At 60.6% G+C, this 57,671-nt stretch carries 49 protein-coding genes, 1 tRNA gene and 2 riboswitches (2 of these 52 only partly in view); of the genes, 24 read left to right on the top strand and 26 right to left on the bottom strand.

Features of this window, described 5'->3' with window-relative positions:
• Positions 1–834, bottom strand: the 5' portion of a protein-coding gene (locus F475_RS20450; RefSeq protein WP_111454598.1) for a cytosine permease. 573 nt of this gene lie to the left of the window's left edge; 834 of the gene's 1,407 nt are visible here — the first part of the coding sequence; the start codon lies at positions 832–834; its stop codon lies off the left edge, out of view.
• A gap of 324 nt (positions 835–1,158) precedes the next feature.
• On the opposite strand from F475_RS20450, the gene F475_RS20455 reads away from it, so the two are divergent.
• Both F475_RS20455 and F475_RS20460 read left to right on the top strand, forming a co-directional pair.
• Positions 1,159–1,644 (top strand): flavin reductase family protein, encoded by a 486-nt coding sequence (locus F475_RS20455; RefSeq protein ID WP_018927703.1) that lies wholly within the window; start codon positions 1,159–1,161, stop codon positions 1,642–1,644.
• Positions 1,645–1,679: 35 nt separating this feature from the next.
• Positions 1,680–2,723: an LLM class flavin-dependent oxidoreductase gene (locus F475_RS20460; protein ID WP_111454599.1), complete on the top strand. Its 1,044-nt coding sequence runs from the start codon at positions 1,680–1,682 to the stop codon at positions 2,721–2,723.
• A gap of 81 nt (positions 2,724–2,804) precedes the next feature.
• On the opposite strand, the gene F475_RS20465 is transcribed toward F475_RS20460, so the two are convergent.
• The 5 genes from F475_RS20465 to glnT all read right to left on the bottom strand — a co-directional run bounded on the left by F475_RS20465 (position 2,805) and on the right by glnT (position 8,672).
• Positions 2,805–4,130, bottom strand: coding sequence for an ammonium transporter (locus F475_RS20465; RefSeq protein ID WP_111454600.1), 1,326 nt, complete (start codon positions 4,128–4,130; stop codon positions 2,805–2,807).
• Between the two features lie 173 nt (positions 4,131–4,303).
• Positions 4,304–5,644, bottom strand: a complete 1,341-nt coding sequence (locus F475_RS20470) for an FMN-binding glutamate synthase family protein (RefSeq protein ID WP_018927700.1) — start codon at positions 5,642–5,644, stop codon at positions 4,304–4,306.
• Between the two features lie 20 nt (positions 5,645–5,664).
• Positions 5,665–6,348 carry a protein glxC gene (locus F475_RS20475; RefSeq protein WP_111454601.1) on the bottom strand — a complete coding sequence of 228 codons (684 nt, stop codon included), beginning with the start codon at positions 6,346–6,348 and terminating at the stop codon, positions 5,665–5,667.
• 11 nt (positions 6,349–6,359) lie between these two features.
• Positions 6,360–7,265, bottom strand: coding sequence for a glutamine amidotransferase family protein (locus tag F475_RS20480; RefSeq protein WP_064617108.1), 906 nt, complete (start codon positions 7,263–7,265; stop codon positions 6,360–6,362).
• A gap of 72 nt (positions 7,266–7,337) precedes the next feature.
• Positions 7,338–8,672 (bottom strand): type III glutamate--ammonia ligase, encoded by a 1,335-nt coding sequence (gene glnT, locus F475_RS20485; protein ID WP_018927697.1) that lies wholly within the window; start codon positions 8,670–8,672, stop codon positions 7,338–7,340.
• Positions 8,673–8,954: 282 nt separating this feature from the next.
• On the opposite strand from glnT, the gene F475_RS20490 reads away from it, so the two are divergent.
• The 7 genes from F475_RS20490 to F475_RS20520 all read left to right on the top strand — a co-directional run bounded on the left by F475_RS20490 (position 8,955) and on the right by F475_RS20520 (position 16,597).
• A complete protein-coding gene (locus tag F475_RS20490; RefSeq protein WP_018927696.1) occupies positions 8,955–9,554 on the top strand; it encodes a helix-turn-helix domain-containing protein in 600 nt (199 codons plus the stop codon).
• A gap of 241 nt (positions 9,555–9,795) precedes the next feature.
• On the top strand, positions 9,796–10,662 hold the full coding sequence (gene purU / locus F475_RS20495) for a formyltetrahydrofolate deformylase (protein ID WP_111454602.1): 867 nt from the start codon (positions 9,796–9,798) through the stop codon (positions 10,660–10,662).
• Positions 10,659–11,564 (top strand): bifunctional methylenetetrahydrofolate dehydrogenase/methenyltetrahydrofolate cyclohydrolase FolD, encoded by a 906-nt coding sequence (gene folD / locus F475_RS20500; protein WP_111454603.1) that lies wholly within the window; start codon positions 10,659–10,661, stop codon positions 11,562–11,564. Before purU ends, folD begins: the two co-directional genes overlap by 4 nt.
• Complete coding sequence (locus tag F475_RS20505; protein WP_105341124.1) at positions 11,546–12,787, top strand: FAD-dependent oxidoreductase; 1,242 nt, start codon at positions 11,546–11,548, stop codon at positions 12,785–12,787. Before folD ends, F475_RS20505 begins: the two co-directional genes overlap by 19 nt.
• A gap of 13 nt (positions 12,788–12,800) precedes the next feature.
• Entirely contained in the window at positions 12,801–13,103 is a 303-nt protein-coding gene (locus tag F475_RS20510) for a sarcosine oxidase subunit delta (protein WP_018927680.1), read from the top strand.
• Positions 13,100–15,997 carry a 2Fe-2S iron-sulfur cluster-binding protein gene (locus tag F475_RS20515; RefSeq protein ID WP_111454604.1) on the top strand — a complete coding sequence of 966 codons (2,898 nt, stop codon included), beginning with the start codon at positions 13,100–13,102 and terminating at the stop codon, positions 15,995–15,997. Before F475_RS20510 ends, F475_RS20515 begins: the two co-directional genes overlap by 4 nt.
• A 3-nt stretch (positions 15,998–16,000) precedes the next feature.
• On the top strand, positions 16,001–16,597 hold the full coding sequence (locus F475_RS20520; RefSeq protein ID WP_111454605.1) for a sarcosine oxidase subunit gamma: 597 nt from the start codon (positions 16,001–16,003) through the stop codon (positions 16,595–16,597).
• 367 nt (positions 16,598–16,964) lie between these two features.
• Here the strand turns inward: F475_RS20520 and F475_RS20525 are convergent.
• The 6 genes from F475_RS20525 to F475_RS20550 all read right to left on the bottom strand — a co-directional run bounded on the left by F475_RS20525 (position 16,965) and on the right by F475_RS20550 (position 21,495).
• Positions 16,965–17,040 (bottom strand) — tRNA-Gly (locus F475_RS20525).
• A gap of 63 nt (positions 17,041–17,103) precedes the next feature.
• Positions 17,104–17,664, bottom strand: coding sequence for a CDP-diacylglycerol--glycerol-3-phosphate 3-phosphatidyltransferase (gene pgsA / locus F475_RS20530; RefSeq protein WP_007933765.1), 561 nt, complete (start codon positions 17,662–17,664; stop codon positions 17,104–17,106).
• Positions 17,665–17,697: 33 nt separating this feature from the next.
• Positions 17,698–19,521, bottom strand: coding sequence for an excinuclease ABC subunit UvrC (gene uvrC, locus F475_RS20535; RefSeq protein ID WP_007933764.1), 1,824 nt, complete (start codon positions 19,519–19,521; stop codon positions 17,698–17,700).
• A 2-nt stretch (positions 19,522–19,523) separates the two neighbouring features.
• Complete coding sequence (gene uvrY / locus F475_RS20540) at positions 19,524–20,165, bottom strand: UvrY/SirA/GacA family response regulator transcription factor (RefSeq protein ID WP_008015884.1); 642 nt, start codon at positions 20,163–20,165, stop codon at positions 19,524–19,526.
• A 127-nt stretch (positions 20,166–20,292) separates the two neighbouring features.
• On the bottom strand, positions 20,293–20,736 hold the full coding sequence (locus F475_RS20545) for a GNAT family N-acetyltransferase (protein ID WP_111454606.1): 444 nt from the start codon (positions 20,734–20,736) through the stop codon (positions 20,293–20,295).
• Positions 20,737–21,495 (bottom strand): carbon-nitrogen hydrolase family protein, encoded by a 759-nt coding sequence (locus F475_RS20550; protein ID WP_111454607.1) that lies wholly within the window; start codon positions 21,493–21,495, stop codon positions 20,737–20,739.
• Positions 21,496–22,140: 645 nt separating this feature from the next.
• On the opposite strand from F475_RS20550, the gene F475_RS20555 reads away from it, so the two are divergent.
• The 11 genes from F475_RS20555 to F475_RS20605 all read left to right on the top strand — a co-directional run bounded on the left by F475_RS20555 (position 22,141) and on the right by F475_RS20605 (position 36,474).
• On the top strand, positions 22,141–23,229 hold the full coding sequence (locus tag F475_RS20555) for a 3-deoxy-7-phosphoheptulonate synthase (protein WP_111454608.1): 1,089 nt from the start codon (positions 22,141–22,143) through the stop codon (positions 23,227–23,229).
• Positions 23,230–23,505: 276 nt separating this feature from the next.
• Positions 23,506–24,387: a triacylglycerol lipase gene (locus F475_RS20560; protein WP_018927672.1), complete on the top strand. Its 882-nt coding sequence runs from the start codon at positions 23,506–23,508 to the stop codon at positions 24,385–24,387.
• 95 nt (positions 24,388–24,482) lie between these two features.
• Positions 24,483–24,764: a peptidylprolyl isomerase gene (locus F475_RS20565; RefSeq protein ID WP_007933754.1), complete on the top strand. Its 282-nt coding sequence runs from the start codon at positions 24,483–24,485 to the stop codon at positions 24,762–24,764.
• A 135-nt stretch (positions 24,765–24,899) separates the two neighbouring features.
• On the top strand, positions 24,900–26,768 hold the full coding sequence (locus tag F475_RS20570; RefSeq protein WP_111454609.1) for an extracellular solute-binding protein: 1,869 nt from the start codon (positions 24,900–24,902) through the stop codon (positions 26,766–26,768).
• On the top strand, positions 26,768–27,829 hold the full coding sequence (locus F475_RS20575) for a microcin C ABC transporter permease YejB (protein WP_064617099.1): 1,062 nt from the start codon (positions 26,768–26,770) through the stop codon (positions 27,827–27,829). The genes F475_RS20570 and F475_RS20575 overlap by 1 nt, the downstream gene beginning before the upstream one ends.
• Positions 27,829–28,851 (top strand): ABC transporter permease, encoded by a 1,023-nt coding sequence (locus F475_RS20580; protein ID WP_177431122.1) that lies wholly within the window; start codon positions 27,829–27,831, stop codon positions 28,849–28,851. The genes F475_RS20575 and F475_RS20580 overlap by 1 nt, the downstream gene beginning before the upstream one ends.
• A 14-nt stretch (positions 28,852–28,865) precedes the next feature.
• The gene (locus F475_RS20585; RefSeq protein WP_111454610.1) at positions 28,866–30,446 is read left to right on the top strand and encodes an ABC transporter ATP-binding protein; all 1,581 of its coding nucleotides are present in this window, start codon (positions 28,866–28,868) and stop codon (positions 30,444–30,446) included.
• Between the two features lie 44 nt (positions 30,447–30,490).
• A complete protein-coding gene (locus F475_RS20590) occupies positions 30,491–31,906 on the top strand; it encodes a sigma-54-dependent Fis family transcriptional regulator (RefSeq protein WP_111454611.1) in 1,416 nt (471 codons plus the stop codon).
• Between the two features lie 287 nt (positions 31,907–32,193).
• Entirely contained in the window at positions 32,194–33,585 is a 1,392-nt protein-coding gene (locus tag F475_RS20595; RefSeq protein ID WP_111454612.1) for a GntP family permease, read from the top strand.
• A 7-nt stretch (positions 33,586–33,592) separates the two neighbouring features.
• Positions 33,593–34,366, top strand: coding sequence for a 3-hydroxybutyrate dehydrogenase (hbdH, locus tag F475_RS20600; RefSeq protein ID WP_111454613.1), 774 nt, complete (start codon positions 33,593–33,595; stop codon positions 34,364–34,366).
• 152 nt (positions 34,367–34,518) lie between these two features.
• Positions 34,519–36,474, top strand: coding sequence for an acetoacetate--CoA ligase (locus F475_RS20605; RefSeq protein WP_111454614.1), 1,956 nt, complete (start codon positions 34,519–34,521; stop codon positions 36,472–36,474).
• A 60-nt stretch (positions 36,475–36,534) separates the two neighbouring features.
• Here F475_RS20605 and F475_RS20610 read toward each other — a convergent pair whose 3' ends face one another.
• A complete protein-coding gene (locus tag F475_RS20610; protein ID WP_111454631.1) occupies positions 36,535–37,644 on the bottom strand; it encodes a PilT/PilU family type 4a pilus ATPase in 1,110 nt (369 codons plus the stop codon).
• 119 nt (positions 37,645–37,763) lie between these two features.
• On the opposite strand from F475_RS20610, the gene F475_RS20615 reads away from it, so the two are divergent.
• Both F475_RS20615 and F475_RS20620 read left to right on the top strand, forming a co-directional pair.
• A complete protein-coding gene (locus F475_RS20615; RefSeq protein ID WP_111454615.1) occupies positions 37,764–40,301 on the top strand; it encodes a PAS domain S-box protein in 2,538 nt (845 codons plus the stop codon).
• A 66-nt stretch (positions 40,302–40,367) separates the two neighbouring features.
• Entirely contained in the window at positions 40,368–40,643 is a 276-nt protein-coding gene (locus tag F475_RS20620; protein ID WP_007933743.1) for a peptidylprolyl isomerase, read from the top strand.
• Between the two features lie 65 nt (positions 40,644–40,708).
• Here F475_RS20620 and F475_RS20625 read toward each other — a convergent pair whose 3' ends face one another.
• From F475_RS20625 to F475_RS20660, 8 genes are all read right to left on the bottom strand, one after another.
• Positions 40,709–41,644 carry a sugar kinase gene (locus F475_RS20625; RefSeq protein ID WP_111454616.1) on the bottom strand — a complete coding sequence of 312 codons (936 nt, stop codon included), beginning with the start codon at positions 41,642–41,644 and terminating at the stop codon, positions 40,709–40,711.
• A gap of 13 nt (positions 41,645–41,657) precedes the next feature.
• Entirely contained in the window at positions 41,658–42,875 is a 1,218-nt protein-coding gene (locus F475_RS20630) for an amino acid deaminase (RefSeq protein ID WP_111454617.1), read from the bottom strand.
• Between the two features lie 37 nt (positions 42,876–42,912).
• Entirely contained in the window at positions 42,913–43,677 is a 765-nt protein-coding gene (locus tag F475_RS20635; RefSeq protein WP_111454618.1) for an IclR family transcriptional regulator, read from the bottom strand.
• 124 nt (positions 43,678–43,801) lie between these two features.
• Positions 43,802–44,191, bottom strand: a complete 390-nt coding sequence (locus tag F475_RS20640) for a RidA family protein (protein WP_018927658.1) — start codon at positions 44,189–44,191, stop codon at positions 43,802–43,804.
• A gap of 30 nt (positions 44,192–44,221) precedes the next feature.
• A complete protein-coding gene (locus tag F475_RS20645) occupies positions 44,222–45,013 on the bottom strand; it encodes an amino acid ABC transporter ATP-binding protein (protein ID WP_018927657.1) in 792 nt (263 codons plus the stop codon).
• Complete coding sequence (locus F475_RS20650) at positions 45,010–45,672, bottom strand: amino acid ABC transporter permease (protein WP_018927656.1); 663 nt, start codon at positions 45,670–45,672, stop codon at positions 45,010–45,012. The genes F475_RS20645 and F475_RS20650 overlap by 4 nt, the downstream gene beginning before the upstream one ends.
• 8 nt (positions 45,673–45,680) lie before the next feature.
• Positions 45,681–46,343 carry an amino acid ABC transporter permease gene (locus F475_RS20655; RefSeq protein WP_018927655.1) on the bottom strand — a complete coding sequence of 221 codons (663 nt, stop codon included), beginning with the start codon at positions 46,341–46,343 and terminating at the stop codon, positions 45,681–45,683.
• Positions 46,344–46,395: 52 nt separating this feature from the next.
• Positions 46,396–47,244, bottom strand: coding sequence for a transporter substrate-binding domain-containing protein (locus tag F475_RS20660; RefSeq protein ID WP_018927654.1), 849 nt, complete (start codon positions 47,242–47,244; stop codon positions 46,396–46,398).
• Positions 47,245–47,584: 340 nt separating this feature from the next.
• Here F475_RS20660 and F475_RS20665 point away from each other — a divergent pair, with 340 nt between their 5' ends.
• On the top strand, positions 47,585–48,040 hold the full coding sequence (locus tag F475_RS20665; protein WP_111454619.1) for a co-chaperone YbbN: 456 nt from the start codon (positions 47,585–47,587) through the stop codon (positions 48,038–48,040).
• A 63-nt stretch (positions 48,041–48,103) separates the two neighbouring features.
• On the opposite strand, the gene F475_RS20670 is transcribed toward F475_RS20665, so the two are convergent.
• The 5 genes from F475_RS20670 to cobW all read right to left on the bottom strand — a co-directional run bounded on the left by F475_RS20670 (position 48,104) and on the right by cobW (position 56,527).
• Complete coding sequence (locus tag F475_RS20670) at positions 48,104–49,750, bottom strand: phospholipase D-like domain-containing protein (RefSeq protein WP_111454620.1); 1,647 nt, start codon at positions 49,748–49,750, stop codon at positions 48,104–48,106.
• Between the two features lie 76 nt (positions 49,751–49,826).
• Positions 49,827–50,372: a VWA domain-containing protein gene (locus F475_RS20675; RefSeq protein WP_177431123.1), complete on the bottom strand. Its 546-nt coding sequence runs from the start codon at positions 50,370–50,372 to the stop codon at positions 49,827–49,829.
• Between the two features lie 119 nt (positions 50,373–50,491).
• A complete protein-coding gene (locus F475_RS20680) occupies positions 50,492–51,499 on the bottom strand; it encodes an ATP-binding protein (RefSeq protein WP_064617088.1) in 1,008 nt (335 codons plus the stop codon).
• A 183-nt stretch (positions 51,500–51,682) separates the two neighbouring features.
• Positions 51,683–55,456 carry a cobaltochelatase subunit CobN gene (gene cobN, locus F475_RS20690; RefSeq protein ID WP_111454623.1) on the bottom strand — a complete coding sequence of 1,258 codons (3,774 nt, stop codon included), beginning with the start codon at positions 55,454–55,456 and terminating at the stop codon, positions 51,683–51,685.
• Between the two features lie 3 nt (positions 55,457–55,459).
• Positions 55,460–56,527 (bottom strand): cobalamin biosynthesis protein CobW, encoded by a 1,068-nt coding sequence (cobW, locus tag F475_RS20695; RefSeq protein WP_026286539.1) that lies wholly within the window; start codon positions 56,525–56,527, stop codon positions 55,460–55,462.
• A gap of 101 nt (positions 56,528–56,628) precedes the next feature.
• A riboswitch (cobalamin riboswitch) is annotated at positions 56,629–56,842 on the bottom strand.
• A 256-nt stretch (positions 56,843–57,098) separates the two neighbouring features.
• Positions 57,099–57,327: riboswitch (cobalamin riboswitch) on the top strand.
• A gap of 121 nt (positions 57,328–57,448) precedes the next feature.
• Between cobW and F475_RS20700 the strand changes: the two genes are divergently transcribed.
• Positions 57,449–57,671: the 5' portion of a CbtB domain-containing protein gene (locus F475_RS20700; protein WP_111454624.1), read on the top strand. 14 nt of this gene lie beyond the right edge of the window; only the first 223 of its 237 coding nucleotides appear in the window; its start codon is at positions 57,449–57,451; its stop codon lies beyond the right edge, outside the window.

A 57,671-nucleotide genomic window follows, 5' to 3' on the forward strand; every position in this document is an offset into this window, starting at 1 on the left:
GCCGGTGGATTGCTTCACCGCGGCCATCGCTTCGGTACCTTCCGGAGTCGCCAGCACCGCCACCGCGCCGAAGCTAAACGACAGAATGGTGCCCAGGGTCGCACCCATATAAGTGGCCCAGAACGGTTTGGCGATGCCGATATCCGCCGGCAGGTAACGGGAATAGTCCGATACATAAGGCGAGAAACTGATCTGCCAGATGATCCCCAGCGATACCGTGGCCAGCCAGCCGGAGAGGTTGAAGCTGCCGCGAGTCAGGAAATCCGATGGCAAATCATGGGCGAAGATGTAAATGAACCCGGCAAGCAATGCGCTGCCCATCACCCAAGTACCGATGCGGTTGAGGGTGTGGATGAAGTTGTACCCGATCACGCCGATCGCGGTGGCGCCAAGGGCACCGATCAGGATGCTCGCCGGCACCGGAACCGCAGGCGCGATGCCGACGATTGACTTGCCGGCCAACACGATGTTGGAAATAAAGAAGCCGATGTAGATCAGCGCGGCGAAAAACACAATCAACAACGCGCCATAACGGCCGAACTGGCCACGGCTCTGGACCATCTGCGGAATGCCCATACGCGGGCCCTGGGCTGATGCAAGGGCGATCACCAGTCCGCCGAGCATATGCCCGAGGGCAATCGCCAGCAGCCCCCAGAACAGGTCGAGGTGAAACACCTGAACCACCATCGCCCCCGTCACGATCGGCAACGGTGCGATGTTGGTGCTGAACCATAAAGTGAACAGGTCGCGGGCCTTCCCATGGCGTTCCGCGAGAGGGACGTAATCGACCGTGTGATTCTCGATCAACGGGTCTTGCCGGGACATCTGGGACATGTGCATGAACTCGAGTTTGTCTGATCTTATAGTTGTACGAAGCCAAACCGGGGGTGCGGCTTGGCAGCCCTCCAGATGCGAACCATATTATGGTATTCCAACCTTTTCACAAGGCTGATCCGATACTTTACCGGTAATCTGATCTGCACCTTCTGGGGCCTTCAGTACTCAAATTCGCGCCACAAACCCCGAAAACATTGGGTTATAAGCCCTCGAAATGCGTTTATCGGCAAAAATAAAAAGCCCTTGCAAACTATGTATTACGGTATACCATCAGACCTATAAATTCATAAAAACCACCTCACAGCACCCGAGGACCCTCCAATGATCGATGCCGCCATCTACAAACAAGTCATGGGCTCGTTCCCGTCCGGGGTGACGGTCATCACCACGCTGGATGACGATGGACAAATCGTCGGCCTCACCGCCAGCGCATTCAGCTCGCTGTCGATGGACCCGGCCCTGGTGCTGTTCTGCCCCAACTACAGTTCCGATTCCTATCCCGTATTGATCAAGAACAAACGCTTTGCCATCCACGTCCTTTCCGGCGGCCAGCAAAGCGAAGCCTATGCTTTCGCCCGCAAAGGCAAGGACAAGGCGCAAGGGATCGAATGGACGTTGAGCGAACTGGGCAATCCGATCCTGGCCAACGCCACGGCCGTCATCGAGTGCGAGTTGTGGCGCGAATATGAAGGCGGCGACCACGCGATCATGGTCGGCGCCGTGAAGAACCTGATAGTGCCGCAGCACACCGCCGGCCCACTGGTGTACTGCCACGGCAAGATGGGCGCCCTGCCCGTCCTCGCCTGAACCGACAGCCAATTACAAAGATTAGAGGTAGCGTCATGAAATTTTCCCTGTTCGTACACATGGAACGTTGGGACGAAAGCGTCAGCCACCGTCAGTTGTTCGAAGAACTGACCGAACTGACCCTGATGGCCGAGGCCGGTGGCTTCAGCACTGTGTGGATCGGCGAACACCACGCCATGGAATACACCATCTCGCCAAGCCCGATGCCGCTGCTGGCGTATCTGGCCGCCAAGACCACCACCATTCACCTGGGCGCCGGCACCATCATCGCGCCGTTCTGGCACCCTCTGCGGGTAGCGGGCGAATGTGCGCTGCTGGACGTGATCAGTAACGGTCGCATGGAAGTCGGCCTGGCCCGTGGCGCCTACCAGGTCGAATTCGACCGCATGGCCGGCGGCATGCCTGCCTCGTCCGGCGGTCAGGCGCTGCGGGAAATGGTCCCGGTGGTGCGCGCCCTGTGGCAAGGCGACTACGCCCACGACGGCGATATCTGGAAATTCCCCACTTCCACCAGCGTGCCCAAGCCGATCCAGAAGCCCAACCCGCCAATGTGGATAGCGGCTCGCGACCCCGACTCGCACAACTTCGCCGTGGCCAACGGCTGCAACGTGATGGTCACGCCATTGATGAAGGGCGACGAAGAAGTTCTCGACCTGAAGAACAAGTTTCAGACCGCCCTGGACAACAACCCGGACGTACCGCGCCCGCAATTGATGGTGTTGCGCCACACCCACGTGCATGCCGCCGATGACCCTGAGGGCTGGAAAGTCGGGGCCAAGGCGATTTCCAAGTTCTACCGCACCTTCGATGCTTGGTTCGGTAACAAGACAACGCCGGTCAACGGCTTCCTGGAACCGAGCCCGGAAGAGAAGTTCGCCGAGCGCCCGGAGTTCAAACTGGAAAGCCTGCACAAAACAGCGATGATCGGCACCGCGGAAGAAATCATCCCGCGCATCAAGTATTACCAGGAACTGGGCGTCGATGAGTTCAGCTTCTGGTGCGACAACAGTCTGCCCCACGCAGAGAAGAAAAAATCCCTGGAGCTGTTCATCAAGCAGGTGGTACCAGCGTTTCGCTGAGTCCACCTATCAGGCTTTGCGATAAAACCCAGGTAAGCCAAACGCCGGCTCATGCCGGCGTTTTGCTGTCCGCGCCAGACCTCAATGGTTGTAGGCACGCTCGTTGTGCTCGGCCAGATCCAGCCCCATCTCCTCCACCGATTCATCAGCCCGTAAGCCGACAAGGACATTGACGAGTTTGAGAATGACCCAGCTCACCACGAAGCAATAGACCGTGGTCAGCGCAACGCCTTTTATCTGCGCCCAGACTTGTCCTCCCAGGGTCACGCCCTCCACCAGCCCGCCCAGAGATGGTATGCAGAATACTCCGGTCAGGATCGCGCCAATCATCCCGCCGATACCGTGCAAGCCGAACACGTCGAGACTGTCGTCATAACCGAAGCGACGTTTCAGCACGGTGACGCTCAAGTAGCAGAACACCCCGCACAGCAGACCAATAGCCAACGCACCTCCAACGCCGACATAGGCGCACGCCGGCGTGATGCCCACCAGACCGGCCAAAGCCCCACTGGCCAGGCCCAGGGCACTTGGCTTGCCGACCTTGAACCACTCGGTGAACATCCAGCCGAGAATCCCGGCGCAAGCGCCCAGCTGGGTGTTGAGCATGACGATGCCGGAGGTGCCATTCAGACCGCCGCCGGAGCCGATGTTGAAGCCGAACCAGCCGACCCAGAGCATGGCCGCACCGGCCATGGTCAGGCTCAAGTTATGCGCCGGCATTGGCTCGTTTTGGTAACCCTTGCGTTTGCCCAGGATCAGGCACGCCGCCAGCGCTGCGACACCCGCATTGATATGTACCGCGGTGCCACCGGCAAAGTCGAGGACGCCCCAGTTATGCATCAAGGCCCCCGAACCACCCCAGACCATGTGCGCTACCGGGGCGTACACGAGGGTGAACCACAGCGCCATGAACAGCAGCGCCGCCGAGAACTTCATGCGTTCGGCGAATGCCCCGGCGATCAGCGCCGGGGTGATGATGGCGAAGGTCATCTGGAAGGTCACGAACACCCCTTCCGGAATTTCACCGACAAGGCTTTCCGGTGTCATGCCCGCCAGAAAGGCCCGGCTCAATCCACCGACAAAACTGTTGAACGTCACCTGTCCCTCGACCATGCCGGTGCTGTCGACCACCATGCTGTAGCCATAAATCACCCACAGCACCCCCACCAGGCCGGCGATGCCGAAGCACTGGGTAAACAACGACAGCATGCTTTTTGCCCGCACCAGGCCGCCGTAAAACAACGCAAGGCCTGGCAGACACATGAACAACACCAGCACGGCGGCGGTGACCATCCAGGCCGTGCTGCCGGTGTTCAACGTGGGAGCATCGGCTGCCTGTGCCAGCGGCACGAGCGCTCCGGCAGCCAGTAGGCCGAAAAGGGACTTGCCGAGAAGACGATTGACCATGTTCAAAGCTCCTGCAAAAGAAATGGGAAGTGTCGGGCAGTGAGCAAGGTAAGTGCGTACGGGTCTCTTGGGAGACTCTTGATCGTTGGGCAAGCCTGCGGCGATCCGGCAGGCCAACCGAAATATGTGTGGCGAGAGGGCAAGCCCCCTCGCCACAGGTTATCTCACCGGTTTCAATAACCACCCGAGCCCGGAACCCAGTTGGTCCCCGCCAACGGCACCCGCGCCATGGCGGCCGACTCCACCGTCAATGCCACCAAATCCTCGGGATCGAGGTTATGCAGGTGCGACTTGCCACACGCCCGGGCCATGGTCTGCGCCTCCAGTACCAATACCCGCAGGTAGTTGGCCAGACGCCGGCCGCCTTCCACCGGGTCCAGCCGCTTGGACAGCTCCGGATCCTGGGTAGTGATCCCCGCCGGGTCGCGGCCGTTCTGCCAGTCGTCGTAGAAACCGGCGGCCGAGCCGATTTTCTTCAGTTCCTCGTCCAGGCGTGGATGGTTATCACCCAAGGCAATCAGCGCCGCCGTGCCGATGGCCACCGCATCCGCGCCCAGCGCCATCGCCTTGGCGACGTCGGCACCGTTGCGAATACCACCCGACACGATCAACTGCACCTTGCGATGCATGCCCATCTCCTGCAAAGCCTGTACCGCTTGCGGGATGGCCGGCAGAATCGGAATCCCCACGTGTTCGATAAACACTTCCTGAGTCGCCGCGGTGCCGCCCTGCATGCCGTCGAGGACAATCACATCCGCGCCTGCCTTCACCGCCAATTTGACGTCGTAGTACGGCCGGCTCGCGCCGATTTTCACGTAGATCGGTTTTTCCCAATCCGTGATTTCGCGGATCTCGGCAATCTTGATCGCCAGGTCATCCGGGCCGGTCCAGTCCGGGTGACGGCAGGCGCTGCGCTGATCGACACCGATCGGCAACGTGCGCATGCCGGCCACCCGCTCGGTGACTTTCATGCCCAGCAGCATGCCGCCGCCACCGGGTTTGGCGCCCTGGCCCAGGACGATTTCGATGGCGTCGGCTTTGCGCAGGTCGTCCGGGTTCATGCCGTAGCGCGATGGCAAATACTGATAAACCAAATGCTGGGATTGACCGCGTTCTTCCGGGGTCATGCCACCGTCACCGGTAGTGGTGCTGGTGCCGGCGATGGTCGCGCCACGGCCCAGCGCCTCCTTGGCATTGGCCGACAACGCACCGAAACTCATGCCGGCAATGGTTACCGGAATCTTCAGGTGGATCGGCTTCTTGGCGAAGCGGTTGCCGAGGATCACATCGGTGCCGCACTTCTCCCGATAACCTTCCAGCGGGTAGCGTGAAACGCTGGCGCCCAGCAGCAACAAGTCATCGAAGTGCGGCAGCTTGCGCTTGGTGCCACCGCCGCGAATGTCATAGATGCCGGTTTCAGCGGCACGCTGTATTTCCTGAATGGTCAGGCGGTCGAAGGTCGCGGACTCACGCAACACTGGAGTGCCTGCTTTTTGGGTAGTAGGGTCGCTCATGTCTATTCTCCTCGCGCGGATCAGTACGCGGATGCGTTATCGACTTTGAAGTTGTACAACTGACGGGCCGAGCCATAGCGCTTGAAGTCAGTCGCCTTATGCTCGAAACCGGCACGGTTCAGCAGGACTTGCAGCTCCTCCAAGTGTTCGGCGCGCATCTCTTTTTCGACGCAGTCCGAACCCAGGGACGCGACGCTGCCGCGCACATAGATGTGGGTTTCGTAAAGCGAATCACCCAGTGCATCGCCGGCATCGCCGCACACCACCAGGCGCCCGGCCTGGCCCATGAAACAACTCATATGGCCAATGCTGCCGCCGACCACGATGTCGATGCCCTTCATGGAAATCCCGCAACGCGCACCAGCATCACCTTCAATCACCAGCAGCCCGCCATGGGCCGTGGCACCGGCCGCCTGAGAGGCGCTACCTTTGACCCGGACGTAGCCGGACATCATGTTCTCGGCGCAACCGACACCGACATTGCCGTGGACGGTGATCGAAGCCTTTTGATTCATGCCGGCGCAGTAGTAACCGGCGTGGCCCTGGATCTCGATGGACACGGCCTGGTTCACCCCGACCGCGAGGTTGTGCTTGCCGTTCGAATGAGTCACCACCCATTCGCGGTCTTCAACGTTGTTGACCTGGTCGTGCAGCGCCTGGTTGAGGTCGCGCACGGTGGCAATGGAAAGATCGATGGTTTTCATGTGTGCGCTCCTTAAGCTGACTCGCGTTCCCAGATGTACATAGTGGCCGGTGCCGGCTCCCAGACTCTGGCGTGTTCGATCCCCGGCAGGCTCGACAGTGCCTGGTATTCGGAGGCCATGGCGACGTAGTCGTCAGTCTCGGCGAGGATCGCTGGTTTGCAGGCAATCGGGTCGCGGATCACCGCAAAACCGTTGCGCGTACCGATGGCGAAGGTGAAGAAGCCGTCCAGGTCCTCCAGGGAATGATCCAGCGCCTCTTTCAGCGAATCGCCTTGCTGCAAGCGCCAGGTCAGGTAGCCGGCGGCGACTTCGGTGTCGTTGTCGGTCTCGAAATGAATGCCTTCACGCTTGAGTTCCTGACGCAGGCGGAAGTGGTTGGACAGCGAACCGTTGTGCACCAGGCACAGGTCGGCACCGGTGGAAAACGGGTGACTGCCTTCCATGGTCACCGCGCTTTCGGTAGCCATGCGGGTGTGGCCGATGATGTGGCTGCCCTTCATGCCGGCCAGGCCAAAGCGTTGGGAAATCTCCTGGGGCAAGCCCATACCCTTAAGGATTTCGATGCTTTGTCCGGCGCTCATAATGCGTACGCTCGGCGCCAGCTCAGCGAGGGCCAAGCGTACCGGCGCCTCTTCGGCATTGACCTTGAGCACGGCGGCGTTGGCGTTCTGGAACCAGTCCAGCGAGCAGCCGAGGCGCCCTTCCAGCTCACCCATCAGGGTTGTCCAGTCGAAGCCTTCGGTGGTCGCCTGCAGGGTCAGCTTGACCCAGCCATCGGCGACTTCATCGCCGTAAATGGCGAAGCCGGCACTGTCCGGGCCACGATCGGTCATGGCCTGCAACATGGGTTCAAACAGCTGGCCGAGCTGAGATTCCAGCTGTGGATTTTTCAGATAAAGACCTACGATTCCACACATATCAAGTCTCCTTCGGAGGCAGTGAACACTCGACGCCATGCCGGGTGCCCGAATGGTTGTCACAACTCAGTGTTAGAAAAATTCGGTGTAGCGCTGGATTTCCCAGTCGGAGACGTGGCGGCTGTATTCCACCCACTCCATGCGCTTGAGCTTGATGAACTCGCCGACGATCTGCGGACCCAGCACCTCGGCGAACAACGGGTCGGCTTCCAGCGCATCGCAGGCTTCCTTGAGCGATTGCGGCAAAGTCTTGATGCCCCGTGCAGCGATCTGCTCCAGGCTCAGGCTGTAGAGGTTTTCATTGCAAACCTGGTCGATTTCCAGCTGACGGTCGACGCCATCCAGGCCGGCCGCAATGATCGCGGCGCTGACCAGATAGGGATTGCAACCGGCGTCCGGCAGGCGGAATTCGAGGCGGCCGTAAGGCACCCGCACCATCGCCGAACGGTTGTTTGCGCCGAAGGCAATAAAGGCCGGCGCCCAGGTCGCGCCGGACAACGAGTTGCCCACCACCAGACGCTTGTAGGAGTTGACCGTCGGCGCGGCGAAGGCACATAGCGCCGGGCCGTGGGCCAGCAGACCGGCGGCGAAGTGATAAGCCATTTTCGACAGGCCCATGCCGCTCGGGTCGCTGGCGTCATGGAACAGGTTCTTGTTCTCGGCGCTGCTGATCGACAGGTGAAAGTGCATGCCGTTGCCGGCACGTTTCGGGTCTGGTTTGGGCATGAACGAGCAGATCATGTCCAGGTCATTGGCAATCTCGCCGGCGGCCATGCGGAAGAAGGTGAAGCGGTCCGCCGAGGTCATGGCGTCGCTGTAGGTGTAGTTGATTTCGAACTGGCCGTTGGCGTCCTCATGGTCGATTTGATAGACCTCGAAATCCACCGCCTGCAAAGCTTCCGTCAGGCGTTCAAGAAACACCCGGGAGCGCGACAGGCCTTTGTAGTCGTAGCAAGGCTTGTCCAGGTTGTCGCTGAGGTCGACCAGTTGCAGCTTGCCCTGCTCGTCGCGGCGCATCAGGTTGAACTCGGGCTCCAGACCAGTGTTGAGGGTCCAACCCTTTTCTTCCAGGCGTTGCACTTGTTGCTGCAGCACATAACGGCTGTCATAGGGATGGGGCTTGCCGTCGACGTGGCCGATGCACACCACCCGCCCGTAACCCGGTTGCCAGGGCACTGCCGTCAGCGTCGACAGATCGCCACGGGCCATAAAGTCCGGGCCGTGAGGTTCCATGCCCATGCCGCTGATCGCGAACCCGGCAAACCCCGCTCCTTCCTCGGCAACAGCCTTGAGCCCACAGATGGGCACCGACTTGGTTTTGGCCGCCCCGTGTATATCCACAAACTGCGCAAGCACATACTTGATCCCGTGCTTGTCGATGATGCGCTGGGTTTCTGCTGGCAACATTGCTCGTCACTCCTCGCGAAAGGCAAAACATTGTGGATGGGCCTTGACTGACTTTTTATTCCTAAAAAGAAAGTTAGTTTCCCACTAGGAATGCAAGGCCCTTGCCAGATTCGCGAGTGAAGCGTTGATTCGCCGAGAAAAGCGCTTTTGTGCTGTATATATGGGAAAATTCTTTTCCCAGTGGGAATACCGCCCAATGGATGCGAGCTGAGCGCCGCGATTTGCACTTTCTCAGTGCGAAACTAATATTACCGAACGGAAAGTGTGCAGGATCTGATGACTATGCCGACCGAAACCGCCCCGCGCCTCAAGCTTGAGCAATACCTGGGTTTGCAGATCAAGCGCCAACGCCAGGCGCAGGATCTGAAACTGTCCGATGTAGCCAAGATCGCCGATATCAGCCAGGGCATGCTGAGCAAGATCGAAAACGCCCAGGTGTCCACCAGCCTCGATACCCTGAGCCGTCTGTGCGACGTGCTGGGCCTGCCGTTGTCGAAATTGTTCAGCGAATACGACCAGCAAGATGGCAGCGCGTTGTTGGTCAAGGCTGATCAGGGGATGGAAGTGGTTCGGCGAGGGACCGAGAAAGGTCACACCTACCATCTGCTCAATCACACCCGTGGGCCGAAGAAGAGTTTCGAGGCGTACATGGTGAGCATGGATGACGCGAGTGAAGAGTTTCCGACCTTCTCCCACCCGGGCACCGAATTCCTGCACTTGCTGGAAGGCGAACTGATTTATCGCCACGGCAATCAGCTGTACCGCATGGAAGCCGGCGACAGCCTGACCTTCGAAGGGGAAATTCCCCATGGCCCCGAGCAACTGGTGCAGGTGCCGATCCGTATGCTGTCGATCATGAATTACGGCAACGACAAAGAGTAACGCCCCCCTCTCCCTCGCTTTTCAGATGCCTTGGGGTCGGCTCATGCCGACCTCACGCTTTTTCCTGCCAGTTAAAAAACTTTCACAAAAGATCTGGACGTCACGCACCCATTCCCCTATAAAGCCACAAACAGGAATAATTTATTCCCACCAAGAAAATACGCTCATGGATGAGCCTGCTGTCCGCTGATGATTTTTTTCGCTATGCGATGAGCTGCCGCCATCATCCCGAGGACGTGTCATGCAACACGAAAAAAACCATTTCATTATCAAGATCACCTGTCCCGCGGTGTCTGGCATTGTCGCTGCCGTCACCACCTACCTGGCGGACAACGGTTGCTACATCGGGGAGATGGCGCAATTCGACGACGACTTCAGCGGCCGTTTTTTCATGCGCGCGGTGTTCCGTTTCAACGACGGCCACCAGGGCGATATTCAGCAGATCAAGGATGGTTTCGCCGACGTCGCCCAAGCGTTCGACATGACCTGGGAATTGCACGATACCCGTGAACCGATGCGCGTACTGCTGATGGTCAGCAAGTTCGACCACTGCCTGACCGACCTGCTCTACCGCTACCACAAGGGCGAGATGGACATGACCATCACCGCCATCGTCTCCAACCACCTCGACCTGCGGCCCATGGCCGAACGCGAGGGCATTCGCTTCATCTACCTGCCAGTCACCAAAGACACTAAGGTGCAACAAGAAACCGAGTTGATGAAGATCGTCGACGACACTCGCACCGAACTGGTAGTGCTGGCGCGCTACATGCAAATCCTCTCCGACGATTTGTGCAAGCAACTCTCGGGCCGGGCGATCAACATCCACCATTCGTTCCTGCCCGGGTTCAAAGGCGCGAAGCCCTATCACCAGGCCTACCAGCGTGGTGTGAAACTGATCGGCGCCACGGCGCATTACGTCACCAGCGACCTCGACGAGGGGCCGATCATCGAGCAGGAAGTGCAGCGCGTCGATCACGTCTATCTGCCCGACGATTTGGTGGCTACCGGGCGTGACACCGAAACCGTGGCCCTGTCCAAAGCGGTCAAGTACCACCTGGAACACCGGGTTTTCCTCAACCAGGACAGAACGGTGATCTTCCGGTGAACGCGCCCCGACTGATTGACGGCAAAGCCGCCGCCGCCCGTGTGTTGGCACAGGTCCGCGAGGACGTGGACAGCCTGCGCGAGCAAGACATTCAACCGGCACTGGCCGTAATTCTGGTGGGCAGCGACCCGGCCAGCCAGGTCTACGTGCGCAACAAAATCCTGCGCGCCGAAGAGGTCGGTATCCGCTCCGTGGAGCACCGGTTGTCTACGGACACCAGCACCGAACAGCTACTCAATTTGATTGCCTGCCTGAATGCCGACCACTCGATCAACGGCATTCTCTTGCAACTGCCGTTACCGGCGCATATCGACGAATTACGTGCACTGGAGGCCATCGACCCGGACAAGGACGTCGACGGTTTTCATAGCCAGAACGTCGGCGGACTCAGCCAGGGTCGCACCGTGCTTGCGCCCTGCACCCCCAGCGGCTGCCTGTATTTGCTGGAGCAAACCTGCGGCGACCTGCGCGGCAAGCATGCGGTGGTGGTCGGTCGCTCGAACATCGTCGGCAAGCCCATGGCCGCGCTGCTGCTCAAGGCTGACTGCTCGGTGACTGTGCTGCATTCGCGCAGTCGCGATGCGCAAGCCCTGTGCCGTCAGGCCGACATCGTCATTGCCGCCGTGGGTCGGCCGCGGCTGATCGATGCCGGCTGGCTCAAGCCCGGCGCGGTGGTGATCGACGTCGGCATCAATCGCATCGACGACGATGGTCGCAGCCGTCTGGTGGGCGACGTCGACTTCGACAGTGCTCTGCCCCACGTCGCGGCGATCACCCCGGTACCCGGTGGTGTCGGCCCGATGACCATCGCCTTTCTGATGAAAAACACCGTCAGCGCAGCCGTTGCGCAACACCAGGCCCTACGCAGCCAATCGGAGGCCCTATGCCATTCAATCTATTGAAGTACGGGCTGAGTTCGGAGTACCCGGTGGAAGTGGATTTGCCGCCACCGAAGGAACTCAAGCCGAGCTATGACGTGGTGATCATCGGTGCTGGCGGCCATGGCCTGGCCACCGCTTATTACCTGGCCAAGTACCACGGCATCACCAACATCGCGGTGCTGGAAAAGTCCTATCTGGGCGGCGGCAACACGGCTCGCAACACTGCAGTGATCCGCTCCAACTACCTGACCAGTGAGGGCGTACGCTTTTATGCCGAGTCGGTGCGAATGTTTCAGGGGCTGTCCAACGAGTTCGATTTCAACATCATGTACTCCGAGCGCGGCCAACTGACCCTGGCCCACACCGATGCCACGGTGCGTTCGTTCCGTCAGCGCGCCGAGGTCAACAAACACTTCGGCGGCCGTACCGAGATGATCGACCGCCAGCAGATCCGCGAGCTGGTGCCCAGTCTCAACCTCGATCCCGGCCACTTGCCGGTGCTCGCCGGGCTCTGGCACATCGACGGCGCCACCGCACGCCACGACGCCGTGGCCTGGGGGTACGCCAAACAGGCGGCCAAGCGCGGGGTGGAAATCCATCAGCTCACCGAAGTCCAGGACCTGATCATCGAGAACGGCGCGATCACCGCCGTCAAAACCAACCGCGGCACGATTAAATGTGGTTGCGCGGTGCAGGCGATTGCCGGACACAGTTCCTTGCTGATGGCCAAGGCCGGGATTCGTTCGCCGATCCAGACCTTCCCGCTGCAAGCGATGGTCACGCAGCCGTTCAAGCCGTTTCTCGACCCGCTGGTGAGTTCCTCCGCCCTGCACTGCTACGTGCAGCAAACCAGTCGTGGCGAAGTGGTGTTCGGCGGCGGCTCCGATCCCTATCCATTGTTCAACACCCGGTCGACCCTGGACCTCAAGGAAAGCTTGCTGGCCCACGCCATCGAGATGTTCCCGTTCCTGGCCAACGCCAAGCTGATGCGCCAATGGGCCGGCATTACTGACATGACCCCGGATTACAGCCCGATCATGGGCCTGTCGCCGGTGAAGAACTACTACCTCGACGCTGGTTGGGGCACCTGGGGCTTCAAAGCTACGCCGATCTGCGGCAAGACCATGGCCGAGTTGGTCGCCAGCGGCGGCAAGGTGCCGGAGTTGATCAAGCCCTTTGGTCTCGAACGCTTTTCGACCTTCCAGCAAGTCAACGAAATGGGCGCCACGGCGGCCAGCCACTGACGGAGAGCAGACGATGAAAATCATGAATTGCCCGCTCAACGGGCCGCGCAACATCAGCGAGTTCACCTATGGCGGTGAGTTCAAGCCAATGCCCGACCCAGTTAATTGCAGCGATGCCGAATGGGCCGACTACGTGTTCAACACCGACAACCTCGCCGGCGTGGTGCGCGAATGGTGGATGCATACACCGTCCAGCTACTGGTTTCTGGCAGAACGTCACACCGTCAGCGATGAAATCCTGCGCACCTTCGACCCTAAAGAACTGTTCAGCACCCGTGTCGAGTTCAGCGCAATTGCCAAGGAGATCGCAGGATGAACCGCCTACCCGCCCCCATGGGCCTGCTGATTAACCGCGATCAGCCGCTGGATTTCAGTTTCGACGGCGACCGTTATCAGGGCTTGCAAGGCGACAGCATCGCCAGCGCCTTGTTGGCCAACGGACGCTTCCTGATTTCCCGTTCGTTCAAATACCATCGCCCGCGTGGCCCGCTGACCATGGCCGGCCAAGACGCCAACAGTCTGGTGCAACTGCCCGAAGAACCTAACGTCCTGGCCGATGCACACGCTTTGTCCGCCGGCTTGCAAGTCACGGCGCAGAACGTCAATGGCTCGCTGGACAATGACCGCGATGCTTACCTGGGCAAGTTTTCCAAATTCATGCCAGTGGGGTTCTACTACCGCTCGTTCTACAAACCCAAAGGCATGTGGAAGGTCTGGGAACCGATCATTCGCAAAAAGGCTGGCCTCGGTGTACTCGACCTGACCTTCAAACCCGAGTACTACGACAAGGCCTATCTGTTCACCGATCTGGCGGTGATCGGCGCAGGACCCGCCGGCCTGTACGCGGCCCTCACTGCAGCGAATGCCGGAGCCAAGGTTCTACTCATCGAGCAGCAGCCAATTCTCGGCGGCTCGCTGACCTATGCCCGCTTCGATATCGAAGGTAAAAGAGCAGAAAACCTACGCCGCGAATTGCTCGCTGCGGTGCAACAGCACGCCAACATCCAGATACTCACAGAAGCTACCTGCAACGCCTGGTTCACCGACAACTACCTGCCGCTGATTCAGGGCAAGCGCCTGTACAAGGTGCGTGCCCGCCAGTGCCTGGTGTGCAGCGGCTCTTTCGACCAACCGGTGATCTTTCGCAACAACGACCTGCCGGGCGTGATGCTGACCAGCGCCGCGCAACGGCTGATGAAGCTGTATGCGGTCAAACCCGGCAAACGCGCCGTGGTGCTGACGGGTAACGATGATGGTTATCTCGCCGCCCTCGATCTGCATGATCAAGGCGTGGAAGTGGCCGCTCTGGTGGACCTCCGTACAGGACCCGGCGACGCAGCCCTGTCCGAAGCGTTGGCCAAGCGCAAAATTCGTTGTTTGAGCAACAGTACGGTGTACGAAGCCCTGTACGAAAAAGGCATGCGCCATGTCACTGGCGTCGACGTGCGCAAGATCACCGCACAGGGTCAGGTCGCCGACAGTGGGCACCACCTGGATTGCGATTTGCTGTGCATGTCAGCCGGTTACATGCCGGTCTATCAACTGCTGTGCCAGGCCGGCGGCAAACTGGCCTATGACGACCAGCGTGCGGAGTTCACTCTCAATGGCCTGCCACAGAACCTCGCCGTTGCCGGTTCGGTCAATGGTCGCCACCAACTGGACAACGTGATCGCCGACGGCGTGAATGCCGGTACTGACGCCGCCCTCGCCCTCGGCCTGACAGTCGGCGCGCAACGCGCGCCGTTCAGCGGCGAAGCTCGGGTCAACTTCAACTGGCCGATTTTCCCTCATCCCAAGGGCAAGGATTTCGTCGACTTTGACGAGGATCTGCAAGTGGCCGACATCGTCAATGCAACGAAAATCGGCTACCGCGACGTGCAACTGGTCAAGCGCTACTCCACCGTAGGCATGGGCCCGTCCCAGGGACGACATTCGGCACTGCCGACTGCGCGTCTGGTGGCTTGGGCGACCCAGCGCAACATCAGCGAAACCGGGGTGACCACCGCTCGGCCGCCCTTTGTTGCCGAGAAACTGGCACATGTCGCCGGTCGCGCTTTTGATCCCTATCGGCAAACGCCGATGCATGCGCGCCATTTGCAAGCCGGGGCGAAGATGATGCCCGCCGGCATCTGGCAACGTCCGGCCTACTACGGCAGCGCCAAGGATCGCGAGGCGTGCATGCAGGCCGAAGCCCTGCACGTGCGCAACAAGGTTGGCCTCATTGACGTCTCGACCCTGGGCGGCCTCGATGTGCGCGGTCCGGACGCCGCCGAACTGCTCAACCGGATGTACACCTTTGCGTTCCTCAAGCAGCCAGTCGGCCGTTCCCGCTACGCGCTAATGACCAATGAGCACGGGGTGGTGATCGACGACGGCGTCTGCGCGCGGTTTGCCGAGAACCATTTCTACGTCACCGCCACCACCAGCGGTGTCGACCGAATCTATCAGCAGATGCTCAAGTGGAATGCGCAATGGCGCCTTGACGTGGACGTTGCCAACGTCACCGCGGCTATCTGCGCGGTCAACGTCGCCGGCCCCGACTCGCGCAAGGTACTGGAACAGGTCTGCAGCGACCTGGACCTGAGTGCCGAAGCGTTCCCTTATCTGGGAGTGCGCCAGGGCACGGTGGCAGGCATCAAGGCTCGGTTGCTGCGGGTCGGTTTTGTCGGCGAACTGGGCTATGAAATCCACGTCCCGGCGCGCCACGGACTCAAGCTCTGGGACGCGCTGATGGAGGCCGGCAAGGTGCATGACATCCGCCCGTTCGGCGTGGAAACCCAACGCCTGCTACGTCTGGAAAAAGGCCATGTGATCATCAGTCAGGACACTGACGGCATGACCCACCCCGCGGAAATCGACATGGGCTGGGCGGTCAGTCGCACCAAACCATTCTTCGTCGGTCGCCGCTCGGTGGACATCCTCGAAGCCCAGCCGCTGAAACGCAAACTGGTCGGTTTCACCTTGCCCAAGGGCAGCCCACAACCACTGGAAGGCCATCTGGTGCTCAACGGCCCGGACATCAGCGGCAACGTCACCTCCTGCGAATATTCCGCCTCTCTGGGCAAGATCATCGGCCTGGCCTACGCCGGCATCGACCAGAGCACGCCTGGGCAACGGATTCCGATCCGCGTCGAAGGCGGCATCGTGGTCCAGGCCGAAGTGGTGAAATTGCCTTTCTTCGATCCCGATAATCAACGCCAGGAACTTTGAGTCATGACCAGTCTGAGAGAACAACCTAGCGTCAGTCAGCAAGCCCTGGCGCCTTCGCCGGAGTACTGCCTGGTGGACCTGACCGACCTGCCTCGGGTCGGCTTTCGCGGCGCACACAGTGCCGAGTACTTGCGCAACCGAGGCTTCGTCCTGCCGGACGCGCCCAACCGCGCCGTGGCCCAGGCCGATGGCAGCCTAGTTGCGCGACTGTCGCAGACCGAGTACTTACTGCTGGGCAGTCCAGAAGATCAGGGCGAACGGATGGCCGATGAAGAAGCCCGCTGGGAACTCGATCATCAGGCCAATTACCTGCTGCCGCGTCAGGACAGTCATGCCTGGTTTCAGCTGACAGGGGAATGTCCGAGCGAGGTGATGGCCAAGCTCTGTGGCGCTGACTTGAGTCCCCAGACATTCGGTCCGGGGACGGTGGCACAGACGTCGGCGGCGCGCATCAACGTGATCGTGATCAACGCCGGTACCGCGCATCAGGCGAGTTTGCACATCCTTTGTGATCGGGCGTCGAAAGCGTATTTTCGGGGGGCGTTGGAGGATGCAATGCAGGAGTATTCAGGTCTGGCTACGGCTGTGACAACGCGCTGACTCTGCCGCCCTACTGGTCATGCATGCTGAGACAAAATTCCGTTCTAAGCATGTATGGGCAGATGCCAACAGTGATGACAATGCCGCTTGTACACGCTGCACCGGCGATTAACAACGCCCCAATAATTTAGCTTTTCAGTGTAGCGAATTCGCTTCTGTGAACGCACGATAAATGAGCAACGTAGTACTGACGCTTCAGCTAGGATTTCGATGTACGTTTTAACGTACAAAAAAAAGCGTGGCTGATAATGGTTTTCAGCAGAACTCGCTGGAACGAAAAAAGAGGCAAAAGCCTCTTTTTTCAATGCTGACAACAAAATAGCGCGCAAAAAAAAACGCCACTCAATGAGTGGCGTTTTTCTGTATTTGGAGCGGGAAACGAGACTCGAACTCGCGACCCCGACCTTGGCAAGGTCGTGCTCTACCAACTGAGCTATTCCCGCGTCTTGGTGAGGCGCATTCTATAGAATCCAGATGCCCCGTCAACCCCTTGATTCAAAAAAGTTTTATTTCTTTTCCACATCCGTCTTCAGATGCGGCCAGGCGGCCCGCAAGTACTGGACCATGGACCACAAGGTCAGGCCAGCGGACACCATCAGCAAAGCGTAGCCCATCAGGACCCAGAAGCTGAAGTCCGACGGATTGGCCAGCAGGATCACCAGCGCCAGCATTTGCGCGGCGGTTTTCCATTTGCCCAGGTTCGATACCGCCACATGGGCACGGGCGCCGAGTTCGGCCATCCACTCGCGCAGCGCCGATACGACGATCTCGCGACCGATGATGACGGCGGCCGGCAGTGTGAGCCACAGGTTGCCGTGTTCTTGCACCAGCAGCACCAGCGCAACGGCGACCATCAGCTTGTCCGCAACAGGATCGAGGAAAGCCCCGAACGGTGTGCTTTGTTCCAGACGTCGGGCCAGATACCCGTCCAGCCAGTCGGTCGCGGCGGCAAAGGCAAAAACCGAAGCCGACGCCAGATAGCTCCAGTGGTAAGGCAAGTAAAACAGCAAAATGAAGATCGGGATGAGCAGGACGCGTAGAACGGTAATCAGATTAGGGATATTCATCGACACAACTGGCTACGAGGTGAGTTGGGCATTCTACTCGCTGTGCAGATTTGCATAAATCAACTCTGCGAGCTTTTTACTGATCCCGGGTGCTTTGGCGATCTCTTCGATGCTGGCACGAGACAGCTCCTGCAATCCACCAAAATGTTTCAACAAATCCCGTCGACGTGTCGGTCCTACACCGGCAACCCCCTCAAGCGTCGAGGTGCGGCGGGTTTTACCGCGCCGTGCACGGTGCCCGGTGATGGCGAAACGGTGAGCTTCGTCGCGGATCTGCTGGATCAAATGCAGCGCGGGGGAATCACCGCGCAAGGTGAATTCATGGGCCGCATCGTTGAGGTACAAGGTTTCGAAACCGGCCTTGCGCGTCGCCCCCTTGGCCACGCCCAGCAGAATCAGGTCGGGCACGGCCAGCTCATTGAGCACGTCACGGGCCATCGACAGCTGACCTTTGCCGCCGTCGACCAGCAGAATGTCCGGCAGTTTGCCCTCTCCGTCCTTCAACTTGCTGAAGCGTCGGGTCAGGGCCTGGTGCATCGCGGCATAGTCGTCGCCTGGCGTGACGCCTTCGATGTTGTAGCGGCGGTAGTCGGACTTGATCGGGCCTTCCGGGCCGAACACCACGCACGACGCCACGGTGGCCTCGCCACTGGAATGACTGATGTCGTAGCACTCGAGACGTTGCGGCGGCTCGTCCAGGCTCAGCACTTCGGCCAGGGCATCGAAACGTGCCGCGACGTGTTGCCGGTTCGCCAGACGTGCGCCCAGCGCCTGTTCGGCATTGGTGACCGCCAATTGCTGCCAGCGCGCGCGGGTGCCCCGTACACGATGACTGATGGTCAGTTCACGACCGCGCAGCTCTTCAATGGCCGCAATCAGGGTCGGAAAGTCTTCGTGAACCACGTTGACGATCAGCTCGCTCGGCAAGTCGCGTTCGGGGCTGCTGATGAAGTACTGACCGAGAAACGCCGCCATGACTTCGGAAACGTCTTCTTCAATACCCACCTGCGGGAAGAAGTTCTTGCTCCCCAACACCCGGCCGCCGCGTACGCTGATCAAGTGCACACAGGCGCCACCCGGATTGACGAACGCTGCGATCACATCGACATCGCCCGTCCCGCCTTCCATGCTCTGCTGGTCCTGGACCCGGCGCAGCAATGAAATCTGGTCGCGCAATTCGGCGGCCCGTTCGAACTCCAGATTGACCGCCGCTTCCTCCATGGCCGCGGACAATTCGTCCGCCAACGCATTGCTGCGCCCCTCAAGAAACATCACCGAGTGGCGAACATCTTCGGCATACACCTCAGGCTCCACCAGGCCGACACACGGCGCCTTGCAGCGCTTGATCTGGTATTGCAGGCAAGGTCGCGTGCGGTTCTTGTAATAGCTGTCTTCGCACTGACGTACAAAAAAAGCCTTTTGCAGCAGGCTCAGGCTTTCGCGGATCGCTCCTGCGCTGGGGTAAGGGCCGAAATACTTGCCCTTGGCCTTTTTCGCTCCGCGATGGATGCTCAAACGCGGGAACTGGCCATCCGAGAGAAAGACATAAGGGTAGGACTTATCGTCGCGCAGCAGGATGTTGTACGGCGGGCGCCATTCCTTGATCAGCGTCTGCTCGAGTAGCAAGGCCTCTGTTTCGTTGGCCGTGATGGTGGTTTCGACCTGAGCGATACGGCCTACCAGCGCGGCGGTCTTGGGGGCCAGACCGGTTTTGCGGAAGTAACTCGCCAAACGTTTCTTGAGATTCTTGGCTTTGCCGACATAAAGCAGACGGGCATCGCTGTCGAACATGCGATAGACACCCGGCCGCCCACTGACCGTCGACAGAAAAGCACTTGGATCGAAGGTTTCAGTCATTTTCAGAGGCTGGCATCAACCATGCCGTGACGAACCGCCAACAGCGTCAACTCGACATCGCTGCTGATCGAAAGCTTTTCGAAAATACGGTAACGGTAGGTATTCACTGTTTTTGGCGACAGGCACAGTTTGTCGGAGATGATCTGCACCTTCTGACAGCCGACAATCATCAACGCAATCTGGATTTCCCGCTCAGACAAGGCGTCGAACGGCGAATCGTTGGTTGGCTGGAACGATTTGATCGCCAGTTGCTGGGCAATTTGCGGGCTGATATAGCGTTGCCCGGCAAACACCAGGCGAATGGCCTGGACCATTTCCGGCAATCCGGCGCCCTTGGTCAGGTAGCCCGCGGCACCTGCCTGTAACAGGCGGGTTGGAAACGGATCTTCTTCGCACACGGTGACCGCGACGACTTTGATGTCGGGATGACTGCGCAATAATTTGCGCGTGGCTTCAAGACCGCCGATCCCGGGCATCTTGACGTCCATCAGCACCACATCGGGTTTCAACTCACGCGCTTTGAGCAGGGATTCCTCTCCCGACTCGGCCTGACCGACTACTTGCAGGCCATCGATGTCAGCCAGCATTCGTGTAATGCCTGTACGAACGAGATCATGGTCATCGACTACTAGCACCCTAATCAAGCAGACACCTCGCGATTTGGTCTTATTGGGTTGCCGGACACCTTAGCAAAAAGCGACTGGCAGACCTAGCGGAAAGCAGCATATAAAAAGTGTCAATTCTTCTGGCGAGGCTTGCTGGCAGTGTGTTTCAGCGATGCAGTCCATTGATATCACGCTGCATTCTCAGGAAACACTGGTCCTTGCCGACCACCTTCAGTCCTTTTCTCTCGTAAAGTATTTTTGCCGGATTATTTTCAAATACGGTCAGACGCAATGCCAGGCGCCGTTCCTTGCAGGCCATGGCGAATACCTGATCGATCACCCACGAACCGGCGCCCTGCCCCCGGCACGCGTCAAGTAAATGCAATTCGCGGATATACAAGGCGCTGGCGTCACGGCTCAGGCTGACATACCCCATCAGTGTGTCATCACGCACAATCAGCCAGTTTTCGCGTCCCTCCCAAGCAACATCGAAAGCCTCGTCCTGCCACAACAGTTCATGTTGAATGTAGTAGCGCAGCATATTTCGACAAGTCAGGTCACGCGCGAAGTCCAGGTCACGAGACGTTGCCGGGCGCAATTCGAACCCCATTCAAGCCTCCGCGACAGTCACGATTTGCCCCTTCCAGCCGTCAGCATTGCGACGAGCAACCACCATGAGATTCCCCGTCCCCGGTGCCGCCGCAACCAACGAGCCGTCCGCCGCCCAGATTGCACTACGCCCTGCCGACTCCCAGCCACCCGTTGCGCCACCATGGTTGGCCATCAGTACCGCCATCGAGTGGGTGCGGGCATAACCTTGCAACAGTGCGGTATCTGGAGCGTAGCCGCTTTCTGTAATCAACACGCCCGCGGCATAAAGATCAGCGCCCTGCCGTGCCGCGGCGGCTGCATGACTGGCGTGAGAAAAATCGGCGCATACCGCCAACGCGACGGTGTCGGTGCCGATCTTCAATGTCGAACCGCCTGTTCCCGGGGCAAATGCCACCTCCTCCCCTGGGTGCAAATGCTGTTTGCTGTAGATCTCGAGCAAACCATCGGCCCCCAACACCAGGGCACCGATCAACACCGGCGAATCGTCCGACAGACGAATCGGCATCCCGACGACACTGGTCACACCGACCTCCCGCGCGAAATCGCGCAGAGGTTGCAGCACTCTGGCGTCTGGCGCGATGGCCAGCTCCGCTGCCAGACCGCGCTCGTAGCCGGTCAGCGACAGTTCTGGAAACACCAGCAATTGCACGCCCTGCTCCGCGGCAACCTGCATGAAGCGCAGGTGCCGGGCAATATTGGCGGCAAGATCACCGGCGACAGAGATCGATTGTGCGGCGGCGATGGTCAGTGTCGTCATGGTTCGTCCTTGTGACGTTGATGGTTTGGACGCCGGTTACACGCCGCCCGCTGCGTAAAGTGTGTCACAACTCCCGACCTACCCAACCGATAGAAACGCCCCGTGATGCCCGATAGCATTTTCTGATTGAATCCGCGTACCGGCCTCTAGTAAGCTCGGCTCATTCATCGGAGACAGACCATGTTCAACGCCCTCTCACCGCTTCGTACCGCCAGCGCCTCGCGCTCGGATGCGGCTGCCCGGGTGAATGACGTTTGTGCTTCGGTCAGCTTTTATTTTGGGTATTGGTTTAGCCACTGGCGCGCCTGATACCCACACGGCGCCCACTTTAAACGGGTCGCCACCAGAGAATTCTCTACCCCCGGTCGGCCTCCCGACCGGGGGTTTTGTTTTTTCAGCCCTGAACATTTTTAGCGTCACACCAGACAACTTGAGGATTTACGACATGAATTACGCCACTTATTACCGTTACGACACTTTTACCGCCTGGCGATTTACCAGCTTCCGCTCGGGACAGCCTGCCGCCTCCGATCGGTCACCCACAGGTGGCAAGCACACACACGCAGCCAATCCGGCCAATTGTCGAACACCCCACTAGGGCCGAGCGCGCGGGACGAACCCGCCGCCAGCCCAGGAAGCCCGAATATGAACTCGTCCGTCTCTGCTCTGCCGCTGTCCACCTTGAGCCCTGCCAATGAAGCGCTGACCTTGCGTCTGCCCAGCTCATTGCAACTCAAACAGCAACTGCCACTCAGCAATGCCCTGACCCAACAAGTCGCCGCCCACCGCCAGGCCGTCCGCGCGATCCTCAACGGTGAAGACTCCCGTCTGCTGGTGATCGTCGGTCCCTGCTCGATTCACGACCCACGTTCTGCCCTCGAATACGCCGCCAACCTGGCCCGTCTGTCTGCACAAGTCGGCGACGAGATGCTGCTGGTGATGCGCGCCTACGTCGAAAAACCCCGCACCATGGTCGGCTGGAAAGGCCTGGCCTACGACCCGCACCTGGATGGCAGCGATGACATGGCGGGCGGTTTGACCCTGTCCCGCGAATTGATGCGCGAAATGCTCCAACTGGGCCTGCCCGTTGCCACCGAGCTGCTGCAACCGATGGCCGCCGGTTACTTTGACGACCTGCTGAGCTGGGTCGCGATCGGCGCCCGCACCACCGAATCGCAGATCCATCGGGAAATGGCCAGTGGCCTGAGCATGCCGGTAGGGTTCAAGAACGGCACCGATGGTGGTGTGGCTGTCGCCAGCGACGCCATGCGCTCGGCCGCTCATCCGCACCGCCATTTCGGTGTCGACAGCCAGGGCCATCCTGCGATTATCCAGACACCGGGCAACCCCGACACTCACCTGGTATTGCGCGGTGGCCATCGCGGGCCGAACTACGACCGCGACAGCATTGCCAAAGTGCACAGCGACTTGACCAGACTCAAGATTCCGGCGCGGATCATGGTCGACTGCAGCCACGCCAACAGCGGTAAAGATCCGTTACGTCAGCCCGCCGTGTTCAACGACGTGCTGGAACAACGCCTGCAAGGTGATCGCTCGCTGGTCGGCATGATGATTGAGAGTCATCTGTTCGAAGGCTGCCAACCGTTGAGCCCTTCGTTGCGGTACGGGGTGTCGGTAACGGACGGCTGCCTTGGCTGGACCGGGACGGAACAATTGTTGTTGCAGGGAGCCGAGCGACTTCGTGCACAACGAAGCGCTCAGCAGCCAAAGTAAGCCGTGTCGCCGAGAACCGCGATGCAGCGCGATCGGGTCGGTTTGCACGGAAAAATGACCTACCAGAGGTAGGTCATTGAAAGAAATATCTCGGCCATCGTTAAAAAGATGTCCGGATATTCCGACCAAGACCTCACGCTCATTCGAGTTTTCGTACCATTTCTATTCCGTTTTCATCAGGTTACAGCGGCTTTTTCATACATCGCCGAGCGGTGGGTGTGCTTTAGAGTGCCCCCTTGAGCACACACCTGACCTACTGCGAAAAAGGAAATGTACATGCTACGGAATGCAACCACTGACTATCCGATCCTGCTGGTCCACGGGCTCTTCGGCTTCGATCGCATCGGCAAACTCGAACTGTTCCATGACGTCAAACAGGCCTTGAGAAGCGCCGGTGCGAGGGTTTTCATCCCGCACCTGTCGGCGACCCACAGCAATGAAACCCGTGGCGAACAGTTGCTGGTGCAGATCGAACGGGTACTGCAAGGAACCGGTGCAAGCAAAGTCAATCTGATCGGTCACAGCCAGGGCGCACTGGCTGCACGATATGCGGGGGCGCTGGCGCCACAGATGGTCGCTTCGGTGACATCGGTCAGCGGGCCGAACCACGGCTCGGAACTGGCCGACTTCCTGCGCAAGGCGCTGACGCCCGGGCGCCTGCCGGAACAGGTCGCCGGAGCGGTGGCCACCCTGTTCGCCGACTTCCTGTCGTTGCTCAGCGGCAACCGGCACCTGCCGCAGAACGCCATCGCCGCACTCAACGCGCTGACCACCGAAGGCGTTGGTGCCTTCAACGACAAGTACCCCCAAGGGTTGCCGAAAACCTGGGGCGGCAAGGGTCGCGAACTGGTGAACGGCGTACGCTACTACTCCTGGAGCGGCACCCTGCAGGGAAACATCCTCGACGAAGGGCTCTATGCGCTCAACCCGCTGCACGGGTTCCTGCGGGCCTTCTCCCACTACTTCACCACCGAAGCCGAGCAGAATGACGGCATGGTCGGCCGGTTCAGCTCCCATCTGGGTAAAGTGATCCGTTCCGACTATCCGCTGGATCATCTGGACAGCCTCAGCCAGACCACAGGTCAAGTCCGCAAGGGCATCGACCCCATTGACCTGTATGTGCAACATGCCGAACGCTTAAGAAATGCCGGGCTTTAGACAATGCCTTAAGCTGGACGGCATTTTGAGAAGAAATAGCCCTCTGAATCCGGTAGGCTCCGCACTTTACTGAACATTGAATGGAGTATTTTCCCATGGCCAAAGCCACCGCCCGCCACATCTTGGTTTCCAGCGAAGCCAAGTGCAACGAACTCAAGGCCCAGATCGAAGCCGGCGCCGATTTCGCCGAAGTCGCCAAAGCCAACTCCAGCTGCCCATCAAGCCGCCAGGGCGGTGACCTGGGTTCGTTCGGTCCAGGCCAGATGGTCAAGGAATTCGACACCGTGGTTTTCAGCGCGCCAATCAACGTGGTGCAAGGCCCGGTCAAGACCCAGTTCGGTTACCACCTGCTGGAAGTGACCAGCCGTCAGGACTGATCAACCCCTGAGTTTTCTCCACAACGGCCCGCCTTTTGGTGGGCCGTTGTGTTTTCGTTACGTGATACGGCTGGCGAGGGACGCGCCGCTAGCGTACAAATTGTGCTTATCGATCACCCGGCTCTAAGGCTGACAATGCGACTGGCTTTCCCCACTTTACTGTTCACTGCCGTGGCCCTGCTGTTGGGCGCCGCCGGTGTGAGCGCTGCACCGCAACAGGCGTTGACCGTGTACGGTGAACCGGCGAAGTATCCCGCCGGTTTCAGTCATTTCGACTACACCAACCCGCAAGCGCCCAAGGGCGGCACGATGCGTCGCTCGGCGCTGGAAATCGGTCATTTCGACCACATCCTGCCGTACATCGACAAAGGGATTGGCGTCACACAAGTCGATGGCTTGATCTACTCGCCCCTGGCCGTGCGTTCACTGGACGAACCCTACACCGTGTACGGCCTGGTGGCGCAGCAGATGGAGCGTTCCGACGATGGACTGTCCCTGCGTTTCTACCTGAACCCGAAGGCCCGTTTCGCCGATGGCAAGCCGATCACCGCCGAAGACGTGCGCTACACCTTCGACCTCCTGATGACCCAGGGTAGCCTGCGCTATCGCACGCAATTCGCCGACGTCAAAGGCGTCGAAGTGGAATCGTCGCGAACCATTCGGTTCGACTTCAAGAGCAACGAAAACCGCACCCTGCCCCTCGACATCGCCACTTTGCCGGTGCTTCCCGAACACTGGTGGAAGACCCGCGACTTCGCCAACGGTGGCGGTTACGAGCCGCCGCTGGGCAGCGGGCCGTACCGCGTGAGCAAGGTCGACTCAGGGCGCAGCATTACCTTCGAGCGTAACGCCGACTGGTGGGCCAGGGATTTACCGGTCAGCCGCGGCCTCTACAACTTCGATCATTTCAGCATCGAGTACTTCGGCGACACCGACGTCGCCCGTCAGGTCCTGCGTGGCGGCGCCTATGACTACAACCGCGAATTCTCCGCCACCGCCTACTCCATCGGCTACGAGAGTCCGGCCTTGCGCGACGGCCGCCTGCAAAAAGCCCACCTGGCGACACAGGCACCACAACCGTCCCAGGGTTTTGTATTTAACTTGCAAAACCCGATGTTCCAGGACCGCCGCGTGCGCCAAGCGCTGGCCATGCTCTGGGATTTCGAATGGAGCAACCGGCAGATGATGCGCGACCTGTACATCCGCCAGCAGAGTTTCTTTTCCAACACCGAGCTCGCCGCCCGACAACTGCCCGACGCGGGTGAGCGGGCGATTCTCGAACCGCTGCGCGGGCAGATCCCCGACGAAGTCTTCACTCAGGTCTTCGAAGCACCGAAAACCGATGGCAGCGGCGTGATTCGCGACAAGCAATTGCAAGCCCTGGACCTGCTCGAACAGGCCGGCTGGAAACCCGATGGCGATCAACTGGTCAACGCCGAAGGCCAACCGCTGAGCTTCACCTTCCTGATCAGCCAGAACGGCATGGACCGATTGCTGCTGCCTTACAAGCGCACCCTGAAACAAATCGGCATCGACCTGAACATTCGTCGCATCGACGCCTCCCAGTACGTCAACCGCCTGATGTCCCGGGACTACGACATGATCGTCACCGGCTACCCGGTCACCAACTCGCCGGGTAACGAGCTGTACAACTACTTTGGCTCGGCGGCGGCCAGCGATCCGGGCTCCAACAACTACATGGTGCTGAAGAACCCGGCGGTCGATACGTTGATCAACGGCCTGGTCCGCGCCAACACCCAGGCCGACATGCTGCGCTACGCCCATGCCCTGGACCGTGTCCTGCAATGGAACTTCTATTGGATTCCCAACTATTACCCGCCCGGCAGTTCGACCGTGTGGTGGAACCGCTTCGGCATTCCCTCTGTACAAGCAAGCAATGACGAAGCCATCGAGAGTTGGTGGGAAGTCAGCTCCACCCCCCTGACCAACGAACAGATGACCGCCGAACTCATCAAGCGCGGCAAATCCGGAGGGTCGCACTGATGTGGGCTTACGTACTGCGGCGCTTGCTGCTGATCATCCCGACTTTAGTGATCATTCTTCTGGTCAACTTCGCCATCGTCCAGGCCGCGCCCGGTGGCCCGGTGGAACAGGCCATCGCACACCTGCAAGGCATCGGTGGCGCAAGTATCGGCGGCGGTTCCAGTGAGACCATGCACGGCAGTTCTCGGGCCAGCCGTGGGCTCGATCCGCAGCTGATCAAGGAGATCGAAAAGCAATACGGCTTTGACAAGCCAGCGCCGGAACGCTTGTGGCTGATGCTCAAGAGCTATGCCCACCTCGACTTCGGCAAGAGCTTTTTTCGCGGTGCCACGGTCACCGACCTGATCCTGGATAAAATGCCGGTGACCATTTCCCTCGGGCTCTGGGCGACGTTGATCACTTATCTGGTGTCGATTCCGCTGGGCATCCGCAAGGCCGTGCACCACGGCAGCCATTTCGATATCTGGAGCAGCACCGCGATCATCATCGGTTACGCAATGCCGGCGTTCCTGTTCGCGATGTTCCTGATCGTGGTCTTCGCCGGCGGCACCTCGTTGAACTGGTTTCCGGTACGCGGCCTGGTCTCGGACAACTTCGATTCGCTGTCGACGGTGGGCAAGATCGCCGATTACTTCTGGCACCTGGTGCTGCCAGTAACGGCGCTAGTGGTCGGCGGCTTTGCGACCCTGACCATCCTCACCAAAAATTCCTTCCTCAATGAAATCACCCGCCAGTACGTGGTCACCGCCCGGGCCAAGGGCTTGAGCGAACGCCAGGTGCTTTACGGCCATGTGTTTCGCAACGCCATGCTGCTGGTGGTCTCGGGAATTCCCCAGGCCTTTATCAGCGTTTTCTTCGCCGGCTCGCTGCTGATCGAAGTGATTTTCTCCCTCGATGGCCTGGGTCGCATGAGTTACGAAGCGGCGGTATCGCGGGACTATCCGGTGGTATTCGGTTCGCTGTTCATCTTCACCTTGTTCGGCCTGCTGATAAAAATCATCGGTGACCTGTGCTACACCCTGGTCGATCCGCGTATCGACTTCGCCGCGAGGAACGCCTGATGTTCAAACTCTCGCCGCTGGGCCGTCGCCGTTTTGAACGCTTCAAGAAAAACCGCCGGGGCTGGTGGTCGCTGTGGTTGTTTATCGGTTTGTTCCTGCTGACCCTGGGCGGCGAACTGATCGCCAATGACCAACCGCTGGTGCTCAGTTATCAGGGCTCGCTGTACTTCCCGGCGTTCAAACGCCACACCGAGCAAGAGTTCGGCGGCCAGTTGCCGTTTCAGGCCGATTTTCGCAGCGATTACGTGCAGAAGCTGATTCACAAGGGCGACGGCTGGATGCTGTTTGCGCCGATCCCGTTCAGCGACGACACGCCCAATTACGATCTCAATCAACCGGCGCCGAGTCCGCCGTCGAAGGTCAACTGGCTGGGCACCGACGATCAGGCCCGGGACGTGCTGGCGCGAGTGATTTTCGGGGCACGGGTGTCGATCCTGTTTGCGCTGATGCTGACGTTTATCAGCGCCTTGATCGGTATCGCCGCTGGTGCATTGCAGGGCTATTACGGCGGCTGGGTCGACTTGCTTGGTCAGCGCTTGCAGGAAGTCTGGTCGGGGCTGCCGGTGCTGTACCTGCTGATCATTCTGTCGGGCTTCGTCGAGCCGAATTTCTGGTGGCTGTTGGGGATCATGGCGCTGTTTTCCTGGCTGGCCCTGGTGGATGTGGTGCGCGCCGAGTTCCTGCGCGGGCGTAACCTGGAATACGTCAAAGCCGCCCGTGCGTTGGGCCTGACCGACCGCAAGGTGATCGTGCGACACATTCTGCCCAACGCAATGAACGCCACCCTGAGTTATCTGCCGTTCATCCTGACCGGGGCGATTTCCACCCTCACGGCGCTGGATTTCCTCGGTTTCGGCATGCCGGCCGGCAGTGCGTCCCTGGGCGAGTTGATCGGCCAAGGCAAGCAGAACCTGCAAGCGCCGTGGCTGGGGCTGACGGCGTTTTTCACCCTGGCGCTGATTCTTTCTTTGCTGGTGTTCATTGGCGAGGCGTTGCGTGATGCCTTTGACCCTCGTTCTTGAAGCGGACTGGTGACATGACTGACAACCTGATCGAAATCCGTGACCTCAATATAGCCTTCAGTGGCCAGACCGTGGTGCGCAACCTGTGCCTGGACATCCACCCCGGCGAATGCCTGGCGCTGGTCGGCGAGTCCGGATCCGGCAAGTCGGTGACCGCCCACTCGATCCTGCAACTGCTGCCCGAAAACGGTACGCAAACCACCGGCAGCATTCGCTATCGCGGCCAGGAATTGATCGGCGCCGACGCTAACGTCTTGCGCGAACTGCGCGGTAACCGGATCGCGATCATATTCCAGGAGCCGATGACCTCCCTCAATCCGCTGCACAGCATCGAGAAACAGATCGGCGAAACCCTGCTGCTGCACAAAGGGCTGGGTGGCAAAGCGGCGCAAGCGCGGATTCTGGAATTACTGCAACTGGTGGGCATCCAGAAGCCCGAAGAGCGGCTCAAGGCCTACCCTCATCAACTGTCCGGCGGCCAGCGACAACGGGTAATGATCGCCATGGCCCTGGCCTGCGAACCGGAATTGCTGATCGCCGACGAGCCGACCACCGCGCTGGATGTGACGGTGCAGCGCAAGATCCTGCGGCTGCTCAAATCCCTGCAACAGCAGCTTGGCATGTCGCTGCTGCTGATCAGCCACGACCTCAATCTGGTGCGCAGCATGGCCCAGCGGGTGTGCGTGATGCACGCTGGGGAAATCGTCGAGCAGGCACCTTGCGAAACGCTGTTCACCGAGCCGAAACACCCATACAGCTGTGTGCTGCTGAACGCCGAACCGGAAGGTGAAGCCCTGCCCCGGGACGAGCGTGAAAACGTGCTGGAAGTGGAGAATCTGCAAGTGCAGTTCACCCTCGGTGGCGGGCTGTTCCAGCGTAAGACGTACCTGCGCGCAGTGGACGGCATCAGCCTGAACGTTCAGCGCGGCAAGACCCTGGGCATCGTCGGTGAGTCCGGCTCAGGCAAGTCCACGCTCGGTCAGGCGATCCTGCGCTTGCTTGATTCCGAAGGCAGCATTCGCTTTCAGGGGCAGGCGCTGGATGGCCTGACGCAAAAGCAACTGCGGCCATGGCGCAAGAAGATGCAGGTGGTATTCCAGGATCCTTTTGGCAGCCTCAGCCCGCGAATGTCCGTGGCGCAGATCATCAGTGAAGGCCTTGAGGTCCATAGCCAGTCCACCCCTGCCCAATGCGAAGCCCAGGTCATCCGGGTGCTGGAAGAAGTCGGCCTCGATCCGCAAAGCCGTCATCGCTACCCGCACGAGTTCTCCGGCGGGCAGCGCCAACGCATTGCCATTGCCCGCGCGCTGGTGCTCAAACCGGCGCTGATCCTGCTCGACGAACCGACCTCGGCCCTCGATCGCACGGTGCAAAAACAAGTGGTCGCCCTGCTCCGCCAGCTTCAGGAGAAATATGGCCTGACCTACCTGTTCATCAGCCACGACCTGGCGGTGGTGCGTGCCCTGGCCCACGACATGATCGTGATCAAGGACGGCAAAGTGGTGGAAAGCGGCGCCAGCCACACGGTGTTCGAATCACCGCAGCACCCGTACACCAAAGAGCTGTTGGCGGCGGCGCATCCGGGGTTGGCATAATCCCTGCGATCTTTTGATCTTGATTTCCAAAAATGGACACCCCGATGAACACCACCGAAAGCCTCAAGGACTACCAGCGCGTTCGCACCCTGGCGATCCGCTCGCTGTTCGAGATCATCGAGCAATCGAGCGAAGGCACGGTGATTGTCGACCGCGATGCGAACATTGTCTGGATGAACGAGCGCTATGCCCGGCGATTCGGCCTGGAGTCGGCCGCAGGCGCCATCGGCAGGGCCTGTGAAAGCGTGATCCCCGGCAGCCTGTTGCGCGAGGTGGTGCGTACCGGACGGCCGATCCTGCTGGACATGCAAGACACCCCCAAGGAACCGCTGGTGGTGATGCGCCTGCCGATTCACGACGATGCCGGCGCGGTGATCGGCGCCATCGGTTTTGCCCTGTTCGACGAATTGCGCAGCCTGTCGCCAATGCTCAAGCGCTACCTGAGCATGCAGGAAGAACTGGCGTCCACCCGTTCTCTACTGCGGGCGCGACAGACCAAGTACAACTTCGCGCACTTCATCGGCACCAGCGCCGCCAGCCTCGAAGTCAAACGCCGCGCCCGACGCAGCGCCAGTGCAGAGTCGCCGGTGTTGTTGCTCGGTGAAACCGGCACCGGCAAGGAACTGCTGGCCCAGGCGATCCACGGCGCATCACCCCGGGCGCATAAAGCCTTCGTCAGCATCAACAGCGCAGCGATTCCCGAGTCGCTGCTGGAAGCCGAGTTCTTCGGCACCGCGCCCGGCGCGTTCACCGGCGCCGATCGCAAGGGCCGCGCCGGCAAGTTGCAAATCGCCCAGGGCGGCACGCTGTTTCTCGACGAAATCGGCGACATGCCGCTGCCGCTGCAAAGCAAGTTGCTACGGGTGTTGCAGGAGAAGGAATTCGAACCGGTGGGCTCCAACGAAGTGATTCAGAGTGATGTGCGAGTGATCGCCGCCACCTCCACCGATCTGGTGGCGGCAATCAAATGCGGCGAGTTTCGCGCCGATCTGTATTACCGCCTCAATGTGCTGCCGATCCAGGTCCCGCCCCTGCGTGATCGCCTCGACGACCTTCCTGCCCTCAGTGAAGCGATCCTTGAGGAACTGCGCAGCCAGCACGAATTGAACCGCGAAGCCTTGGAATTGTTGGGGCAACACGCCTGGCCGGGGAACATTCGTGAACTGCGCAACGTGCTGGAACGGGCGGCGCTGCTCAGTGATGACTTGATGCTGAACGCGGCGGATATCCGCGCGGCGATTGGCAGCTTTACCCCGGTGGAGCGTGCGGCGCCTCTGCCCCTTGAGCCGATTGCCCATGAAACCTTCAGTGAGGCTCGCGAACGGTTTGATCGGCAGTTGATTGAATCGACCCTCGCGCAATGCGGTGGGAAGGTAATCGAAGCGGCGGCGCGGTTGGGGCTGGGGCGGTCGACGCTGTACAAGAAGATGGCGGCGCTGGGGATTGCTGAGTCTCTATAAAGAGACATGCATCTCTATTGGTAGATAGGGCCTCTTCGCGGGCAAGCCTCGCTCCTACAGGTCGTGCAATTTCGTAGATAACCACACTCCCGTAGGAGCGAGGCTTGCCCGCGAACGCGTCAGCACAATCGCCAGAAATCTCAATACAGAGACAAAAATCACCAAAATCACTTCACAAACAAATAATCTCCTTATATTTCAATAGCTTAGATAGCTGGCACGAAACCCGCTATAGCCCTCCCACCAAGCTTCACCCTACAAAAATAACAATCCTGGAGAGACACACCATGAGTGTGATCATTGCCTTGGCAGCCCTCGCGCTGCTGATGGTGGCTGCTTACCGTGGCTACAGCGTTATCCTCTTTGCCCCGATCGCCGCCCTCGGCGCCGTCCTGTTCACCGACCCTTCCGCCGTAGCCCCCGTCTTCACCGGGGTGTTCATGGAAAAGATGGTCGGCTTCGTCAAACTGTATTTCCCGGTGTTCCTGCTCGGCGCGGTGTTCGGCAAGCTGATCGAGTTGTCGGGATTCTCCCGCTCCATCGTCGCGGCGGCGATTCGCTTGCTCGGCCCCCGTCAGGCGATGCTGGTGATCGTGCTGGTCTGCGCCCTGCTCACGTACGGCGGTGTGTCGCTGTTTGTGGTGGTGTTTGCGGTGTACCCATTTGCCGCCGAGATGTTCCGCCAGAGCAATATTCCCAAACGCCTGATCCCGGCGACCATCGCCCTCGGCGCGTTCTCGTTCACCATGGACGCCCTGCCCGGCACGCCGCAGATCCAGAACATCATCCCCAGCACCTTCTTCAACACCACCGCCTGGGCGGCGCCGTGGCTGGGTGTGATCGGCACGATTTTCGTGTTCTGTGCCGGCATGCTGTTTCTGCAGCGCCAGCGCAACAAGGCCCAGCGCACGGGTGAAGGTTACGGCTCAGAACTGCGCAACGAGCCGGAAACCGCACCGGACATCCAGCTGCCTAATCCGTGGATCGCGCTGTCGCCGCTGTTGCTGGTGGGCCTGATGAACCTGCTGTTCACCCGGTGGATTCCTGTGTGGTACGGCAAGACCCACAGCCTTTCGCTGCCGGGCATGGCCGCCCCGGTGACCACCGACATCGCCAAGCTGACGGCGATCTGGGCGGTCCAGGCGGCCTTGCTGGTCGGCATCGTCATGGTGCTGGTGTTCGGCTTTCAGGCGATTCGTGGCAAGTTGGCCGAAGGCAGTAAAAGTGCGGTCAGCGGCGCATTGCTGGCAGCGATGAACACTGCGTCGGAATACGGTTTCGGGGCGGTGATCGCCTCGTTGCCAGGTTTTCTGGTGCTTTCGGACTGGCTCAAGAGCATTCCCAACCCGTTGGTCAATGAAGCGATCACCGTGACCTTGCTGGCCGGCATCACCGGCTCGGCGTCAGGCGGGATGAGCATCGCTTTGGCGGCGATGTCCGAGAGTTTCATCAGCGCTGCCCACGCCGCCAATATTCCGCTGGAAGTGCTGCACCGGATCGCGGCGATGGCCAGTGGCGGCATGGACACGCTGCCGCACAACGGCGCGGTGATTACCTTGCTGGCGGTCACCGGGTTGACCCACCGCGAGGCCTACAAAGACATTTTCTGTATTACGCTGATCAAGACACTCGCTGTTTTTGTGGTGATCGGTACTTTCTACGCCACTGGCATTGTGTGAGGTATTCATGACGACTCTTTCGGGCAAGACCGCACTGGTCACCGGTTCCACCAGCGGCATCGGTCTGGGGATCGCCCTGAGCCTGGCCAAGGCCGGCGCCAACCTGATCCTCAACGGTTTCGGCGATGCGTCCTCGGTGATCGCTGAGGTCGAACAATTCGGCGGCAAGGTCGGCCATCACCCGGCCGATGTCAGCGACCCTGCACAGATCGCCGACATGATCGAGTACGCCGAGCGTGAGTTCGGCGGCGTGGATATCCTGGTCAACAACGCCGGCATCCAGCACGTGGCGGCGGTGGAAGATTTTCCGGTGGAGCGCTGGGACTCGATTATTGCGATCAACCTGTCGTCGGTGTTCCACAGCACCCGCTTGAGCCTGCCGGGCATGCGTACCAAGGGCTGGGGACGCATCATCAACATCGCTTCGGTGCACGGCCAGGTCGGTTCGGTGGGTAAAGCGGCGTATGTCGCGGCCAAGCATGGCGTGATCGGCCTGACCAAAGTGGTCGGCCTGGAAACCGCCACCACCAACGTTACCTGCAACGCCATTTGCCCAGGCTGGGTGCTGACGCCGCTGGTGCAGAAGCAGATTGATGATCGCGCCGCGACCGGGATTGACCCGCAGCAGGCGCAACACGATTTGCTGGCCGAGAAACAGCCCTCCCTGGAATTCGTGACGCCGCCGCAGCTGGGTGAGTTGGTGCTGTTTTTATGCAGCGAAGCCGGTAGCCAGGTGCGTGGCGCAGCGTGGAATATAGATGGTGGGTGGTTGGCGCAGTAGCCTGCCGCCGGACCCTGTGGCGAGGGAGCTTGCTCCCGTTCGGCTGCGAAGCAGTCGTAAATAGGTTTTGGGACAGCTGCGCTGTCCAGCGGGAGCAAGCTCCCTCGCCACAAAAGCCTGTGTGTGATGCATAAACAAGAAGAGGCCAAGCCATGTCCGACATCCTCTGGCAACCCGGCACCGAGCGCATCGGCAAGAGCCGCATGGAGGCCTTCCGGCGTTTCGTCAATCAGCGACACACCCTTGGGATCGCCGACTACCCTGCCCTGCACCAATGGAGCATCGACCAGCGTGAAGCCTTCTGGCAGGCCATCGTCGATTTCTTTGACATCCGTTTTCACGATCAGCCAGACGCGGTGCTGATCGAAGGCGCGCAAATGCCCAGCGCGCAGTGGTTCCCCGGCGCTACCTTGAACTTCGCCGAACACCTGCTGCGCCGTCGTGACGATGCCGTGGCCGTGGTCGCCATTGGTGAAAACGGCCAACGGGAACAGCTGACCTGGGCCGAACTGGCAAGTCACGTCGCCGGTTTTCAAAATAGCCTGAAAGCCGCCGGTGTCGGCCTCGGCGACCGCGTGGCAGCGTGTATGCCGAACACCTGGCAGACCCTGGTGGCCATGCTCGCCACCACCAGCCTGGGTGCAATCTGGTCCTGTTCTTCACCGGACTTCGGCACCCACGGGGTGATCGATCGCTTCGGCCAGATCGAACCGAAAGTGCTGATCACCTGCGCCGGTTACCGCTACGCCGGCAAAGAGATCGACCAGACCACCAAGGTCAATGAAATCCTCGGACAGTTGCCGTCCTTGCAGCAATTGATTGTTGTGCCTTATGCGCGTCCTCAAGCGCGCATCGAGGATTTCCGCTGCCAGGCCAACGTGACGCTGTGGGACGATTTTTACGACCCGGGCGGCGAGCCGCAATTCGTTCCCGTGCCTTTCGCCCATCCGCTGTACATCCTCTACTCCAGCGGCACCACCGGCGTACCGAAGTGCATTGTGCACGGCACCGGCGGCGTGCTGCTGCAACACGTCAAGGAACATGGCCTGCACACCGACCTCAGTGCCGGTGACCGTTTGTTCTACTACACCACCTGCGGCTGGATGATGTGGAATTGGCTGGTCTCGGCGCTGGCCGTCGGCAGCGCCGTGGTGCTGTACGACGGCTCGCCGTTTCATCCAGGGCCGGAGCGCCTGATCGACCTGATCGACGACGAACGCCTCAATGTCTTCGGCACCAGCCCGAAATTCCTCACAGCGCTGGAAAGCAATGGCTTGAAGCCGTGCGAAAGTCATGACCTGAGCAGCCTGAGAACCATCCTGTCTACCGGCTCGGCGCTGTCGCCGCAAAGCTTCGATTACGTCTACCGCACGTTCAAATCCGACCTGTGCCTGTCTTCGATGTCCGGCGGCACCGATATCGTTTCGTGCTTTGTGATTGGCAACCCGGTCCTGCCGGTGCGCCGTGGTGAGATGCAATGCAAGAGCCTGGGCATGGCGGTCGAAGTGTGGAACGACGATGGCAAGCCTGTGATCGGTGAAAAAGGCGAACTGGTGTGCACCCGGCATTTCCCGGCCATGCCCATCGGCTTGTGGAACGACCCGCAACAGGAAAAGCTGCGCGCTTCGTATTTCAGCCTGTTCCCCGGCGTCTGGGCCCAGGGCGATTACGCCGAACAACTGCCCCATGGCGGCATGCTGATCCACGGCCGCTCCGACGCGGTGCTCAACCCCGGCGGCGTACGCATCGGCACGGCGGAAATCTACCGTCAGGTGGAGAAAGTCCCGCAGGTGCTGGACAGCGTCGCCATCGGTCAGCAATGGCAGGATGACGTGCGAGTGGTGCTGTTCGTGCGCTTGCGCGAAGGCGTCGAGCTGGACGAAGCGCTGCAACAACAGATCCGCCAGGTCATCCGCGCCAACACCACGCCACGGCATGTGCCGGCGAAGATTGTCGCGGTGACGGACATTCCGCGGACCATCAGCGGCAAGGTGGTCGAACTGGCGGTGCGCAACGTGGTGCATGGCCAGAAGGTGAAGAACACCGATGCACTGGCCAACCCCGAAGCCCTGGAGCAATTTCGAAACCGCCCCGAACTGAACGACTGACGCCGTAGACCTACTGTGGGAGCAAGCCCGCTCCCACATTTTTGATCAGCATCGGCCCCTTCAGTCCATCAACCCCCATTCGCCCGGCGGCGTATGGGGGCCAGGCGTGGCCTCGGCGTGCATTTTCAGGCGCAAGCGCAGATTGTTCACCGAATCAGCATGTTTCAACGCCTCTGCCTCATCGATTGCGCCCTCGGCAAACAGCGCGAACAGCGCCCCGTCAAACGTCTGCATCCCCACCTCTGAAGACTTCTCCATGATCCCCTTGAGTTCGCCAAACTCATTGCGCCGGATCAGGTCACCGATGGTTGGTGTGCCCAGCATCACCTCCACCGCCGCCCGGCGCTGCCCGTCGCGGGTACGCACCAGACGCTGGGACACAAACGCCTTGAGGTTGTTGCCCAGGTCGTTGAGCAACTGCCCCCGGCGCTCTTCAGGAAAGAAATTGATCACCCGATCCAGCGCCTGATTGGCGTTGTGCGCATGCAACGTGGAAATTACCAGATGACCGGTATCGGCAAACGCCAGCGCGTGCTCCATAGTCTCGCGGTCACGGATTTCGCCGATCAACACCACGTCCGGCGCCTGGCGCAACGTGTTTTTCAGCGCGGCGTGGAAACTGCGGGTATCGACGCCGACCTCGCGCTGATTGACGATCGACTTCTTGTGCCGATGGATAAACTCGACCGGGTCTTCGATAGTGATGATATGGCCACTGCTGTGGCGGTTGCGGTAATCGATCAGCGCCGCCAGCGAGGTCGACTTGCCCGAGCCGGTCGAACCGACGAACAACATCAGCCCTTGTTTGAGCATCACGGTTTCAAGCAGCACCGGTGGCAAGTTAAGGTCTTCGAAGCGTGGAATGTCGAGCTTGATGTTGCGCGCCACGATGGACACATCATTACGCTGCTTGAAGATATTGAGCCGGAAACGCCCGACCCCGGCCAGGGAAAGCGCCAGGTTCATTTCCAGGTCCCGATCGAACTCCAGGCGTTGTTCGGCGTCCATGATGGACGCGGCAATGGCCGCCACTTCTCCCGGCTTGAACGGTTGATCGGTCAGGGCTTTGAGCACACCGTCAAATTTCGCGCTGGGTGGCGCGCCCGTGGACAGGTAAAGATCGGAGCCATGGCGGCTGGCCAGAATCTGCAACAGTGCATCGATTTCCATGGCAAAAAGCACCCGCGAAGCATTCAATGAAAAAAATGACCCCATGCGGGTCATCCAGCGTCTACCGCCTTGCAAGGATAGTAGACGCCGCCACACTGACTCATGCGCAGGACATGTAGATGAACGCACCACCGACCGCCAGCGATGCCCAGGCCTTGATTGCCCGACTGGACTGGACAAACAACCCGCTGGGCGCCGCCGAAAACTGGCCGCAGAGCTTGCGCACCGCGGTGGACATCGTGATCCACTCGCCAATGCCGATGCTATTGCTGTGGGGCCCGCAGCTCACCCAGATCTACAACGACGGCTTCGCCTTCCTCGCCGGCAGCAAACACCCTCACGCTTTCGGACAACCGACGCACCAGATCTGGCCGGAACTCAAAGACTTTACCGACCCGATTTACAGCGCCGTCCTACAGGGCCAGGTGCGGACCTACAGCGAACAGCGCTTCACCTTGCAACGCGACGGTCGGGATTCTGACTTCTGGCTGGATTTGACCTACAGCCCCATTCGCAACGAAAGCGCCGAGGTTGCCGGGATTCTGGTCACGGCCATCGAAACCAACGAACGCCGCCGCATCGCCCTCGAACTGGAACAACGCTCCGCCGCCAGCCTCAAGGCCCAGCAAGACACCGAGCAGCGCCTGCAACTGGCACTGGCCGCCACCGATGCCGTCGGCACCTGGGACTGGGACATTGGCGAAGACCGTTTCATCGCCGATGCGCACTTCGCGCAATTGCATGGCGTCGATCCGGCCATGGCCAACCAGTTGCCGATCAGCGAATACCTCCACGGCGTGCACCCGGAAGACCGCGCCATGATCGCCCGCAGCATCAAGCACTGCATCACCCATGGCAGCGAGTACGCCGAGGAATATCGCTTGCTGCAAGCCGACGGCCAGTTGCGCTGGGTGTTTGCCCGGGGTCGTTGCTACAAGGACCACCATGGCCGGCCGATCCGTTTTCTCGGCGCCGCGCTGGACCTGACCGAACGCAAACACATCGAACAGGCCTTGCGCCAAAGCCAGACCGAGCTGCAACTGATCATCAACGCCATGCCGATCCTGATCAGTTATGTGGACCGCGAAGAGCGCTTTCGCCTGAACAATGCCGCCTATCTGGAATGGTATGGCCTGACGCCCCAGGAGCTTTACGGCCGCACCATTCGTGAAGTGCTCGGCGATGAAGCCTATGCCCTGCGCGCCGAATACATCGCCGAGGCGCTGAAAGGCAAGACCTGTTGTTTCAGCATCAGCGCCGACCACCGCGATGGCAGCACCCGCCAGGCCCTGATGAACTACCTGCCACGCCACGGCGCAGACGGCGCGGTGAATGGTTTCTACATCTTCGTGATCGACGAGACCGAGCGCAAACAGACTGAAGAGGCGCTGCGCAACCTCAACGAAACCCTGGAAGAACGCGTGAGCGCTCGCACCCAACAACTGGCCGAAGCCAACCAGCGACTGCAGAACGAGATGTTCGAGCGTGAGCGCGCCGAAGACGCCTTGCGCCATGCACAGAAAATGGAAGCGGTCGGCCAGCTCACCGGCGGCATCGCCCATGACTTCAACAACATGCTCACCGGGATCATCGGCAGCCTCGATTTGATGCAGCGCTACATCGCCGATGGGCGCGCAGCCGAGATCGGTCGCTTCACCGAAGCGGCGGTGTCCTCGGCCCATCGCGCCGCCGCCCTGACCCATCGGTTGCTGGCATTCTCAAGGCGTCAGTCACTGGATCGCAGGCCACTGGACGCCAACCAGCTGGTGCATTCCCTGGAAGACTTGCTCAGCCGGACCAAGGGCGATCACATCGAGCTCAAACTAAAGCTGGCCGATGAGGTCTGGCCGGTCAGTACCGATGTCAGCCAACTGGAAAACGCCTTGCTCAACCTCGTGATCAATGCCCGGGATGCGATGCCCGATGGCGGCGAGTTGTTGATCGAAACCGCCAATGTTCACCTCGACGGCAGCGACGTCACTCCGCTGGAGCCAGTCAGGGCCGGGGATTACCTGATGATTGCCGTCAGCGACAACGGTGCCGGCATGACCCCATCAGTACTGGCCAAGGCCTTCGATCCGTTCTTCACCACCAAACCCATCGGCCAGGGCACCGGCCTTGGGTTGTCGATGATCTATGGTTTCGCCCAGCAGTCGGGCGGGCACGTCAGCCTGCACAGCCGGCCTGGCCAGGGCACCAGCGTTCGCCTGTATTTGCCACGGTTGCACGTCGCCCTGCCGGAACACGCTCAGCTGCCCGTCGCAGGTGAAGCACCGCCAGCGGTTGCCGGTGAAACCGTGGTGTTGGTGGAAGACGATCCGGCGGTGCGCATGTTGGTGCTCGACCTGCTCAAAGAGTTGGGTTATCACGCCCATGAAGCCGAAGATGCGCAGAGCGCCCTGCCCTTGCTGGAGTCCGACCTGCGGGTCGATCTGCTGGTAACCGATGTCGGGCTGCCGGGCATGAACGGTCGGCAATTGGCGGAAATCGCTCGTCAGCACCGCCCGGAACTCAAAGTACTGTTCATTACCGGTTATGCCGAGAAAGCCGCCGAACGCCAGGGCTTCCTGGAGGAAGGCATGGACATGGTAGCCAAACCCTTTTCCATGGACCTGTTGGCCAACAAGATTCGCACGATGATCGGCCAAGCCGGCTGAGTTAAGGCATAATCGCGCGCCCCACGCTGGCACCAACATAGCCACCACCGTTGCAAGGTACTGCCCATGAAAGCCCAAGCCCGCCATATTCTGGTGAAAACCTCGGAAGAAGCCGAGCAGCTCAAACAACGCATCGCCAAGGGCGAAGCCTTCGATGTGCTGGCCAAGAAATACTCCACCTGCCCGTCCGGCAAACGCGGCGGGGATCTTGGCGAAGTACGGCCCGGGCAGATGGTCGGGGCAATCGATGCGGTGATCTTCAAAAAACCGCTGCGGGTGGTGCATGGGCCGATCAAGAGCAAGTTCGGGTATCACCTGGTGCAGGTGTTTTACCGGGACTGATCGGTTGGCTCGATGTACAGGGTGAGGCTTGCCAAAAAAATCACAGCATTCCCAAAGATTGCATTTCAATCTTTGGGGATCAGTGCCCCCGGCACTTGAATCACCCGACTCGCCAAGCGATGCCCCGCCTCAGCAGCCTCGACCGGGCTCCCACCCTTGAGGCGGCAAGCCAGATACGCCGCGCTGAACGAATCTCCCGCCGCCGTGGTGTCCACCACCCGTTCGACCACTTGCGCCGGCACTTCGAACGACTCGCCGTCACAGCGAATCAGACACGCCTCGGCACCGCGCTTGAGCACCACTTCGGGCGTGCCCATCTGCTCGTAAGCGGCAAACACCGCCGCGCAATCGGAAAACTGGAACAGCGCCTGCTCGTCATCAACCGTCAGCAACGCCAGGTCGACATAGGGCAACACTTCGCGATAAGCCGCTCGTGCGTCCTCGACCGAAGCCCACAGGCGTGGTCGATAATTGTTGTCGAACACGATCCGCGCATCCCGCTGTCGGGCTTCGATCAGGGTGTCCAGCAGTTTCTCCCGGCCCTGTTCACCGAGCACCGCCAGGGTGATGCCGCTGAAATACAGCACGTCGTAATCCGGCAGCGCTGCCAGGATCGGCGCGGCCGCCGGGGTGGTAAAGCAATCGCGCACGGCCGCTTCATTGCGCCAGTAGAGAAAACGCCGCTCGCCGGCCGCGTCGGTCTGGATGCAATACAGACCGGGCAAGCGACCGGGCAAACGCTGGACCATGCCCAGGCCGATGTGTTCGCTGGCCCAGCTCTGGCACATCGCATCGCTGAAACTGTCGTCACCCAGGGCAGTGACGTAATCCACCGTGCCGCCATCGCCCAGTTCACGGGCCAGATAGACCGCGGTGTTCAGGGTATCGCCGCCGAAGCTCTGTTGCAGAGAGCCGTTGGCGCGCTGCTGCAGTTCGATCATGCACTCGCCGATCAGGGCGATGCGCGGGATGTTGGGGCCCAGAGGGCTGATGTTGTTCATGTTGTGGGGGCTCTTAGAAACAGGTTTCCATGGTCTCGATAACATTCAGCTGCTCATCCACCAGACACCCGATACGCCACTTGTCGAACGTCAAACACGGGTGCGAAGTCCCGAACGAAATGATATCGCCCACTCGCAACTCAACCCCCGGCGCCACGGTCATGAACGCGTGCTGGTCCATCACCGCTGTCACCTTGCAGGCACTTACATCATCGCCGGTCGCCGGCACCACGCCGGCCTTGTAACGCAGCAACGGCACCGGCAAACCGGCGTCGTAGGCCACGTCGCGCTTGCCCAGGGCGATCACTGCAAAACCCGGTTCGGGCAACGACTGCACATGCGCCCAGACTTCCAGCGCCGGGCGCAAACCTTCGTGCAGGTCGCTGCGACGGTCGAGCACGCAGCATTGCGCTTCTTTGTAGATGCCATGGTCGTGGGCCACGTAACTGCCGGGGCGCAGCACGCTGAGGAAACGCCCGCCGGCATTCTGCGCTTCGAACGACTCGGCGATCAGGTCATACCAGGCCGACCCCGACGCGGTGATGATCGGCTTGGCAATCGCGAACGCGCCACTGTCCTGCAACTGCACCGCCAGACGCACCAGGGAGGCGGCGAACTCGCGGATGCCGCTCACCGCATGATCACCGTGAATCACCCCTTCGTAGCCCTCGATGCCGGTCAGCGCCAACGCCGGTTGAGCGTTGATAGCCTTGGCCAGTGCCAGCACTTCGGCTTCGGTGCGGCAACCGCAACGACCGCCGACCACTCCGTACTCGATCATCACGTTCAGGCGCACGCCGCGCGAAGCGAAAAACGCGCCGAGGTCGGCGACGTTATCCGGGTGATCGACCATGCAATAGAACTCGAAGGTCGGGTCTGTCAGCAGGTCGGCGATCAGTGCCATGTTCGGCGTGCCGACCAGTTGATTGGCCATCAGCACCCGGCGCACACCATGGGCGTAAGCCGCGCGGGTTTGCGTGGCGCTGGCCAGGGTGATGCCCCAGGCACCGGCGTCCAGTTGGCGACGAAACAGCGCCGGGGTCATGCTGGTTTTACCGTGAGGTGCCAGTTCCGCGCCGCTGTGGCTGACGAAGTCCTGCATCCAGCGAATGTTGTGTTCCAGCGCGTCGCGGTGCAGCACCAGCGCCGGCAGACTGACGTCCCGCACCAGGTTGGCGCCGGTCTGGGCGGCGCCCTTTTCCACGGCGGCGGTATTGATGGCAGTAGACATGGTCGATCTCCTCACACACGGCCGCAGGCAGCCGCTGTTATTCGTTGATACGCCGGGCGAGGCTGTTGGCGCTGTCGATCAGCACCCGGCGATAGTCGTTGTAATTGTTCTTCGCATCGGCCCGTGGGGCGACGATGCACAGGGTCGCGATGGCCACGCCGTTCGGGTCTTTGACCGGGGCGGCGAAGCAATGGGTAAAGGTGTCGGCGACGCTGTCGAAGGAAAAGAACCCGTCGATGGCGGCCTGGCGGATCTCCCGGAGAAACTGCTCCAGCGGCAGGCGTTCGCCGTCGGGCAGGATGAAGTCGTCGGGGTCGATCAAATCGACGATTTGCTGATCGCTCAGGTGCGCCAGCAGCAGCCGCCCGGAAGCGGTCCAGGGGATCGGCGCGTTTTCGCCGATGTCCGAGGAAATGCGGAAATGCCGCTCCCCCTCTTTCATCAATGCCACGGTGTATTTGCGCCCGTTGAGCAGGCACATCTGCGCGGTTTCGCGGGTCTGGCTGACGATTTCCTGCAAGGCGTGATCGGCCTCGCGGGACAGATCGAAATGACGCAAATGCGCTTGTCCGAGGAAGTACAGCTGACGACCGAGGTAAACGTGACCTTCCTTGCCCACGGGTTCGAGGATGCGCCGCTCCAATAAGGACGCAACCAGTTCGTAGATCGTGGATTTCGGGCTGCCGATGCCGCTGGCGATTTCGTTCGGGCGCAGGGGCTGGCCGATTTCCTTGAGGAAGTCGAGGATGTCGAACGCCCGGTCCAGACCGCGAGCCCGGCGCTTGATGGTGTCTTCGGTCATTTCAGTGGTCCCATTCAAAGTGCCGGGAGTTTACCCAGAAGGCCGCCTTCGCGGGCAAGCCTCGCTCCTACAGGATTTCGCCGTTTGTAGGAGCGAGGCTTGCCCGCGAAGAATTCACTGCGGTTCAGGCCTTTTTCTTGTACGCGATGCAATCAATCTCGACCTTGCAATCGACCATCATGTTCGCCTGCACGCAGGCCCGGGCCGGGGCGTGTTCGCTTTTGAAGTACTCGGAAAACACCTTGTTGAAACTCCAGAAGTCCCGCGGGTCTTCCAGCCACACGCCCGTGCGCACCACGTCTTCGAGCCCGTAACCGGCCTCTTCCAGAATCGCGATCAGGTTTTTCATGGTTTGGTGAGTCTGCTCGACAATCCCGCCCACGATGATTTCACCATCCACCGCCGGCACTTGGCCGGACACGTGCAGCCAGCCATCGGCTTCGACGGCGCGGGCAAAAGGACGGGGCTGGCCGCCACCGGCGGTGCTGCCGGTGCCGTAACGAGTAATGCTCATGGGTGTTTCTCCTGATTAAAAAGTGAAGGCTTAAAAGCGGGTGCTCTTGAGAAATTCCGCCAGTCGCGGCGACTGCGGGCGCTCGAACAGTTCCTTGGGCGGCCCCTGCTCTTCGATCCGCCCCTGATTCATGAACACGATCTTGTCCGAGACCTCGAAGGCAAAACGCATTTCGTGGGTCACCAGCAACATGGTCATGCCATCCTCGGCCAGGCCCTTGATCACGTTCAGCACTTCGCCCACCAGCTCCGGATCGAGGGCCGAGGTGACTTCATCGAACAGCATCAAACTCGGGTTCATCGCAATCGCCCGGGCAATCGCCACGCGCTGTTGCTGACCACCGGACAACTGACCGGGGTAATGATCGCGGCGCTCCAGCAGGCCGACCCGCTCCAGCCATTTCTCCGCCAGCGCCACGGCTTCATCCTTGTGCAGTTTTTTCACCTTGAGCAACCCGAGGGTGACGTTCTGCAACGCGGTGAGGTGCGGGAACAGATTGAATTGCTGGAAGGCCATGCCGGTCATGGCGCGATGGCGGGCGATGACTTTTTCCGGGTGGCGCACGCGCTTGCCGTTGACCTCGTCATAGCCGATGGATTCACCGTCGAGCAGAATCTGCCCGCCCTGGAACTCTTCGAGCATGTTCACGCAGCGCAGCAGCGTGGTCTTGCCCGAGCCGCTGGAGCCGATCAGCGTGACCACATTGCCGCGCTGCATGGTCAGGTCGACGCCCTTGAGCACTTCGAGCGGGCCGTATTGTTTGTGCAGGCCACGGATGTCCAGCAGCGCTTGGTTCTGGGTCGAAACTTGAGCTTGTGTCATGGCAAGGCCACCCGCTTTTCAATGTGCCGGCCGAGTAATTCGATGGCGTAGTTGATGACGAAAAACAGCAATCCGGCGAACAGGTAAAACTCCAGGGTCATGAAGGTCCGGGCGATGATCTGTTGAGTACTGAGCAGCAGCTCGGCGACGCCGATCACCGACAACAAGGTCGACGCCTTGACGATCTCGGTGGACGAGTTGACCCAGGTCGGCAAGATCTGCCGCAACGCCTGGGGCAACAACACATAACCCAGCGCCTGGTAAAACGTCAGGCCGATGGCCTTGCTCGCTTCCATCTGACCGCTGGGCAGCGCTTGCAACGCACCGCGCACGATCTCGGCGACATGGGAACCGCAAAACAGCGTCAGGCCCAAAGTGCCAGCCCCGAAGGCGCTGATCTGCCAGCCCAGTGCCGGCGCCATGTAGAAGCAGGCCAGTACCAATACAAACACCGGCGTGCCGCGAATGATGTCGACGTAGAACCGGAACGGCGCGCGCATCCAGAACGTGCCGTAGGTGAGTACCAGGCCGGCGACGATGCCAACCAGCGTACCCAGCAAAATTGCCAGGCCCGAGCACTGCACACTTGTCAGGAAGCCCTGCCACAGGACATCCCGGGCCACCCATAACTCATGCAACCAGCTGGGGGATTCGTACATGGGGCCTCCTATCGGCGAATCGCCAGACGCTGTTCGAGGTAACGCAGCATCATGGCAATGAGGTAACAGGCCGCAACATAGAGCGCTGTGGTCACCAGCCAGGTTTCGATCACCCGGTAGCTCTCGACATTGATCTTGCGCGCGTAATAGGTCAGCTCCGGCACGGCAATCGCCGCCGCCAGCGAGGTGTCCTTGAACAGCGAAATGAAGTTGTTCGACAGCGCCGGCAGCACATTGCGCAGCATCACCGGCACGGTGATGTACGCCTTGACCTGCCACTCGCCCAAGCCGATCGCCAACCCGGCTTCACGTAGCCCCTTAGGAATGCTCAACAACCCGCCACGAAACACTTCGGTCAAGTACGCCCCGGCATACAGCGACAGGGTGATGATGAACGAGGGGATCTTGTCCAGACGAATACCCAGGCTCGGCAACGCGAAGTAGATCAACAGAATCAACACCAGAATCGGCGTATTACGGATCACCGTCACATACACCGACGCCAGCCCCCGCAATGCGCGGTGCTTCGACAGCAAAGCAAACGCCATCAGCAGGCCGATCACGCAGCCGATGGCGATCGACACCAGCGCCAGCTCAAGACCCAGACCGAGCCCCGCCAGCAAGGTGTCGAAGTCGCGCCACACGGCGGCAAAATTCAACTGATAGTTCATGGTCAGCAGTACCTTGAGCGGGGCGATGTATCACCGCCCCGCTCTCACGGGATCATTTGAATTCGACTGGGAAACCGATTGCAGGTGTAGGCAGGTCGACACCGAACCACTGCTTGAACGACGCCGCGTAAGTCGGGAATTCAACGCCGGTCATGCCTTCATGCAGCACGGTGTTGACGAAGTTCAGCCAATCCTGATCGCCGCGTTTGACCGCACAGGCGTAGGTCTGCGGGCTCCAGGCGTAGGTCGGGCTGCGATAACGGCCTGGGTTCTGCACCATCAGGTATTTCACCGACGACTGATCGGTGGCCGCCGCGTCGGCACGGCCGGAGTTCACCGCCTGATACATCAGATCCACGCTGTCGTACTGATCGACCTTGGCCTTGGGCAGCGCCTGATGCACCAGTTCTTCGGCGTACACGTTCTGCAGTACCGCCACGGTCACGCCGTCGGCGGCGGCCCTGAGGTCTTCGATTTCCTTGTACTTGCTGTTGGCCGGCAGCAACAGGCCAACACCTTCACGGTAGTACGGCAGCGTGAACGCGACCTGTTGGGCCCGGCTGGCGGTCACGGTGATGAACTGGCAACTCATATCGACCTTGTCGGTCAGCAGGTTCGGAATCCGCGCATCGGACGACTGCACCACGAACTCGACCTTGCTCGGATCGTTGAACAACCCCTTGGCCACCATCCGCGCGATATCGATATCAAAACCCTGCAACTTGCCGTCCGCTCCCTGGAAGTGCCACGGCGCGTTGGTACTGCCCGTGCCCACGATCAATTTCCCACGGGCCAGCACGCTGTCGAGCTTGCTGTCTGCCGCTTGAGCGACACCCACGGCAGCGGCCGAAGCCGCGAGTACGAAAACACACGCTTTAAACAAGGAAAGTCGGCGATGCATGGCAAGCACTCCAGGGCTGTGTTTATTCCGCTATACCGGAACTTGGTATGTAACAACGGAATAGACAGCAGAAAGTGTGCCACAGGATGTGGGCGGAATCTCGGAGGATTTGAAAAGTGTTTTGAATCAAATGGATGCGCACAGGCGCGAAGAAAGTGTTACGAAAAGACAGCTGGCTGAACGCTACCGTTGGCTACAGGCTGTGTGTGGTTGAGTCACATTGCGGTGCATTGCAGGTCAAAAAGAAGCAGAGCACACCTGTAATTTCTGACAGTAGACCCACCCGCTCGCCTCCTTTAACGTCCAAGGGCCTTCGATAGTCTTTGAAAAGGAGATTTCAATGAGTTCGATGTCCACCCAGTCATTGGATCCGGCCTACCGCAAAGCGCTCAACACTTGGCGCCCGGTGATTCTGTATTTCGGCAACGACCACTGTCCCGCCTGCGAATGGGCCGGACCGGTTTTCCGGGCCATTGCCGAGAAGTACAAAGATCATGCGTGTATCTATATGCTGGATACGAGCAAATCTCCTCGGCATCCAAAAGTCACCGGCACACCCACTGTGCTGACTTACAAGAACGGGAAGCTGCTGCAGAAGCTCAAGGGGATTGGAACCGCGGAAAACCTGGAAGAACATTTCAGAAAGTACATCGGCAAACTGAGGCCCAAACAGATTGCCCGCAAACCCCGCCACGACTTGCCGTGGCTGAAGAAAACCCTCAGCACTTTATGCACTGCGCCTCGGGCACGGGAGCGGTTGAATGCACGTTTGATGAGTAATGCAATGGGCAAATAACTGACCTGTAGCAGCAGCCTTGCGCTGCTCGGCAGCTGCTACAAAAAGTGCCCGCCGGTGTGTTTATCGTCCGGAAAAACGCAGCCGCGACAACATCCGCAGGTCGCCCTCGCGGTAATAGTCATCGGTCCAGCTGTCATCCGCCGCCAACGGCCGGACCTGCTTGAGTTGCAGTTTCTTTGCGAAGTAGCGGAACCGGTAATGTTCGTAGAAGCGCAGCAGTTCCAGCCCGTAACGATCGGCCAGGTCGGTGTCGCCACGGATGATCAGGTAGTTTTCGTCATTGCCGTTGCTGGCCGCGTCACTGAGGTTGTGGCTGCCGCTGATGATGGTCGGTGAATCGCTGGTGAAATCGACGACGATGGCTTTGGTGTGCACCAGCAGGTTGCCCTTCTGGCCTTTCATGTTTTCCTTGAGCCAGCCCTCCAGGCCGGTGTTGAGCAGCGCGGTGGCGGCGAATTCGGCGGTGCGGTCGGCATGGAAACCGGTGATGTTGCTGACCGTGTTTTGCAGGCCGTAACGCAAGATGTCGTCGTGGGGTTGGCCGAGCAGCGCGTTGAGTATTTTGTCCGGCAAGGTGAATGCGGTGACAAACAGCAGGTCTTTTTTGGCGGCGTTGATGATCTTGATGAACTCACTCAAGTCGCCCTCGCCCGAGCGCGGTGAAAAACCGGCGAACAGCGGCTGGTCAGGCTGCATCGGATTGTGTTCCGTGAGCCAGTCCCGCGTGGCGCCGACGTCCGTCGGTGTGGCCCAGACCTGCTCGAAGGTTTGCAGGTAAGTGGCGCCGATCCGAGCGTCGTCCAGCACATGCACGACGTTGGCCTGACGGTAGACGCCGTTGGCAGTGAAGTTGGTACTGCCGCAGAGTACCGCTTCGGGCTGATGCTGCCCCGCCGCATCGAGCCGGCTCAGGACCATGAACTTATCGTGAAAGATATTGTGGGTGACTCGCCCGCGTTTGTTCGCCGCCGGGATTTTTTCCAGGCTGGCTTCGTTCAGCGCCGTGGTGTCTTCGCCAGGTTGGGCGTGATACAGGACCCGAACCTTTACGCCACGCTCGAAGGCGGCGTTCACCGCATCGACGATCGCCTGCAGCTGGTATTCATAGATCGCGATGTCCAGCGCCCACTGGCCATCCACGGCACGTTCGATAAACCCGAGCAGGCGTGCGAGCAGACCATTTTCCAGCCATTGCCGCGGCGCATCGGGCCATTCTTCGATGGGCAGTGTCTTGTTGACGCTGAGCAGCGCATCGAGGTCGGCGAATTTGCGCTGGAACGCCTGACTGGCAGCCACTGCTCGGTTGAATATCACGTTCTGCCCCTTGGGCAGGCCATTGTCCGTGGTGACCGTCACTTCCAGGCTTTCACCCAACTGTGGCGCATCGGCAGTGCCATAAGCCAGGTGAACCCGATAATGGATCGTCACACCCGGATTGACCGCGTAATCGGCCCAGCGAAATTTCTGCAAAGGCGCGGCATCGCTGGGGGTGGCGTGAAACTGAGGGAATGTATGATCCTTGCCGGGGAAGGTCAGGCTGTTGAACAGAAACAACCAGGGTTTGTCACCTTGCTGTTTTTCGATGGCAAACCCCAACAGGCCTTTGCGGCGGGGTTCGGCCAGGTCGATGGCCAGCAGCACACCGTTGGTGCCAGCGTAGGCTTTGACGCGGAAATCGTCCTGATCGTTGCGGGCTAGAACGCGCATGGGTCACTCCTGTGATGGGTTTGCTTACAGAGCATAGGGCAGCGATGCGATGGGGCCAGCACTGTCAGCACAAAATTCAACCTGAAATCAGCTCATCGATATGTCGATAATCAACCTGTAACTGCGCTGCCAACACCTTTGCCCGCCCGAGCCGAATCGGCCCGCGCTCGATGTCGATCAGCAACCCCGGACAATCCAGCTCCGGCAATGTCGACCAGTCCTTCAACCGTCCATCTGTCACTAGCAGCAGCCGCTGCTGTTCGGCCGGAAAACGCTTTTGCCGGACCGCCAGCCAGTGCCCCGCCTCGCCAAGCGCCGCCAGCATCGGCGTCCCGCCGCCGGCGCCCAATCCCTCAAGCCAATCGCGTAAGCCCGCAGAAGCTTTCAATCCCTGCACCTGCCACTTCGGCAGGTGACCGCTGGCGGTCAGCAAAGCCAGGCGTGCGCGCTGGCGATAGGCATCGTCGAACAGTTGCGCCAGCAAGCCCTTGGCATCGCTCAACGCCTGATGGCGCCGGGTCGAAGCCGAGGCATCGACGATCACCAGCCACAGTTCATGCGGGGTGCGGGTCCGCAGATGGAACAATAGGTCATCGCGTTGACGCGGTCGGCCATTGAGCAAGGTGCCGGGCCAGTTGACCGATCCGCTACGGGCGGCGTGACGCTTGCCCTGTTTACCGTGATCCAGCCGGCCTGCGCGGGGTCTGGCATTCGCCCCCGCGTCTGATCGAGGGCGAATGCCTAGGGCTTTTTTGGCCAGCTCGGCACTTCACGTCGAGCACCGACCGGCAGCGCCTGGGCGGGCATTTCGCCCCACTGGCCCTGACCTTCGTTCGGGTTGGTGGTTTGCGCAGGGGATTGCTGTGGCGCTTGGGAGTTTTGCGGCGCAGAGGTCGAATGCTCCCGACGACGATGACGCAAGGCAAATTCGGCGACCGCGTCGATATCCTCTTCGGCAATGGCGTTCGCACCGCGCCAGGCCGCATGTGCCCGCGCCGCGCGCAGCCAGACCAGGTCGGCCCGCAAGCCGTCGACACCGGCAGCAAAGCAGCGCTCGGTGATCTGCGCCAGTGCGGCATCGTCGAGCGGGATACTCGCCAGGGCCGCACGCGCCTTCTGGCAACGCTCGCGCAGGGCGTGTTGCTGACTTTCCCACTCGGCGCAGAACCCTTGCGGATCGCTGTCGAAATCCAGTCGACGACGGATGATCTGGCCGCGCTCGGCGGGTGCGGTATGGCCACTGAGGGCGACGTTCAGGCCAAAGCGGTCGAGCAGTTGTGGGCGCAGTTCGCCCTCTTCCGGGTTCATGGTGCCGATCAGTACAAACTTCGCCGAATGCCGATGGGAAATCCCGTCGCGCTCGATCAGGTTGGTGCCGCTGGCGGCCACGTCGAGCAGCAGGTCCACGAGGTGATCGGGCAGCAAGTTCACTTCATCGACGTAGAGCACGCCGCCGTCGGCCTTGGCCAATACACCCGGAGAAAACTGTGCGCGCCCTTCGCTCAAGGCCGCGTCGAGATCGAGGGTGCCAACCAGCCGTTCTTCAGTGGCGCCCAGGGGCAAGGTAACGAATTGACCGCTGGCCAGCAGGTCCGCCAGGCCTCGGGCCAGGGTCGACTTAGCCATGCCGCGCGGGCCTTCGATCAGCACGCCTCCGATTTTCGGGTCGATGGCGGTCAGGTACAGGGCGAGCTTCAAGTCATCGGCGCCGACCACGGCGGAGAGCGGGAAATGGGGGGTGTCGGTCATGTTCAAATCTCGGTCATGGTCGGTGATTACTCTGTGGCGAGGGAGCTTGCTCCCGCTCGGCTGCGTAGCAGTCGTAAAACCTGAAAATGCGGTGTACCTGACAGAGCCTGGTTTTTGTTTTGGGGCTGCTGCGCAGCCCAACGGGAGCAAGCTCCCTCGCCACAAATTTCCTTTGCTCACCGGCTAACTGTCTTCTTCTATGTCCAGCAACAAATTCTCCAGCGCCTCGCGGTATTCACCCGGCTCCTGCCACATCCCCCGTTGCTGCGCTTCGAGCAGGCGCTCGGTCATGTCGCGCAAGGCGTGGGGATTGTGTTCGCGAACAAACTCCCGGGTCGCCGGATCAAGCAAATAGGCGTCCGCCAGCAACGCATACTGGTGATCGTCGATCAGCTGCGTGGTGGCGTCGAACGCAAACAGGTTATCGACCGTCGCCGCCAGTTCGAACGCGCCTTTATAGCCATGACGCTTGACCCCGTCGATCCATTTCGGATTGGCCGCCCGGGAACGGATCACCCGGTTCAGCTCTTCCTTCAATGTGCGGATCTTCGGCAAATCCGGCTGACTGTGGTCGCCGTGATAACTCGCCGCCGCTGCGCCGCCGAGGCTTTCGACGGCCGCCAGCATGCCGCCCTGGAACTGGTAATAGTCGTTGGAATCGAGCAAGTCGTGCTCGCGGTTGTCCTGATTTTGCAGCACGGCCTGCACCTGGCTCAGACGCTGGGCGAACTGCTCGCGTGCGGCGGTGCCTTCATCGGAGCCGCCGTAAGCGTAGCCGCCCCAGTTCAGGTAAACCTCGGCCAGGTCTTCGCGGCTCTGCCACAGGCGACCGTCGATGGCGCCTTGCACGCCGGCACCGTAAGCACCCGGTTTGGCCCCGAAGATCCGCCAGCCGGCCTGCCGCCTGGCCGCCTCTTCATCCAGACCGGACGTCAGCAGCGCTTCGCGCTCGGCACGAACCTTGGCCGCCAACGGATTGAGATCGTCCGGCTCATCCAGCGCGGCGACCGCTTGCACGGCGGCGTCGAACAGCCGGATCAGGTTGGCAAAGGCATCGCGGAAGAATCCGGAGACGCGCAAGGTCACGTCCACCCGCGGCCGGTCCAGCAGGCTCAACGGCAGAATCTCGAAGTCGTCGACCCGCTGACTGCCCGTCGCCCACACCGGCCGCACACCCATCAAGGCCATGGCCTGGGCAATGTCGTCGCCGCCGGTGCGCATGGTCGCGGTGCCCCAGACCGACAGGCCGAGCTGACGCAAGTGATCGCCGTGATCCTGCAAGTGCCGCTCAAGAATCAGGTTCGCGGATTGAAAACCGATGCGCCACGCCGTGGTGGTCGGCAGGTTGCGCACGTCCACCGAATAGAAATTGCGCCCGGTGGGCAACACGTCCAGCCGTCCACGGCTGGGCGCACCACTCGGCCCGGCCGGGACGAATCGCCCGCTGAGGGCGTCCAGCAGGCCGCGCATTTCCGCCGGGCCGCAGGCGTCCAGGCGCGGGGCGACGACCTCGCGCAAACTGTCGATGATCGCGCTCACGTCGGACCAGCCTGGCTGGTTCAACGGAGCAATTTCAGCGCTCAAGGCTTGCTCGATCAACTGCGCGGCGAACAGTTCCAGACGCTCACGGGTGTCCCCCGCCGTGCGCCACAGCTCATCACTGACCGCCTGCAAGGCATCCGGCCGAGGACCGTTCCAGGGCTCGGCCAACACGCAATCCAGTGGATCGAAGCCCAATTCGAACGCCTTGGCCAGCGCCCGCAGCACGCTCGATTGCGCGCCACGACCGTCACCGCGAGGAATGCGCAGCAAGGCCAATAAAGTGTCGATGCGCAATCGCCCGGTCGGCGACTCGCCAAACACATGCAGGCCATCGCGGATCTGCGATTCCTTCAAGTCACACAGGTAAGTGTCCAGGCGCGGCAACCAGATCGCCGCGTCGGCATCGCTGTCGAGCTTCTCGTCCAGTTGCAGTTCGCGATCAATGTGCGTGTCGCGCACCAGTTGCAGAATGTCGCGTTGCAGTTCCCGGGCGCGGCGCGGATCGAGCAACTGCGCTTCGTAATATTCGTCAGCCAACAACTCAAGGTTGCGCAGCGGGCCGTAGGTTTCGGCGCGGGTCAGTGGTGGCATCAGGTGATCGATGATCACCGCTTGCGTACGGCGCTTGGCCTGGGCACCCTCGCCCGGGTCGTTGACGATGAACGGATAGATGTTCGGCAGCGGTCCGAGCAGCGCGTCGGGCCAGCAGTTTTCAGATAACCCGACGCCCTTGCCCGGCAGCCATTCGAGGTTACCGTGCTTGCCGACATGGATCACGCCGTGGGCGCCGTAGGTGTTGCGCAACCAGAAGTAGAACGCCAGATAACCGTGGGGCGGCACCAGGTCCGGGTCGTGATAGACCGCGCTCGGGTCAACCTGATACCCCCGGGCCGGTTGAATGCCGACGAAAGTCAGGCCGAAGCGCAACCCGGCAATCATCATTCGCCCGCCACGGAACATCGGATCGCTTTCGGGCGTGCCCCAACGTTGCAGCACCGCCTCGCGATTGGCTTCGGGCAGTGCGTTGAACATCAAAAAGTAATCATCCAGCGCCAGGCTTTGCTGGCACGGACGTTGATCGATAGTGTCCAGATCATTGCTGACACCACCAAGCAGTTGCTGGATCAGCGCGGTGCCGCTGTCCGGCAACTCGGCCGGCAACGGATAACCTTCGGCGTACAGGGCACGCAGGATGTTCAGCGCCGCGGCCGGGGTGTCGAGACCGACGCCATTACCGATGCGTCCATCGCGAGTCGGGTAGTTGGCGAGGATCAGGGCGATGCGTTTTTCGCTGTTGGGCAGCCGCGCCAGATCGATCCAGCGCCGCGCCAGTTCAGCGACAAAATCCATCCGTTCCGGTTGTGGTCGATAGCAAACCACATCGGACTGACTGCGCTCGCTCCGCCACGCCAGATCCTTGAAGCTGATCGGCCGACTGATGATTCGCCCGTCCAGCTCCGGCAGCGCGATGTGCATCGCCAAGTCACGGGGACCGAGGCCTTGCTCGCTGGCACGCCAACCGGGCTCGTTGTCCTGGGCGCAGATCGCCTGAATCACCGGGATGTTGCGACGAAACGGCCGCAGATGCGGCGCTTCAGGGCTGGACTGGGCGAAACCGGTGGTGTTCAGAATCACCCCCGCCTCAACTTCATCCAGCCAGTCCTCGACCACCGCCAGGCAGCCTGGCTCTTTCAGACTGGCCAGCGCAATCGGCAACGGGTTGAGCCCTGCCGCCTGCAAACGCTGGCAGAAAATATCGATGAAACCGGTGTTCGCCGCCTGCAAGTGCGAGCGGTAAAACAGCACCGCCGCCACCGGCTGATCGGCCTGCCAATCGGCTTGCCAATCCTGAAGGTGCGCGGGGCTTTTTTGCGGGTGGTAGATCGCGGTGCGTGGCAGGGTTTGCGGCTCGGACCATGGATAATCACGACCCAGCCAACGACTGGCAAGGCAGCGAAACAGGTCGAGCGCATTGGCCATGCCGCCCTGACGCAGGAAGTGCCAGAGCCGGTCGCGGTCTTCGGGGGCCACGGTGCTCAGATCGCTGAGTTCCGGGTCCGGGCGATCGTCACCCGGCACCAGAATCAACTGCACACCGCGCTGGGACAATTCCACCAGACGCTCGATGCCGTAACGCCAATAGGCGATGCCGCCGTGCAGCGAGATCAGAATCACCTTGGCGTGGCGCAGCACTTCGTCGACATAAAGATCGACCGAGGCGTGATTCTGCACCTGCATCGGGTTGGCCAGGCGCAGGCTCGGGTAATCGTCGGGCAGCTGCTGCGCCGCCTCGGCGAGCAACGCCAGACTGGAATCGCCGCTGCACAGGATCACCAGCTCGGCGGGGGTTTGTCCAAGGTCGGCAATGTTGTCATCCGACACGAAACCGCCGGGCTGGGTCCTGAGCAGGTGCATGGGTTAAACGCTGAGCGCAGCGCGCAATTGCGCTTCGAGTTGAACGGCGTCCAGCGCCTGACCGATCAACACCAGACGGGTGGTGCGCGCTTCCTCGGCGCCCCACTGACGGTCGAAGTGCTTGTCGAAACGCGTGCCCACGCCCTGAATCAGCAGGCGCATCGGCTTGTTCGGCACCGCCGCGAAACCCTTGACCCGCAGAATACCGTGCTGCACCACCAGTTGCGTCAGCGCGTCCATCAGCAGGCTTTCGTCGGCTTGTGGCAGCTCGATCGAGATGGAGTCGAACGCGTCATGGTCGTGATCGTGGTCGTCTTCACCTTCATGGTGATGATCGTGATGGCTGTGGCGGCTGTCGATGTGTTCTTCGGAACCGGCGCCGAGGCCGATCAGCACGTCCAGCGGCAAGCGACCGCTGCTGGCTTCGATGACTTTCACCGCCGGTGGCAGCTCTTCGGCGACTTCCAGGCGCACGCGGGCAAGGTCTGCGGCGCTGATCAGGTCGGCCTTGTTGAGAATCACCAGGTCGGCGCTGGCCAGTTGGTCGGCGAACAGTTCGTGCAGCGGCGATTCGTGGTCCAGGTTCGGGTCGAGTTTGCGCTGGGCGTCCACTTGATCCGGGAATGCAGCGAAAGTGCCGGCAGCGACGGCCGGGCTGTCGACCACGGTGATCACCGCGTCAACGGTGCAGGCGCTGCGGATTTCCGGCCACTGGAAGGCTTGAACCAAAGGCTTTGGCAGGGCCAGGCCCGAGGTTTCGATGAGGATGTGGTCGAGGTCGCCGCGGCGAGCAACCAACTCGCGCATCACCGGGAAGAATTCCTCCTGAACGGTGCAGCACAGGCAGCCGTTGGCCAACTCGTAGACGCGGCCGCTGGCCTCTTCTTCGGTGCAGCCGATTGAGCACTGCTTGAGGATCTCGCCGTCGATGCCCAGCTCGCCGAACTCGTTGACGATCACCGCGATGCGACGGCCCTGGGCGTTGTCGAGCATGTGCCGCAGCAAGGTGGTTTTGCCCGAACCGAGGAAGCCGGTAACGATGGTGACGGGGAGTTTGGCCAGTGTTTTCATCGGATGCCCTTTGGCAAGGTGGCGGGCATACGGGACGACAACCGGCAACGCGGGCACGCGTGCCTGAAGAGTTCGCCACCGGATCACCCCGCCCGGTTGAAAGTGAGAATCTGTGTCGAGGCAGGTCTCCTGGCTGACGGTGCGCCGGGCGTTGGCCCGGCATTCGCTGCGCCTTCCCGCGAACCCGTTGCACAGGGTTTGCAGTGGCGTGGCAGCGAACATCACCGTTCACAGTTGCGGGGGCAGCCGCGGCATCGACCGCGTTCCCTTCTTAGCTTCGACAGACGCCGAAGAACCTCGAAAGCGCAAGGCTACGCATCGTGTGGGGGCGGGTCAATGTCTTGTCGGCGAATGCGATCACCTGTGGCGAGGGGGCTTGCCTGTGGCGAGGGAGCTTGCTCCCGTTCGGCTGCGAAGCAGTCGTGAAACCATGCACTGCAAATCTTACAGACAGACCGCATGAATCCGATGCGACCGCTATGCGCTCGAGCGGGACCAAGCCCCCTCGCCACAGGTATTGGGTGTTAGTGAGAACCCCTGCCAATTGACTCCCCGCCCTCGCCCATGCTCTCCTACACGCCTTGTTACGGGTGCCCTTCACAGGGTGAAACGGGAAACCGGTGAATCATGTGCTTTACTCTAAAGCCATGTCAGTCCGGTGCTGCCCCCGCAACGGTAAGCGAGTGAAGCGTCAGATCCACTGTGCCGGTCATATGGCATGGGAAGGTGATGCTTGCAGGTCCAGGCGCAAGCCCAGCCCCTCGCGAGCCCGGAGACCGGCCCGCAACACAAAGTGACTTTTACGTTCACTGAATAACAAACCCGCGGTGGGCGGGCGCTGTTCGAAATCTCTGCGAGCCCTTGGCGTGCGGAGATTTTCATGCGCTCTATTCACCCGCTGACAGACCAGAGGGAAGCGCCATGACGATCATCAGCAGCACCGCCAGCAACACCGACAAGAGCATCGCCAGCACCGCCAGCAACACCGACAAGAGCATCGCCAGCACCACCACGACCCTGACTCAACGCCTGACCGCCGCCGTGTGTGCGTCGATCCTTGGCGCCAGCCTTGTGTATTTCGCCGGTTTCTCGCACATCGAAGCGGTGCACAACGCCGCGCACGATACCCGTCACAGCTCCGCCT

Source organism: Pseudomonas sp. URMO17WK12:I6, assembly GCF_003253625.1.
Lineage (GTDB): Bacteria > Pseudomonadota > Gammaproteobacteria > Pseudomonadales > Pseudomonadaceae > Aquipseudomonas.

What these genes read in the sequence shown, in the direction of transcription:
- F475_RS20455 (WP_018927703.1), top strand. Translation starts at nt 1,159, where the DNA reads ATGATCGATGCCGCCATCTACAAACAAGTCATGGGCTCGTTCCCGTCC.
- F475_RS20460 (WP_111454599.1), top strand. Translation starts at nt 1,680, where the DNA reads ATGAAATTTTCCCTGTTCGTACACATGGAACGTTGGGACGAAAGCGTC.
- F475_RS20465 (WP_111454600.1), bottom strand. Translation starts at nt 4,130, where the DNA reads ATGGTCAATCGTCTTCTCGGCAAGTCCCTTTTCGGCCTACTGGCTGCC.
- F475_RS20470 (WP_018927700.1), bottom strand. Translation starts at nt 5,644, where the DNA reads ATGAGCGACCCTACTACCCAAAAAGCAGGCACTCCAGTGTTGCGTGAG.
- F475_RS20475 (WP_111454601.1), bottom strand. Translation starts at nt 6,348, where the DNA reads ATGAAAACCATCGATCTTTCCATTGCCACCGTGCGCGACCTCAACCAG.
- F475_RS20480 (WP_064617108.1), bottom strand. Translation starts at nt 7,265, where the DNA reads ATGTGTGGAATCGTAGGTCTTTATCTGAAAAATCCACAGCTGGAATCT.
- glnT (WP_018927697.1), bottom strand. Translation starts at nt 8,672, where the DNA reads ATGTTGCCAGCAGAAACCCAGCGCATCATCGACAAGCACGGGATCAAG.
- F475_RS20490 (WP_018927696.1), top strand. Translation starts at nt 8,955, where the DNA reads ATGCCGACCGAAACCGCCCCGCGCCTCAAGCTTGAGCAATACCTGGGT.
- purU (WP_111454602.1), top strand. Translation starts at nt 9,796, where the DNA reads ATGCAACACGAAAAAAACCATTTCATTATCAAGATCACCTGTCCCGCG.
- F475_RS20505 (WP_105341124.1), top strand. Translation starts at nt 11,546, where the DNA reads ATGCCATTCAATCTATTGAAGTACGGGCTGAGTTCGGAGTACCCGGTG.
- F475_RS20510 (WP_018927680.1), top strand. Translation starts at nt 12,801, where the DNA reads ATGAAAATCATGAATTGCCCGCTCAACGGGCCGCGCAACATCAGCGAG.
- F475_RS20515 (WP_111454604.1), top strand. Translation starts at nt 13,100, where the DNA reads ATGAACCGCCTACCCGCCCCCATGGGCCTGCTGATTAACCGCGATCAG.
- F475_RS20520 (WP_111454605.1), top strand. Translation starts at nt 16,001, where the DNA reads ATGACCAGTCTGAGAGAACAACCTAGCGTCAGTCAGCAAGCCCTGGCG.
- pgsA (WP_007933765.1), bottom strand. Translation starts at nt 17,664, where the DNA reads ATGAATATCCCTAATCTGATTACCGTTCTACGCGTCCTGCTCATCCCG.
- uvrC (WP_007933764.1), bottom strand. Translation starts at nt 19,521, where the DNA reads ATGACTGAAACCTTCGATCCAAGTGCTTTTCTGTCGACGGTCAGTGGG.
- F475_RS20545 (WP_111454606.1), bottom strand. Translation starts at nt 20,736, where the DNA reads ATGGGGTTCGAATTGCGCCCGGCAACGTCTCGTGACCTGGACTTCGCG.
- F475_RS20550 (WP_111454607.1), bottom strand. Translation starts at nt 21,495, where the DNA reads ATGACGACACTGACCATCGCCGCCGCACAATCGATCTCTGTCGCCGGT.
- F475_RS20555 (WP_111454608.1), top strand. Translation starts at nt 22,141, where the DNA reads ATGAACTCGTCCGTCTCTGCTCTGCCGCTGTCCACCTTGAGCCCTGCC.
- F475_RS20560 (WP_018927672.1), top strand. Translation starts at nt 23,506, where the DNA reads ATGCTACGGAATGCAACCACTGACTATCCGATCCTGCTGGTCCACGGG.
- F475_RS20565 (WP_007933754.1), top strand. Translation starts at nt 24,483, where the DNA reads ATGGCCAAAGCCACCGCCCGCCACATCTTGGTTTCCAGCGAAGCCAAG.
- F475_RS20570 (WP_111454609.1), top strand. Translation starts at nt 24,900, where the DNA reads ATGCGACTGGCTTTCCCCACTTTACTGTTCACTGCCGTGGCCCTGCTG.
- F475_RS20575 (WP_064617099.1), top strand. Translation starts at nt 26,768, where the DNA reads ATGTGGGCTTACGTACTGCGGCGCTTGCTGCTGATCATCCCGACTTTA.
- F475_RS20580 (WP_177431122.1), top strand. Translation starts at nt 27,829, where the DNA reads ATGTTCAAACTCTCGCCGCTGGGCCGTCGCCGTTTTGAACGCTTCAAG.
- F475_RS20585 (WP_111454610.1), top strand. Translation starts at nt 28,866, where the DNA reads ATGACTGACAACCTGATCGAAATCCGTGACCTCAATATAGCCTTCAGT.
- F475_RS20590 (WP_111454611.1), top strand. Translation starts at nt 30,491, where the DNA reads ATGAACACCACCGAAAGCCTCAAGGACTACCAGCGCGTTCGCACCCTG.
- F475_RS20595 (WP_111454612.1), top strand. Translation starts at nt 32,194, where the DNA reads ATGAGTGTGATCATTGCCTTGGCAGCCCTCGCGCTGCTGATGGTGGCT.
- hbdH (WP_111454613.1), top strand. Translation starts at nt 33,593, where the DNA reads ATGACGACTCTTTCGGGCAAGACCGCACTGGTCACCGGTTCCACCAGC.
- F475_RS20605 (WP_111454614.1), top strand. Translation starts at nt 34,519, where the DNA reads ATGTCCGACATCCTCTGGCAACCCGGCACCGAGCGCATCGGCAAGAGC.
- F475_RS20610 (WP_111454631.1), bottom strand. Translation starts at nt 37,644, where the DNA reads ATGGAAATCGATGCACTGTTGCAGATTCTGGCCAGCCGCCATGGCTCC.
- F475_RS20615 (WP_111454615.1), top strand. Translation starts at nt 37,764, where the DNA reads ATGAACGCACCACCGACCGCCAGCGATGCCCAGGCCTTGATTGCCCGA.
- F475_RS20620 (WP_007933743.1), top strand. Translation starts at nt 40,368, where the DNA reads ATGAAAGCCCAAGCCCGCCATATTCTGGTGAAAACCTCGGAAGAAGCC.
- F475_RS20625 (WP_111454616.1), bottom strand. Translation starts at nt 41,644, where the DNA reads ATGAACAACATCAGCCCTCTGGGCCCCAACATCCCGCGCATCGCCCTG.
- F475_RS20630 (WP_111454617.1), bottom strand. Translation starts at nt 42,875, where the DNA reads ATGTCTACTGCCATCAATACCGCCGCCGTGGAAAAGGGCGCCGCCCAG.
- F475_RS20635 (WP_111454618.1), bottom strand. Translation starts at nt 43,677, where the DNA reads ATGACCGAAGACACCATCAAGCGCCGGGCTCGCGGTCTGGACCGGGCG.
- F475_RS20640 (WP_018927658.1), bottom strand. Translation starts at nt 44,191, where the DNA reads ATGAGCATTACTCGTTACGGCACCGGCAGCACCGCCGGTGGCGGCCAG.
- F475_RS20645 (WP_018927657.1), bottom strand. Translation starts at nt 45,013, where the DNA reads ATGACACAAGCTCAAGTTTCGACCCAGAACCAAGCGCTGCTGGACATC.
- F475_RS20650 (WP_018927656.1), bottom strand. Translation starts at nt 45,672, where the DNA reads ATGTACGAATCCCCCAGCTGGTTGCATGAGTTATGGGTGGCCCGGGAT.
- F475_RS20655 (WP_018927655.1), bottom strand. Translation starts at nt 46,343, where the DNA reads ATGAACTATCAGTTGAATTTTGCCGCCGTGTGGCGCGACTTCGACACC.
- F475_RS20660 (WP_018927654.1), bottom strand. Translation starts at nt 47,244, where the DNA reads ATGCATCGCCGACTTTCCTTGTTTAAAGCGTGTGTTTTCGTACTCGCG.
- F475_RS20665 (WP_111454619.1), top strand. Translation starts at nt 47,585, where the DNA reads ATGAGTTCGATGTCCACCCAGTCATTGGATCCGGCCTACCGCAAAGCG.
- F475_RS20670 (WP_111454620.1), bottom strand. Translation starts at nt 49,750, where the DNA reads ATGCGCGTTCTAGCCCGCAACGATCAGGACGATTTCCGCGTCAAAGCC.
- F475_RS20680 (WP_064617088.1), bottom strand. Translation starts at nt 51,499, where the DNA reads ATGACCGACACCCCCCATTTCCCGCTCTCCGCCGTGGTCGGCGCCGAT.
- cobN (WP_111454623.1), bottom strand. Translation starts at nt 55,456, where the DNA reads ATGCACCTGCTCAGGACCCAGCCCGGCGGTTTCGTGTCGGATGACAAC.
- cobW (WP_026286539.1), bottom strand. Translation starts at nt 56,527, where the DNA reads ATGAAAACACTGGCCAAACTCCCCGTCACCATCGTTACCGGCTTCCTC.